Origin of the sequence: Rhodobacter sp. TJ_12 (genome assembly GCF_020023995.1) — a bacterium.
GTDB lineage: Bacteria > Pseudomonadota > Alphaproteobacteria > Rhodobacterales > Rhodobacteraceae > Rhodobacter.
In genome coordinates this window covers 113456-170601 of record NZ_NRRD01000003.1, presented here as the reverse complement: position 1 = coordinate 170601, position 57146 = coordinate 113456, and the positions used below count along the sequence as shown (strand labels likewise).

General features: G+C 63.0%; 52 protein-coding genes, 1 tRNA gene and 1 pseudogene (2 of these 54 running past the window's edge). 21 read left to right on the top strand and 33 right to left on the bottom strand.

The features are described 5' to 3' along the window. Positions 1-668: the 5' portion of a LacI family DNA-binding transcriptional regulator gene (locus tag CKO11_RS04515; protein ID WP_223633424.1), read on the bottom strand. The gene continues 379 nt to the left of window position 1, outside the view; only the first 668 of its 1047 coding nucleotides appear in the window; the start codon lies at positions 666-668; its stop codon lies off the left edge, out of view. A gap of 242 nt (positions 669-910) precedes the next feature. Here CKO11_RS04515 and CKO11_RS04510 point away from each other — a divergent pair, with 242 nt between their 5' ends. The 7 genes from CKO11_RS04510 to CKO11_RS04480 all read left to right on the top strand — a co-directional run bounded on the left by CKO11_RS04510 (position 911) and on the right by CKO11_RS04480 (position 8641). Further along, positions 911-1891, top strand: a complete 981-nt coding sequence (locus tag CKO11_RS04510; protein WP_223633423.1) for a substrate-binding domain-containing protein — start codon at positions 911-913, stop codon at positions 1889-1891. A 77-nt stretch (positions 1892-1968) separates the two neighbouring features. Beyond that, positions 1969-3465 carry a sugar ABC transporter ATP-binding protein gene (locus CKO11_RS04505; RefSeq protein WP_223633422.1) on the top strand — a complete coding sequence of 499 codons (1497 nt, stop codon included), beginning with the start codon at positions 1969-1971 and terminating at the stop codon, positions 3463-3465. Then, positions 3458-4453 (top strand): ABC transporter permease, encoded by a 996-nt coding sequence (locus CKO11_RS04500; RefSeq protein WP_223633421.1) that lies wholly within the window; start codon positions 3458-3460, stop codon positions 4451-4453. The genes CKO11_RS04505 and CKO11_RS04500 overlap by 8 nt, the downstream gene beginning before the upstream one ends. After that, positions 4450-5442: an ABC transporter permease gene (locus tag CKO11_RS04495; protein ID WP_223633420.1), complete on the top strand. Its 993-nt coding sequence runs from the start codon at positions 4450-4452 to the stop codon at positions 5440-5442. The genes CKO11_RS04500 and CKO11_RS04495 overlap by 4 nt, the downstream gene beginning before the upstream one ends. A 4-nt stretch (positions 5443-5446) precedes the next feature. Further along, a complete protein-coding gene (locus tag CKO11_RS04490) occupies positions 5447-6295 on the top strand; it encodes a sugar phosphate isomerase/epimerase family protein (RefSeq protein ID WP_223633418.1) in 849 nt (282 codons plus the stop codon). Further along, positions 6295-6930 (top strand): nucleoside/nucleotide kinase family protein, encoded by a 636-nt coding sequence (locus CKO11_RS04485; protein ID WP_223633416.1) that lies wholly within the window; start codon positions 6295-6297, stop codon positions 6928-6930. Before CKO11_RS04490 ends, CKO11_RS04485 begins: the two co-directional genes overlap by 1 nt. Before the next feature lie 97 nt (positions 6931-7027). Beyond that, complete coding sequence (locus tag CKO11_RS04480) at positions 7028-8641, top strand: FGGY-family carbohydrate kinase (protein ID WP_223633415.1); 1614 nt, start codon at positions 7028-7030, stop codon at positions 8639-8641. A 54-nt stretch (positions 8642-8695) separates the two neighbouring features. Here CKO11_RS04480 and CKO11_RS04475 read toward each other — a convergent pair whose 3' ends face one another. Continuing rightward, complete coding sequence (locus CKO11_RS04475; RefSeq protein ID WP_223633414.1) at positions 8696-9070, bottom strand: rhodanese-like domain-containing protein; 375 nt, start codon at positions 9068-9070, stop codon at positions 8696-8698. Positions 9071-9326: 256 nt separating this feature from the next. On the opposite strand from CKO11_RS04475, the gene uvrA reads away from it, so the two are divergent. Next, positions 9327-12200, top strand: coding sequence for an excinuclease ABC subunit UvrA (uvrA, locus tag CKO11_RS04470; protein ID WP_223633413.1), 2874 nt, complete (start codon positions 9327-9329; stop codon positions 12198-12200). A 130-nt stretch (positions 12201-12330) separates the two neighbouring features. Here uvrA and CKO11_RS04465 read toward each other — a convergent pair whose 3' ends face one another. From CKO11_RS04465 to CKO11_RS04430, 8 genes are all read right to left on the bottom strand, one after another. After that, complete coding sequence (locus tag CKO11_RS04465; RefSeq protein WP_223633412.1) at positions 12331-12705, bottom strand: hypothetical protein; 375 nt, start codon at positions 12703-12705, stop codon at positions 12331-12333. 131 nt (positions 12706-12836) lie between these two features. Then, positions 12837-13028: a DUF2892 domain-containing protein gene (locus CKO11_RS04460; protein WP_097081276.1), complete on the bottom strand. Its 192-nt coding sequence runs from the start codon at positions 13026-13028 to the stop codon at positions 12837-12839. Between the two features lie 118 nt (positions 13029-13146). Beyond that, positions 13147-13809: a Crp/Fnr family transcriptional regulator gene (locus CKO11_RS04455; RefSeq protein WP_223633411.1), complete on the bottom strand. Its 663-nt coding sequence runs from the start codon at positions 13807-13809 to the stop codon at positions 13147-13149. 67 nt (positions 13810-13876) lie between these two features. Next, complete coding sequence (locus tag CKO11_RS04450) at positions 13877-14215, bottom strand: hypothetical protein (RefSeq protein WP_223633410.1); 339 nt, start codon at positions 14213-14215, stop codon at positions 13877-13879. A gap of 75 nt (positions 14216-14290) precedes the next feature. Further along, a complete protein-coding gene (gene mmsB / locus CKO11_RS04445; protein WP_223633407.1) occupies positions 14291-15163 on the bottom strand; it encodes a 3-hydroxyisobutyrate dehydrogenase in 873 nt (290 codons plus the stop codon). A 30-nt stretch (positions 15164-15193) separates the two neighbouring features. Beyond that, positions 15194-16237 (bottom strand): enoyl-CoA hydratase/isomerase family protein, encoded by a 1044-nt coding sequence (locus CKO11_RS04440; protein WP_223633404.1) that lies wholly within the window; start codon positions 16235-16237, stop codon positions 15194-15196. After that, the gene (locus tag CKO11_RS04435; protein WP_223633402.1) at positions 16237-17382 is read right to left on the bottom strand and encodes an acyl-CoA dehydrogenase family protein; all 1146 of its coding nucleotides are present in this window, start codon (positions 17380-17382) and stop codon (positions 16237-16239) included. The genes CKO11_RS04440 and CKO11_RS04435 overlap by 1 nt, the downstream gene beginning before the upstream one ends. A gap of 150 nt (positions 17383-17532) precedes the next feature. Beyond that, on the bottom strand, positions 17533-19032 hold the full coding sequence (locus CKO11_RS04430; RefSeq protein ID WP_223633401.1) for a CoA-acylating methylmalonate-semialdehyde dehydrogenase: 1500 nt from the start codon (positions 19030-19032) through the stop codon (positions 17533-17535). 148 nt (positions 19033-19180) lie between these two features. Between CKO11_RS04430 and CKO11_RS04425 the strand changes: the two genes are divergently transcribed. After that, positions 19181-20134 (top strand): LysR family transcriptional regulator, encoded by a 954-nt coding sequence (locus CKO11_RS04425; protein WP_223633400.1) that lies wholly within the window; start codon positions 19181-19183, stop codon positions 20132-20134. 124 nt (positions 20135-20258) lie between these two features. After that, complete coding sequence (gene coaD, locus CKO11_RS04420) at positions 20259-20753, top strand: pantetheine-phosphate adenylyltransferase (RefSeq protein ID WP_223633399.1); 495 nt, start codon at positions 20259-20261, stop codon at positions 20751-20753. Positions 20754-20898: 145 nt separating this feature from the next. Here coaD and CKO11_RS04415 read toward each other — a convergent pair whose 3' ends face one another. The 6 genes and pseudogenes from CKO11_RS04415 to CKO11_RS04390 form a co-directional block, all read right to left on the bottom strand. Further along, on the bottom strand, positions 20899-22578 hold the full coding sequence (locus tag CKO11_RS04415; RefSeq protein WP_223633397.1) for a putative transporter: 1680 nt from the start codon (positions 22576-22578) through the stop codon (positions 20899-20901). A 158-nt stretch (positions 22579-22736) separates the two neighbouring features. Then, positions 22737-23773 (bottom strand): annotated as a pseudogene (locus tag CKO11_RS04410) (LysM peptidoglycan-binding domain-containing protein). A gap of 68 nt (positions 23774-23841) precedes the next feature. After that, entirely contained in the window at positions 23842-24492 is a 651-nt protein-coding gene (locus tag CKO11_RS04405) for a protein-L-isoaspartate(D-aspartate) O-methyltransferase (RefSeq protein WP_223633395.1), read from the bottom strand. Further along, on the bottom strand, positions 24489-25277 hold the full coding sequence (surE, locus tag CKO11_RS04400; RefSeq protein WP_223633392.1) for a 5'/3'-nucleotidase SurE: 789 nt from the start codon (positions 25275-25277) through the stop codon (positions 24489-24491). The genes CKO11_RS04405 and surE overlap by 4 nt, the downstream gene beginning before the upstream one ends. Before the next feature lie 143 nt (positions 25278-25420). After that, positions 25421-27976 (bottom strand): penicillin-binding protein 1A, encoded by a 2556-nt coding sequence (locus CKO11_RS04395; protein WP_223633389.1) that lies wholly within the window; start codon positions 27974-27976, stop codon positions 25421-25423. Between the two features lie 126 nt (positions 27977-28102). Then, entirely contained in the window at positions 28103-28858 is a 756-nt protein-coding gene (locus CKO11_RS04390; RefSeq protein WP_223633385.1) for a cytochrome c biogenesis CcdA family protein, read from the bottom strand. Between the two features lie 102 nt (positions 28859-28960). On the opposite strand from CKO11_RS04390, the gene CKO11_RS04385 reads away from it, so the two are divergent. Continuing rightward, positions 28961-29221: a sulfurtransferase TusA family protein gene (locus CKO11_RS04385; RefSeq protein WP_223633381.1), complete on the top strand. Its 261-nt coding sequence runs from the start codon at positions 28961-28963 to the stop codon at positions 29219-29221. Positions 29222-29245: 24 nt separating this feature from the next. Here CKO11_RS04385 and CKO11_RS04380 read toward each other — a convergent pair whose 3' ends face one another. The 5 genes from CKO11_RS04380 to gltX all read right to left on the bottom strand — a co-directional run bounded on the left by CKO11_RS04380 (position 29246) and on the right by gltX (position 33743). After that, complete coding sequence (locus tag CKO11_RS04380; protein ID WP_223633378.1) at positions 29246-29908, bottom strand: SDR family NAD(P)-dependent oxidoreductase; 663 nt, start codon at positions 29906-29908, stop codon at positions 29246-29248. 95 nt (positions 29909-30003) lie between these two features. Beyond that, complete coding sequence (locus CKO11_RS04375; RefSeq protein ID WP_223633375.1) at positions 30004-30318, bottom strand: hypothetical protein; 315 nt, start codon at positions 30316-30318, stop codon at positions 30004-30006. 80 nt (positions 30319-30398) lie between these two features. Next, the gene (locus CKO11_RS04370; RefSeq protein ID WP_223633372.1) at positions 30399-30839 is read right to left on the bottom strand and encodes an SRPBCC family protein; all 441 of its coding nucleotides are present in this window, start codon (positions 30837-30839) and stop codon (positions 30399-30401) included. A 135-nt stretch (positions 30840-30974) separates the two neighbouring features. After that, a complete protein-coding gene (gltA, locus tag CKO11_RS04365; protein WP_223633370.1) occupies positions 30975-32270 on the bottom strand; it encodes a citrate synthase in 1296 nt (431 codons plus the stop codon). 72 nt (positions 32271-32342) lie between these two features. Continuing rightward, positions 32343-33743: a glutamate--tRNA ligase gene (gltX, locus tag CKO11_RS04360; RefSeq protein WP_223633368.1), complete on the bottom strand. Its 1401-nt coding sequence runs from the start codon at positions 33741-33743 to the stop codon at positions 32343-32345. Positions 33744-33881: 138 nt separating this feature from the next. On the opposite strand from gltX, the gene CKO11_RS04355 reads away from it, so the two are divergent. Next, positions 33882-35996 (top strand): ComEC/Rec2 family competence protein, encoded by a 2115-nt coding sequence (locus tag CKO11_RS04355; RefSeq protein ID WP_223633571.1) that lies wholly within the window; start codon positions 33882-33884, stop codon positions 35994-35996. Between the two features lie 62 nt (positions 35997-36058). Here CKO11_RS04355 and lexA read toward each other — a convergent pair whose 3' ends face one another. The 6 genes from lexA to CKO11_RS04325 form a co-directional block, all read right to left on the bottom strand. Then, complete coding sequence (gene lexA / locus CKO11_RS04350; RefSeq protein ID WP_223633366.1) at positions 36059-36778, bottom strand: transcriptional repressor LexA; 720 nt, start codon at positions 36776-36778, stop codon at positions 36059-36061. A 105-nt stretch (positions 36779-36883) separates the two neighbouring features. After that, a complete protein-coding gene (gene glp, locus CKO11_RS04345; RefSeq protein ID WP_223633364.1) occupies positions 36884-38062 on the bottom strand; it encodes a gephyrin-like molybdotransferase Glp in 1179 nt (392 codons plus the stop codon). After that, a complete protein-coding gene (moaC, locus tag CKO11_RS04340) occupies positions 38059-38532 on the bottom strand; it encodes a cyclic pyranopterin monophosphate synthase MoaC (protein WP_223633362.1) in 474 nt (157 codons plus the stop codon). The genes glp and moaC overlap by 4 nt, the downstream gene beginning before the upstream one ends. After that, positions 38526-39320 (bottom strand): indole-3-glycerol phosphate synthase TrpC, encoded by a 795-nt coding sequence (trpC, locus tag CKO11_RS04335; protein WP_223633361.1) that lies wholly within the window; start codon positions 39318-39320, stop codon positions 38526-38528. Before trpC ends, moaC begins: the two co-directional genes overlap by 7 nt. Further along, on the bottom strand, positions 39317-40327 hold the full coding sequence (gene trpD, locus CKO11_RS04330) for an anthranilate phosphoribosyltransferase (protein WP_223633360.1): 1011 nt from the start codon (positions 40325-40327) through the stop codon (positions 39317-39319). Before trpD ends, trpC begins: the two co-directional genes overlap by 4 nt. Continuing rightward, on the bottom strand, positions 40324-40911 hold the full coding sequence (locus CKO11_RS04325; protein ID WP_223633359.1) for an anthranilate synthase component II: 588 nt from the start codon (positions 40909-40911) through the stop codon (positions 40324-40326). Before CKO11_RS04325 ends, trpD begins: the two co-directional genes overlap by 4 nt. 144 nt (positions 40912-41055) lie before the next feature. Here CKO11_RS04325 and CKO11_RS04320 point away from each other — a divergent pair, with 144 nt between their 5' ends. Next, entirely contained in the window at positions 41056-42528 is a 1473-nt protein-coding gene (locus tag CKO11_RS04320) for a divergent polysaccharide deacetylase family protein (RefSeq protein WP_223633358.1), read from the top strand. Between the two features lie 68 nt (positions 42529-42596). On the opposite strand, the gene trpE is transcribed toward CKO11_RS04320, so the two are convergent. The 6 genes from trpE to fabI all read right to left on the bottom strand — a co-directional run bounded on the left by trpE (position 42597) and on the right by fabI (position 49263). Then, on the bottom strand, positions 42597-44105 hold the full coding sequence (gene trpE / locus CKO11_RS04315; protein WP_223633357.1) for an anthranilate synthase component I: 1509 nt from the start codon (positions 44103-44105) through the stop codon (positions 42597-42599). A gap of 11 nt (positions 44106-44116) precedes the next feature. Next, entirely contained in the window at positions 44117-45970 is a 1854-nt protein-coding gene (locus CKO11_RS04310; protein ID WP_223633352.1) for a peptidylprolyl isomerase, read from the bottom strand. A gap of 64 nt (positions 45971-46034) precedes the next feature. Continuing rightward, positions 46035-47216 carry an aminotransferase gene (locus tag CKO11_RS04305; RefSeq protein ID WP_223633349.1) on the bottom strand — a complete coding sequence of 394 codons (1182 nt, stop codon included), beginning with the start codon at positions 47214-47216 and terminating at the stop codon, positions 46035-46037. Between the two features lie 72 nt (positions 47217-47288). After that, complete coding sequence (gene gpt, locus CKO11_RS04300; protein ID WP_223633346.1) at positions 47289-47795, bottom strand: xanthine phosphoribosyltransferase; 507 nt, start codon at positions 47793-47795, stop codon at positions 47289-47291. A gap of 10 nt (positions 47796-47805) precedes the next feature. Next, positions 47806-48423 carry a LysE family translocator gene (locus CKO11_RS04295; protein WP_223633343.1) on the bottom strand — a complete coding sequence of 206 codons (618 nt, stop codon included), beginning with the start codon at positions 48421-48423 and terminating at the stop codon, positions 47806-47808. 18 nt (positions 48424-48441) lie between these two features. After that, on the bottom strand, positions 48442-49263 hold the full coding sequence (gene fabI, locus CKO11_RS04290) for an enoyl-ACP reductase FabI (RefSeq protein ID WP_223633341.1): 822 nt from the start codon (positions 49261-49263) through the stop codon (positions 48442-48444). Positions 49264-49403: 140 nt separating this feature from the next. Here fabI and pdxH point away from each other — a divergent pair, with 140 nt between their 5' ends. The 8 genes from pdxH to CKO11_RS04250 form a co-directional block, all read left to right on the top strand. Continuing rightward, positions 49404-50027, top strand: a complete 624-nt coding sequence (gene pdxH / locus CKO11_RS04285) for a pyridoxamine 5'-phosphate oxidase (protein WP_223633339.1) — start codon at positions 49404-49406, stop codon at positions 50025-50027. A gap of 180 nt (positions 50028-50207) precedes the next feature. After that, positions 50208-50738 (top strand): cold-shock protein, encoded by a 531-nt coding sequence (locus CKO11_RS04280; protein WP_223633337.1) that lies wholly within the window; start codon positions 50208-50210, stop codon positions 50736-50738. Then, on the top strand, positions 50735-51217 hold the full coding sequence (locus CKO11_RS04275; protein WP_223633334.1) for a DUF192 domain-containing protein: 483 nt from the start codon (positions 50735-50737) through the stop codon (positions 51215-51217). The genes CKO11_RS04280 and CKO11_RS04275 overlap by 4 nt, the downstream gene beginning before the upstream one ends. Before the next feature lie 48 nt (positions 51218-51265). Next, positions 51266-51342: transfer RNA gene (locus CKO11_RS04270), tRNA-Pro, on the top strand. A gap of 671 nt (positions 51343-52013) precedes the next feature. Next, positions 52014-55706: a vitamin B12-dependent ribonucleotide reductase gene (locus CKO11_RS04265; RefSeq protein WP_223633331.1), complete on the top strand. Its 3693-nt coding sequence runs from the start codon at positions 52014-52016 to the stop codon at positions 55704-55706. A gap of 68 nt (positions 55707-55774) precedes the next feature. Next, a complete protein-coding gene (locus tag CKO11_RS04260) occupies positions 55775-56023 on the top strand; it encodes a hypothetical protein (protein WP_223633328.1) in 249 nt (82 codons plus the stop codon). 189 nt (positions 56024-56212) lie between these two features. Then, positions 56213-56758, top strand: a complete 546-nt coding sequence (locus tag CKO11_RS04255; RefSeq protein ID WP_223633326.1) for a hypothetical protein — start codon at positions 56213-56215, stop codon at positions 56756-56758. Continuing rightward, on the top strand, positions 56755-57146 hold the 5' portion of the coding sequence (locus tag CKO11_RS04250; RefSeq protein ID WP_223633323.1) for a hypothetical protein. Its footprint extends 262 nt past the window's final position; the window shows 392 of its 654 coding nt (coding positions 1-392); the start codon lies at positions 56755-56757; the stop codon falls past the right edge of the window. The genes CKO11_RS04255 and CKO11_RS04250 overlap by 4 nt, the downstream gene beginning before the upstream one ends.

Sequence of the window (57146 nt, the reverse complement as noted above, 5' to 3'; positions counted from 1 at the left end):
AAATGCGCGATCATCGCGGCCCGAAATCCCGCGATCCGGCGCGACGAGGCATGCAGCCGTGCATCCCCGCCCAAAAGATAAATCTTTTCGCGCCCGGTTCCCTCCAGCGCGGGGGAGTGCGGGGCCAGCGTGTCGATGATTGCCTCGGTCAATTGTCGCGCGCCGGTTTCATTGTCGGTGATCACCGAGGGTGCATCGGGGCAGGGCTGGTCGATGAACACATGCGGAAGCTGCGCCGCGCGGCAAATCTTTGAAATATGTTGCGGATCGGCGGCCCCGGCGACGAAAAGCGCATCGATCGAATAGGCCATCAGATCGCGCACGGTCGATAATTCTTCTTCGGGGTTGCGCGCGGTGGCGATAATCACCGGGCATTGCCCGCGCGCGCGCGCTTCCAGCGTGAAACTTTGCGACAGATCCGAAAAGAAGCGGTTGTTGTGTTCGGGTAAAATCAGCCCCACAAGGCCCGAACGTGCGGTGCGCAGCCCACGGGCCTGCAGGTTGACCGAATAGCCCATCTCGCGCGCAAGCGCGATAATGCGCAGCGCGGTGGCCTCTTTGATCCGGCGTGCCTTCCATGTGCCGTTCAGCGCAGCGCTGACCGTCGAGGCCGAGGCACCCGAACGCGTTGCGATATCGTAGATCGTGTGTTTCTGTGTCGGCTTCATCGACCCGTCCTGCGGCTTCTTGACAGGATGATGCCGAATCGACTTATATTGCAACATCGATTGTGCGGGTGCCGCAAATCATCGCAGATTTGCCGCCGAGCCAAAGGAATTTTGCCCTGCGTCAGTGTTGGAGGCTGGCCCCGGGCATTTTTTCTAGCGGCCTGCGCAATCGATTGCACAAGCGCCGTACCCCGCGGTTCGGGGCAGATAGAGTCGGGGCCACGGTCCCGAGGGAGGAACAGATGAAGAAGCTTCTCGCCTGCGCCAGCGCAGTGGCGTTCACTGCGGTATTTGCAAGCGCGGCCAGCGCCACCGAAATCGGTGTGGTGGTGAAGATCGGCGGTATTCCGTGGTTCAACGCGATGGAAGACGGCATCAAGCGTCAGGCCGATGCGCTGGGCGTCGATGCCGAGATGATCGGCCCGACTTCGGCCGACCCGGCGCTGCAAGTGCAGGCCATCGAAGATCTGATCGCCAAGGGCGTCGATGTGATCGGCGTGGTTCCCAATGATGAAAAAGCGCTGGAGCCGGTGCTGAAAAAAGCCCGCGATGCCGGGATCAAGGTCATCGCGCATGAAGGCCCGGGCCTTGAAAATGTTGATTGGGATTTTGAACTGGCCTCGGCCCAAGGCTTTGGCGAGGCCCATGCCAAGCTGCTGTCTGAAAAGATCGAGGGTCCGGGCAAATACGCGGTTTACGTGGGCTCGCTCACCGTGCCGCTGCACAATGCATGGGCGGATGCCGCCGTGGCTTGGCTGACCGAAAACCGCCCCGATCTGGAGCCGGTGGGGGATCGTTATGGCGTGGCGGAAAACGTCGATGAAAGCCGCAAGACCGCGCTTGATCTGATGGCGGCGAACCCCGATCTGAAGGGCTTTTTGGGCTTTGGCTCGCAAGGGCCGATCGGGGCAGGGCGCGCGATCGATGAGCGCAAGATGTCGGGCAAGGTCTTTGTCGTCGGCCCGTTCTCGCCCGGTCAAGGCGCGCGGATGGTGCATCAAGGCGTGCTGACCGGCGGCTATATGTGGAACCCGGCGCAGGCGGGTGAGGTCTTCGTGACGCTGGGCAAGATGCTGGCGGAAGGCGAAGAAATCACCGACGGGATGGAGATTCCGGGCCTTGGGGTGGTGCATCCCGATTTCGAAGGGCGTGACATCATCACCGATAACCTGCTGGAACTGAACGATGAATCCGTCGACGGCCTAGCCGATATGGGGCTTTAAGCGCGGGGCTTGACCCAAAGCAGGAAAAGCCGTGGGCGTGCAATGCTGCGCCCGCGGTCTCATGGCGGGACAAAACAATGACAAGCGGCAGTGACAGCGACGCGCTTCGGCTGAAGGGCATCACCAAGATTTTCGGGGGCGTGAAGGCGCTTGACGCGGTCGATTTCGACGTGCGCGCGGGCGAGGTGCATTGCCTTGCGGGCGAAAACGGGTGCGGAAAATCCACCCTTATCAAGGTTGTGACCGGCGTCTATAGGCCGGAAAGTGCCGAAGAAATCAGCCTGTTTGGCCAGACGCTTTCTGCCATCACCCCGGTGCAGGCCCGCGCCAAGGGCGTGTCGGTGATTTGGCAGGATTTGGCGCTGTTTCCCAACATGTCGGTGGCGGAAAACATCGCTTTTGACACATTGGTGGGCGCGCGCCCACGCGGTGTGCCCTTTGCCAAGATGCACGCCGCCGCCGCCGAGGCTTTGGCGCGGCTGGGGGTGACGCTGGATTTGCACGCGCCGCTGGAAACCCTGCCCATCGCGCAGCGGCAGGTGGTGGCGATTGCGCGCGCGCTGATGAATGACGCGCGGCTGATTTTCATGGATGAGCCGACGGCCTCGCTTACGCAATCGGAAACGGATCGGCTTTTGGACATCGTGCGCAAGCTTTCCGCCGATGGCGTGGCGGTGGTGTTCGTCAGCCATCGTCTGGCCGAGGTTTTGGATATTTCCTCGCGCGTGACGGTCTTGCGCGATGGCAAGCTGGTCGGCGTCTACCCGACCGAGGGGATGACACAGGCGAAGCTTGGCGAATTGATGACCGGGCATTTGCTGGAAAGCACGGTTTCCGCGCGCGCGGCCACCGGCCCGGTGGTGTTTGAGGCCAAGGGGCTGTCCGTGCCCGGCCAATTTGAAAACATCGATCTGACGATCCGCGCGGGCGAGGTGGTCGGGCTGACTGGGCTGATCGGGGCCGGGCGCACCGAATTGGCCCATGCGATGATTGGTATGACCCGTGCCCAAGGCACCATGACGCTGCTGGGCAAACCTTACCGCCCCGCTTCGCTGCGCGATGCGATTGCACGCGGCTTGGCCTATGTCTCCGAAGACCGGCTGTCGCTGGGGCTTTTGCAAAAGCAATCCATCGCCGACAATGCCGCCATCTCGGTGCTGCACAAGCTATTGGATCGGTTCGGGCTGATCGCCCCGGCCAAGAAAGACGCGTTGATCCGCGATTGGGTCAAGCGGCTGGGCATCAAGATCGGCGCGCCGGAAAACCCGATTGCCACGCTGTCGGGCGGCAACCAGCAAAAGGTTGTGTTGGCAAAATGGCTCGCCACCGAACCGAAGCTGCTTATTCTAGATAGCCCCACCGTGGGCGTGGATGTGGGCGCGCGGGCGGGCATCTTTCGCATCGTGCGTGAACTGGCCGATCAGGGGCTGGCGATCTTGCTGATCTCGGACGAGGCGTCAGAGGTGCTGTATAACTCTGACCGTATCTTGCATATGGCGGGCGGGCAAATCCGCCACAGCTACGACCCGCGCCAGACCACCATTCAAGCGCTGGAGGCGGCGATCTATGCGTAACCTGATGAAAAACCGCCAGATCGAGACGCGCATCTTTATCGCGCTGGCGGCGATCTGCATCTTCCTGTCGCTGGCGACCGATACGTTTTTGACGCTGGGCAACCTGACCTCGTTGCTCAACAACTCTTCGGTCAATCTGATCTGGGCGGTGGGGCTGTTGGTCGTGCTGATCGCCGGGGGGATCGACATTTCCTTCGCGGTGGCCACCTCGGTCGTGCAATATGTGGCGGCGAAATTCCTCATTGGGATTGGCGGCGGCAATTGGCTTTTGGGCTTTATCGCATGCGGCATGGTGGGGATTTCGCTGGGGCTGATCAATGCCGCGCTGATCCATGGCTTTCGGATCATCTCGATCGTGGTCACCATCGCCACCTTCAACGCCTTTTTTGGGCTGCTGATGTTCTTCACACGGGGGCGCAGCATCTACAACCTGCCCGATTGGTGGATCGACCGGATCGCGCTTTTTGAACATCAATCCGCCGATGGCGCATGGTCGCAATTGATGATGCCGGTGGCGGTGATGGTGGTCTGTGTCATTGCCACTTGGGTGTTGATCCAGCGCACCAATTTGGGGCGGCAGATCTATGCCTTTGGCGACAACCCCGAAGGCGCGCGCCGCGCGGGTGTCAACCTCGCGCTGATGCAGGCGCTGGCCTATGGCTGGATGGGGCTGATGGCCGGGATTGCCGCGCTGATGCAGGTCAATATCGTGCAAGAGGTGGTGCCAAACGCGCTTTATGGCCGCGAACTTGACGTTTTGGCCGCTGTGGTCTTGGGCGGCGCGCGGCTGGGCGGCGGCAAGGGCACGGTTCTGGGCGCGGTGCTGGGCGTGATGTTCGTCGCCGTGACGCAAAACGGGCTGAACCTTCTGGGGATTTCGCCCTTTGCCTTCAAGATGATCATCGGCGCCGCAATCTTGGTCGCGATCTCCACCTCCAACATGAACCTTGGCGGCTTGGTCGCCACCCGCAAGGAGGGCGCGAAATGAGCGCGTTCATCACCCGTTTGCGCCAAAACCTCGGGACCGAGACCTTTGGGCTTCTGATCTTGCTCGCGGTCATGGTTACGGTGTTCAGCTTGGCTTCGCCCCGGTTCCTGACGGCGGCCAATTTCGGCTCGATGGGCTATCAGGCGCCCCTGCTTGGGCTTTTGACGCTGGCGATGCTGGGGCCGATGATCTCGGGCGGGATCAATTTGGCGATCATTTTTCTGGCCAATATCTCGGGGCTCACCTTCGCTTGGGTCATGTTGCAATTCGGCGGCGCCGAGGCCGGTCTGCCCGCGATCTTCATGGGCGCGGTGGCGGCAATGGCCGTGGGCGCGGCAGCGGGCGCGCTGGAAGGGGCGGTGATCGCCTTTGTCGGCGCGCATCCGATCCTTGTGTCACTGGCGATGATGATCTTCCTGCGCGGCTTGGGCGAGTTTTTGACCAAGGGCGGCGATATTTCGGGCTTTCCCGATGTCGTGGGCGCGCTCGGGCATGGGGCGATCTTTGGCTTCCCGCTACCGCTGCTGCTTTTCTTGATCGTGGCGCTGGTCTGGCATGTGCTTTTCTCGCGCTCGCGCCACGGGTTTGCGACCTATATGGTCGGCTCCAACATCCGCGCGGCGGAATATTCGGGGCTGCCCACCAAGCGCACGCTGATCACCATTTATGCCCTGTCGGGTCTTGTGTGCGCGATTGCCGGGATCTTGATGCTGGCGCGTTTCAACTCGGTCCGCGTCGGCCATGGCGAGGCGATGCTTCTGGTCACCGTTTTGGCGATCTTTCTAGGCGGCATCGATCCCTTTGGTGGCAAGGGCCGCGTCGCTCCGGTGATCCTTGCGATTTTGATCCTGCAAATCCTGTCGTCGGGTCTGAACCTGATCGGCGCCAACCAACATCTTGCGACCGCGGTTTGGGGGCTGTTCCTCATCGCCGTGATGATCCTGCGTTCGGGCAGGCTGGCCGCCCTCATACCCTTCAGAAAGGACTGACACCATGGAAGGATTCGGTGTTCATACCAGCATGTGGACGATGAACTGGGACCACGACGGCGCGGAACGCGCGGTGGCCGGGGCGCTGGAATATGGCGTCGATTTCATCGAAATCCCGATGCTGCAACCCGCCACGATTGATACCGCCCATACCGCGGGCCTGTTGGAAAAATCGGGTCTGCGCGCGGTCTGCTCGCTTGGCCTGCCCGAAGAATGCTGGGCCTCGAACCATCCCGAAAAGGCGATCGATTATCTGAAACTCGCACTCGATAAAACCAAGGCCTGCGGGGCAGAGGCGCTGTCGGGCGTGACCTATGGCGGTATCGGCCAGCGCACCGGCTTGCCCGGCACCGCGCAAGAATATGACAATGTCGCCCGCGTGCTGGAAGCCGGCGCGGCTTATGCCAAGAAGATCGGCCTTTTGTTCGGGATCGAGCCGGTCAACCGCTATGAAAACCACCTGATCAACACCGGCTGGCAAGCGCGCGACATGATCCACAAAGTGGGCGCGGATAACATCTTCATCCACCTTGATACCTATCACATGAACATCGAGGAAAAGGGCGCAGGCAACGGCATTTTGGATGCGCGCGAGTTTCTGAAATACATCCACCTGTCGGAAAGTGACCGGGGGACGCCGGGCGAAGGCACCTGCGATTGGGATGAGATCTACGCGACCCTTGCCGCGATTGGCTTCAAAGGCGGGTTGGCGATGGAAAGCTTCATCAACATGCCGCCCGAAGTGGGCTATGGCCTGTCGGTTTGGCGCCCGGTGGCGGAAAGCCATGATGAGGTGATGTCGAAAGGCCTGCCGTTCCTGAAGAACAAAGCCAAGCAATATCGGCTGATCTGATGGGCGCGCGGGTCGATATGCTGGGCCTTGTGGCGGTGGCGCGCGAGATGCTTGCGCGCCCCGACCGGCAGGTGCTGGCCATTTCTGGCGCACCGGGCTCTGGCAAATCCACGCTGGTGGAGGCGCTTGCGCAGGTGATTGAGGCCGAAAGTCCCGGCGCTTGCGCGATCTTGCCGATGGATGGTTTCCACTACGATGATGCGGTGCTTCATGCCCGTGGCCGTCGTCCGTGGAAAGGCGCGCCCGATACGTTCGATGTGGGCGGGCTGCGGTCCACCTTAGCGCGGCTGCGCGACCCGGCAGAAGGCGCGGTGGCGGTGCCGGTCTTTGACCGCGATCTGGAAATCTCGCGCGGCTCGGCGCGGATCATTGAGCCCACGGCAAAGCTGATCTTGGCGGAGGGGAATTATCTTCTTTTGCAAGATGATCCTTGGCCTAGTTTGCATCCGCTCTTTGACCGGACCGTGATGATCGAGGTGGCTGAGGACGAACTGCGCCGCCGCTTGCGGGGTCGCTGGGTGGGCTATGGGCTCAGCGAGGCCGAGATCGATCACAAGCTGGACGGCAATGACATTCCAAACGGCCATACGGTGCGCTATCGCTCCGGTCCGGCCGATCTGGTTTTCGTCCCCTAGGGGCGAAGACAGCCGCGTGTCGCGCGGCTTGACGGCAGCGCCACGGGTCTTCACCCTCCCCATGACCCGTGGCGCTTGTCGCACAAGGGAGGACAGTATGAGCTATTTCATCGGCATCGATGTCGGCACCGGCAGCGCGCGCGCTGGCCTGTTTGACGCGGCAGGCGCGTTGCTGGGCAGCGCGGCCGCAGATATCACCACCTTTCGGCCCGCACCCGATTTCGCCCAGCAAAGCGCGGCAGAGATTTGGGGCGCGGTTTGCGCCGCCACGCGCGCCGCCTTGGCGCAGGCCGGGGTCGCCGGGGCCGATGTGGCCGGGATCGGCTTTGATGCCACCTGTTCGCTGGTTGTGACCGGGGCCGGGGGCGCACCGGTCAGCATTGATCCCGGCGGCGCGCCCGAACAAGATGTGATCTTGTGGATGGATCACCGCGCCCTGGACGATGCCGAGGCAATCAATACTATCGGCGGTGCGCCTTTGGCCCATGTCGGCGGGCGCATCTCGCCCGAGATGCAGTTGCCCAAGTTGCGCTGGCTCAAACGCGAATTGCCTTCCGCTTGGGCGCAGGCGCGTCAGTTCTGGGATCTGCCCGACTGGCTGGTGCATCGCGCCACGGGCACGGCGGTGCGTTCGCTGTGCTCGACCGTGTGCAAATGGACCTATCTGGGCCATAAGGGGGAGGCGGGCGAGGGCTGGGACGATGACTTTCTGGCCGCCATCGGGCTTGCCGAATTGGCTCAGGCTGAACATAGCGCGATTGGCGCACAACTGGCCCCGCCCGGACGTCTGGCCGGGCGCCTGACCGAGACGGCGGCAGCGGAGCTGGGCCTTGTGCCGGGGCTTGCCGTATCCACCTCGATGATCGATGCCCATGCGGGTGCTTTGGGCACTTTGGGGGTGTGCGGTGCGGGCTGGCAGGGGCGGCTTGCGCTGATCGCGGGCACTTCAAGCTGTCATATCGCGCTTGATCCCGATCCGCGCTTTGTGCCCGGTATTTGGGGCCCGTATTTCGGGGCGGTGTTGCCCGGAGTTTGGGCGCTTGAAGGCGGGCAATCCGCGGCGGGCGCCTTGATGGATGCGGTGATCGCGCGCCATGCGGCCGCCATCCCCTTGGCCGAGCGCGCGCAGGCCGAGGGCAAACGCGTCGCGGCGCTGATCGAAGCGCATCTGGCCAGCATGGCCGAAGAAACCGCCACCCTGACCGCTACCCGCCATGTGCAGCCCGATTTTCACGGCAACCGCTCGCCTTTGGCCGAAGCGTGGCGAAAGGGCGCGCTGGTCGGGTTGGGTCTCACCAGTGATCTGGATGATCTTGCGCTGGATTATTTGGCCACGGTGCAGGCGCTGGCCTATGGCACGCGCCAGATCATCGCGGCGATGCGCGCCGAGGGGGTGCAAATCGATACGCTGGTGATGAGCGGCGGGCTGGCGCAAAACCCACTTTTCGTGCGCGAAAACGCCGATGCGACGGGCTGTGCAGTGGTGGTGCCTGACACGGCAGAACCGGTGCTGTTGGGCTGTGCGATGCTGGCCGCTGTGGCAGCGGGCCACCAGCCCGACCTGCCCGCCGCGATGGCAGCAATGGCCGGCGGAGGGCAGGTGGTCGCGCCGCGCGGTGCGGCGATTGCCGATTTCCACGCGCGCAAATACCGCGTCTTCACCCGCATGCAGGCCGATTCTGCCGCCTATCGCGATCTGATGGCGCCCTAGCCGTTTGGGCAGCCCCCCCCCGATCTTCGGGGCACGCCCCTGTGGCGTTGCGCCTTAGCGCACCACTTGGCCGCCGCCATGGTGCCAGTCGTTCAGCCCGCCAAGGTTGAAGACCTTGGTATAGCCCAGCGACACCAGCATTCGCCCAGCGCCTTGGCTGCGCGCACCAGAGGCGCAGTAAAGCACCACGGGTTTATCAAGCGACAGCTCTTTCAGGCATTCGGGGCTCGACGGGTCGCATTTCATCGCCACCGCCGCCATTGGCACATGTAGCGCGCCTTTGGCTTTGCCGCTGGCGCGCAGCTCCATCCCGTCGCGCACATCAAGCAAAATCGCTTCGCCTTTGGTGACCATTTGCACCGCGTCTTTCGGCGCGATCCGTTCGACGCGACCTTGCCCTTGGCCAGAAGGGCGCAGGAAGTTGAACATCTCGTATTCCTTCTTTTGCGGCGCCAAAGCGCAGGGGCGCCTGTCGGTTCCATGTGGCAGAACGCTGCGTGGTTTCAAGCGCTTTTACCTTAGATATGCGAAGACATGAATGATTTCTATGCTGCGTGGCAGCAACAGGCGGCAGGCCGCGCAAATCTTTGGCGCCGGGCGCAAAAGTTCCCCTTCTGTTCGCATTTTCGCATTGGAGACTCGCCCCTGACCCCCTATCTATTGGGGGCTTTGAACGGAGACGGGTATGGCCGAGCAAAAATTCATCGAGGTGCGGGGCGCGCGCGAGCATAACCTCAAGGGGGTCGATCTCGACATCCCGCGCGATGCGCTGACCGTCATCACCGGGCTTTCGGGCTCGGGTAAGTCGTCGCTCGCCTTCGATACGATCTATGCCGAGGGACAGCGGCGCTACGTCGAAAGCCTGTCGGCCTATGCGCGGCAATTCCTTGATATGATGGGCAAACCCGATGTCGATCATATTTCGGGCCTATCCCCGGCTATCTCGATTGAGCAAAAGACCACGTCGAAAAACCCGCGCTCGACCGTCGGCACGGTGACCGAGATCTATGACTATCTGCGACTGCTATTCGCCCGCGCGGGCACGCCCTATAGCCCCGCCACGGGTCTGCCGATTCAGGCAATGCAGGTGCAAGATATGGTCGATCGCGTGATGGCGATGGAAGAGGGCGCGCGGGGTTATTTGCTGGCTCCCGTGATCCGCGACCGCAAGGGCGAATACCGCAAGGAATTCGCCGAATGGCGCAAGGCGGGCTTTCAGCGGGTGAAGGTGAACGGCGCCTTTTACGACCTTGAGGAACCGCCGACCTTAGACAAAAAATTCCGTCACAATATCGATGTGGTGGTGGATCGGATTGTGGTCCGTGAAGGGTTGGAGACACGTCTGGCGGACAGTTTCCGCACCGCGCTGGATTTGGCGGATGGGATCGCGCTTTGGGAAGAGGCGCTGTCGAATGATGCGATTGAGGCGGGGCAAGAGCCCGCGCGGGTGACCTTTTCGGAAAAATTCGCCTGCCCGGTGTCTGGTTTCACCATTCCGGAAATCGAGCCGCGTCTGTTTTCTTTCAACGCGCCTTTTGGCGCCTGCCCGGCCTGTGATGGGCTGGGGGTGGAGCTTTTCTTTGACGAACGTCTGGTGGTGCCGGATACCACGCTGACGCTGATGGCGGGCGCGCTGGCCCCTTGGGCAAAGTCGAAAAGCCCCTATTTCACGCAAACGATTGAGGCTTTGGCGAAGCATTACGGGTTCGACAAGCGCAAGCCGTGGAAGGACCTGGCCCCCGAGGTGCAAAAGCTGTTCCTTTACGGCTCGGGCGAGGATCAGATCAAATTCCGCTTTGACGAAGGCGGGCGGGTCTATGAGGTCAGTCGCAGCTTCGAAGGCATCATCCCAAATATGGAGCGCCGTTACCGCGAGACGGATTCGGCTTGGTCGCGCGAAGAGATGGAGCGTTACCAGAACAACCGCCCCTGTGGTGCCTGCGGCGGGCACCGGCTAAAGCCCGAGGCTTTGGCGGTGAAAATCGCCGGGCTGCATATTGGGCAATTGGTGGAAATGTCGATCCGCGAGGCGCATGACTGGATTGGCACCGTGCCCGAAAGCTTGGGCACGCAGCACAATGAAATCGCCCGCCCGATCTTGAAAGAAATCCGCGAGCGGTTGGGGTTCTTGGTCAACGTGGGGCTGGATTACCTGACGCTTTCGCGCGCAGCGGGCACGCTGTCGGGCGGCGAAAGCCAGCGGATCCGGCTCGCCAGCCAGATCGGCTCTGGCCTGACGGGGGTGCTTTATGTGCTGGACGAACCCTCGATCGGGCTGCACCAGCGCGACAATGACCGGCTTTTGGGCACGCTGAAAAACCTGCGCGATCAGGGCAATACGGTCTTGGTGGTGGAGCATGACGAAGATGCGATCCGCCATGCGGATTACGTTTTTGACATTGGCCCCGGCGCGGGCGTGCATGGCGGCCAAGTCGTCGCGCGCGGCACACCGGGCGAGATTGCGGCGGACCCGGCGAGCCTCACGGGGCAATATCTGTCCGGCACCCGCGCCATTGAAGTGCCCGCCAAACGCCGCAAGGGAAATGGGAAAAAGCTTAAGGTCTCAAAAGCTTGTGGTAACAACCTCAAAGATGTGACGGTGGACTTCCCGCTTGGGAAATTTGTCTGCGTCACCGGCGTTTCGGGGGGCGGCAAATCCACGCTGACGATTGAAACGCTTTATAAAAACGCGGCGATGCGATTGAATGGCGCGCGCGAAACCCCCGCGCCTTGCGAAAGCATTCGCGGCTTTGAACACCTTGATAAGGTGATCGACATTGACCAACGCCCGATTGGGCGCACGCCGCGGTCCAACCCTGCCACCTATACAGGGGCCTTCACGCCGATCCGCGATTGGTTTGCGGGCCTGCCCGAGGCACAGGCGCGCGGTTACAAGCCGGGGCGGTTTTCCTTCAACGTCAAAGGCGGGCGTTGTGAGGCCTGCCAAGGCGATGGCGTGATCAAGATCGAGATGCACTTCCTGCCCGACGTCTATGTGGAATGCGAAACCTGCAAGGGCCACCGCTACAACCGCGAGACGCTGGAAATTCAGTTCAAGGGCAAGTCGATTGCCGATGTGCTGGATATGACGGTGGAAGACGCGCAGGAGTTCTTTAAAGCCGTGCCCGCGATCCGCGAAAAGATGGATGCGCTGGTTGAGGTGGGGCTTGGCTATATCAAGGTCGGTCAGCAGGCGACTACGCTTTCGGGCGGCGAAGCGCAGCGAGTGAAATTGTCCAAAGAACTCAGCCGCCGCGCCACGGGGCGTACGCTTTATATCTTGGACGAACCCACCACGGGGCTGCATTTCGAAGATGTGCGTAAGCTTTTGGAAGTGCTGCATTCCTTGGTCGAACAGGGCAACACGGTCGTGGTGATCGAACACAATCTCGATGTGATCAAAACCGCCGATTGGATCATCGACATTGGCCCCGAGGGCGGCGATGGCGGCGGGCGCATTGTGGCCGAAGGCACGCCCGAACAGGTGGCCACCGTGCCCGAAAGCCATACCGGGCGCTACCTTGCGCCAATGCTGGGCTTGCCGGTCGCGGCGGAATAGGGGCTGACATAGGGCAGGGGGCGCTGCCCCCTCTTTTCCTGCGGAAAATTCACCCCCGGGATATTGACGCAAAGTCGAAGGGGAAAAGAGCTTCGCGTCAACGCGTGCCAGAAAGGGCGGGGCTGCGCCTTTAACGGCGGCGCATCCGGCCCAGCACTTCGATCACCTTGCCGGTCTTGGCCGAGACTTTGTAGATGATCCGCTGATCTTCATAATAGCGCCATGGCCCATCCACCGGGGGCAGGTCGTAGCGGCGCAAATCCATCAGCATCGAGTGGTCATAGATCGGGAAGTCATCGCCCACCGCGTAATCGGGGGCGCGGGCATTTTCCAGCTTCCAGCGGTGACCGTATTTGCAAAACCGATCCCCCGTCGCCTCCAAAATCCGGCATTCGGAGGGGGGCTCGGCCTGCGGTGCTTGAGGGCCAATGGGCGCCAAGCTTTCGGCGCGCGCGGGGAGCGCTGCGCAAAGGGCAATCAGCAAAAGGGCAGGGCGGAAGTACATCGGCACAGTCTAAAGCCGCCCTCGCCAAATGAAAACCCGCCGAAGGCGCGGGCCCTTCGGCGGGTTTGCCCCGTCGCAGAAAATCGGTGGCTCTGGCCAGCCACCGATGCGCGGGGGTAGCTTTTGCCAGATTAGCTTTTGCAGGTGTTGATGCCCACGATCGTGTAAAGCGGGCAGGAGCCCGCCAGACCGGTGATCAGCGGCACAACACCGATCAGCCAGAACCACGAGGCATCGGGCATCAGGAAATAGGCGGCCAGCATGGCGGCACCAAGGACGATGCGGGCAATTTTATCCATCCCGCCGACGTTGTTCTTGAACATGTGAACTCCCTCCAAAAAATCCCGCAAGGCGCGGGCTCTGAGGGAAAGCTAGCATTGGGGCGGGGGCGCGTCGGTGACGTGATCACCAATCCCGATCACAGCGCCGCGAGCGGGCCGCTTAAGCGCCCTCGGTCACCGCATCAAGACGTTTCAGCGCGCTTGCATCGCAAATTTCCACCAGCCCGCGCTCGGTGCGCACCCAGCCGCGTCGGGCAAAGGCGTCAAGCCGGCGCGACACCACCTCGCGCGCCGAGCCGATCTGCGCGGCAATCTCGGCATGGGTGGCCGAAACGCGGCCATTTTCCGCCCGCGCCAAAAGCCAACTGGCCAGACGGCTTTCGACCGATTGAAACGAGACCCGCTCCATCAGCCGGATCACCTCTTCCATCCGCACCGCCATCGAAGAAAAGACCAACGCCCGGAACGAGGGACTGTCTTCCATCAGGCGCAAGAAGGCCATGCGCGGCACCAAAACGATGCGCGAGGGCGTGGTGGCAATGGCTTCGCCGGTATAATCCGCCTCGCCCAGAAGCCCGAGCGTGGTTTGCACGCAGGTTTGGCCGGGCTCCACCGCGTAAAGCATCAATTCCCGGCCATTCGCGCCGGTCAGGAACACTTCGACCCGGCCTTGCAGCACCAATACAAAGCCTTGCACCGCATCGCCGGGGCGAAACAGCACCGCGCCCTTGGGCACATCCATCGGGCTCAGGTCGCTGAGCAAGGCACGCTCAGGGGCACCGAGTCGCGCAAGGGCGGGGGAGGTATCGATCCAGCTTGTCATGTTTTGGATTTAGGCTTGGCGGCGCGATAAGCACAAGACCCCATTGGTCAATTGCCGTCGCGTCGGATCAATTGCCGAGCAGCGCCGACAGCAGCCCCAGCACGGCCACGGTTTTCAGCGTCTCGGAGTCGATCAAGGTCACGCGGTTGTCGATCACGCGGTATTCTTGACCATGGGGCGGCGGCGGCAGGCGGCGCAATTGCGCAGCACTTGGCGCATGGCCGGGGGCTTTCTGCGCGGCGTGCGGGGCCTGCTTTTTGGCATGGCCGGGGGGCGTGTTATGGCCCGGTGCGGCGCAGCTTGCGCCGGGGCCGGTGCAATCGGGGCGCGGCTCGGCCAAAGCGGCGGGGGCAAAGGCGCCGAGTGCAAGGGCAAGGGCCGCGAGGGTCAGGGGACGGTGTGTCATCATGGATCTCCTTGGTCTGAAGATCCAACGCGCGAGCGGGGCCATTCGGTCGCCCGCTCGCGCGGATGTGAGCCTTTAGGCGCGGCGGCGCTGTTCGAACCGGGGCAGCATGGCAGAGAAATCCTTGCCCGAACCGCCTTCCTCTTCGACAAAGCGGGCATAAAGCGTGGCGGCCTGCTGCCCCATCGGCGTATCGGCATCCACGGCCTCGGCCGCTTGCTGGCTCAGCCGCAGATCCTTGAGCATCAATTCCGCGGCAAAACCGGGCTTGTAGCCATTGTCGGCGGGGCTTTGCGGCCCCACGCCGGGCGCCGGGCAATAGGCGTTCATCGTCCAGCTATAGCCCGACGAGGTAGAGACCACATCGAACATCTTGCCGCGATCGAGGCCCAGCTTGTCGGCCAGCGCAAAAGCTTCGCAGGTGGCGATCATCGTCACACCCAAGATCATATTGTTGCAAATCTTCGCCGATTGGCCCGCCCCGGCGGCACCGCAATGCACCGCCTTTTGCCCCATGATCTCAAACAGCGGCTCTACCATGGCAAAGGCGGCATCCGGTCCGCCCACCATGAAGGTGAGCGTGCCCGCCGTCGCCCCGCCGACACCGCCCGACACCGGCGCATCCAGCGCGGCCAGCCCAGCGGCGGCGGCCTGATCCGCGACCGCGCGCGCACTTTCGACATCGACGGTCGAGCAATCGCACAGCACCGCCCCCGGCGCCATCGCCGGGATCACTTCGGCGGCCACCGCGCGCAAAATGGCGCCATTGGGCAGCATCGTTACCACCACCTCGGCCAGCATCGCCGCTTCGCCAGCGGTTGCGGCCTTAGCCACCCCCGCCGGGCAGGGGGCGGCAAGGTCGAAGCCCATCACCTCATGGCCCGCTTTTGCAAGGTTCGCCGCCATCGGCGCGCCCATGTTTCCCAGTCCGATAAAACCGATTTTCATGTGTCCTCCCAATCTGTTGCGACGCTCTCCTCAGGCGTCGAAGTCGATTTCCCATTCACGTGGCAAGGGCGCCAGCAGCCGCGCCACCAAATCTTCTGGCAGCGTATCGAGCCGATAGGCCCAGCGGGGGGCGCGATCCTTGTCGATGATTTGCGCCCGCACGCCCTCCAAAAAATCGCTGTGTTCCACCGCGCGCAAGGTGAACCGAAACTCGTTCGACAGTGCCTCGCGGATATTGGGCAGGGCGCGGGTCATGCGGATCAGCCGCAGTGTGCATTCTTCGCTGAGCGCGGAATTGCGGCGCAAGGTGGTCAGCGTTTCGGCGGCGAATTTCGTCTCCATCCCCTCCAGCGTGGTGATGATGGCGGCCATATCCTTGCCGCCAAAGATCGCCTCGATATCGGGGCGCCGCTCGGCCAGAAAGCCTTTGACCTCGGGCTGAAATCCGCGCGGAATGACCGAGGCTTCGCCAGTGCGGGTCAATTCCGCAATCACATCGGGCCAGCGCGCTTCGGGCAGGTAAATATCGGCAAAGCCCGCGTAAAGCGCATCGGCCGCGCCGATCCGCCCGCCGGTGGTGCCCAGATATTCGCCCACCCGGCCCGGCGCGCGCGCCAAAATCAACGTGCCGCCGACATCCGGAATGAGCCCGATCCCGGTTTCGGGCATGGCGATTTGCGTGGTTTCGCCCACCACGCGGTGGCTGGCGTGGCCGCCCACACCAACGCCCCCGCCCATCACAAAGCCCTGCATGAAGGCGATGATGGGCTTGGGATATTCCGCGATTTTCGCGTTCATCCGGTATTCGGCGCGCCAAAATTGCGCGCCCAGTTCAAAATTGCCCGCGCGGCCCGCGTGATAGACCGCCGCGATATCGCCGCCCGCGCAAAAGGCCCGCTCGCCCGCCGCATCGATGATGACCAGCGCCACCTCTGGATCGTCGCGCCATTGATCCAGCGCCGTTTCGATCACGCCCGCCATGCTTTCATCCAGCGCATTGAGCGCTTTGGGCCGGTTGAAGGTCAGCCGTCCCGCGCGGCCTTGCTTGCGGGCAATCATCCAGTCGTCTTGCATCAGCCTCGCTCCGCTATCATCGCGCGGCTGATGATCAGCCGCATGATTTCATTTGTGCCTTCAAGGATCTGATGCACACGCAAATCACGCACGATCTTTTCGATCCCGTAATCGGCAAGATAGCCGTAGCCACCATGCAGTTGCAGGCATTGATTGGCCACGTCAAAGGCGGCATCGGTGACGTAAAGCTTGGCCATGGCGCAGAATTTGGTCGCATCCGGGGCCTTGTGGTCCAATTTCCACGCCGCTTGACGCAAGAAGGTGCGGGCCGATTGCAGCTTCACCTCCATCTCGGCGAGCCGGAATTGAAGCGCTTGGAATTGGTCAAGCGATTGGCCAAAGGCCTTCCGCTCGCCCATATAGCCAAGCGTGGCCTCAAGCGCCGCCTGCGCCCCGCCAAGCGCCGAGGCCGCGATATTAAGCCGTCCGCCATCCAGCCCCGCCATGGCATAGCTAAAGCCCTTGCCAATTTCGCCCATCAGGTTTTCGGCGGGCACGATGCAATCGTCAAATTGAACCTGTGCGGTGGGTTGGGCGCGCCAGCCCATTTTGTCTTCATGCGCGCCAAAGCTTAGCCCCGGCGTGCCCGCCGCGACCACCACGGTGGAAATCCCCTTGGGGCCGGGCTCGCCCGTGCGCACCATCGTCAGATAGGCGTCCGAATAATCCCCGCCCGAAATGAAAGCCTTGGTGCCATTGAGTTTGTAGCCTCCGTCCACCGCTTCGGCGCGGGTGCGCAGCGCGGCGGCATCTGAGCCAGAACCCGGTTCGGTCAGGCAATAGGAATAGATCGTTTCCATGCTGCACAGATTCGGCAACAGCCGCGCTCTCAGATCGGGCGCGCCGAATTTGTCGATCATCCCGCCGCACATATTGTGGATCGACAGGAACGAGCCCACCGCCGGGCAGGCCATTGCCAAGGCTTCAAAGACAAGCGTCGCATCCAGCCGCGTCAGGCCCGAGCCGCCATAGTCTTCCGAGACATAAACCCCGCCAAGCCCCAGCGCCGCCACCTTGGGCCACAAATCGCGCGGGATCGTGCCCGCCGCTTCCCACGCGCGCGCATGGGGCGCGATTTCCTCCTGCCCAAAGGCATAAGCCATATCGAATATGGCCTGTTGCTCCTCGCTCAGCGCGAAATCCATGCCTTCCTCCCAAAGCCTGAATTGAACACCTGTTTATTTTGAAATTCTTGCACCAGTGTTGCAAGCGCGGGGCGGGGCTGGCCCCTTTGGGGCCGCGCCCAGTGCCCCGGTGGCAGACCGCGCGCGGTGCGCGGCCCGCCTGATTTGGGCTTAGTCCAGCGCTTTGAAATTCAGCGCGACGCCATCCTTGATGCCCGAGAACCAGCGCGCGGTCACGGTTTTGGTCTTGGTATAGAACCGCAAGGCATCGGGGCCATATTGGTTGAGATCGCCAAAGGCCGATTTCTTCCACCCGCCAAAGGTGTAGTAGGACAGCGGCACCGGGATCGGGAAGTTGATGCCAACCATGCCCACATTCACCCGCGCCGCAAAATCGCGCGCCGTGTCGCCATCGGCGGTGAAGATCGCGGTGCCGTTGCCGTAATCATTATCGATGATCAGCTTCAGCGCGTCTTCATAATTGTCTTGGCGCACCACGCTGAGCACCGGGCCGAAAATCTCTTGCTTGTAGATTTCCATCTCGGGCGTGACCTTGTCGAACAGGCTCGGCCCCACGTAAAAGCCGTTTTCATAGCCTTGGATCTTGAGGCCCCGCCCATCGACGACAAGTTCGGCCCCCGCCGCGACGCCCGAGTCGATCAGCCCTTCGATCCGTTCTTTCGCCTGCGCTGTAATCACCGGGCCAAAGTCCACATCATTGCCGCCCGTGTAGGGGCCGACTTTCAGCTTTTCGATCTTCGGCACCAGCCGTTCGATCAGCGCTTCCGCCGTGCCTTGGCCAACCGGCACCGCGACGGAAATGGCCATGCAGCGTTCGCCCGCCGCGCCATAGCCGGCACCGACCAGCGCATCCGCCGCCTTGTCCATATCGGCATCGGGCATGATGATCATATGGTTCTTGGCGCCGCCAAAGCATTGCGCGCGCTTGCCGTTCGAACAGGCCCGGCCATAGATATATTGCGCAATCGGGGTCGAGCCGACAAAGCCCACGGCTTGGATCGTGTCATTGTCCAAAATCGCATCCACGGCTTCTTTGTCACCGTTCACGACTTGCAGCACGCCATCGGGCAGGCCTGCTTCTTGTGCCAGTTCCGCCAGCCGCATCGCGGTCGAGGGGCAGCGCTCCGACGGTTTGAGGATCATCGCATTGCCCGCCACCAGCGCCGGGCCCATTTTCCAAAGCGGGATCATCGCCGGGAAGTTGAAAGGCGTGATGCCCGCCACCACACCCAGCGGCTGGCGCATCGAATAAAGATCAATGCCGGGGCCTGCATCGCCCGTGTATTCGCCCTTCATCAGCGCGGGCGCGCCCATGCAGACCTCGATCACCTCAAGGCCGCGTTGCACATCGCCGCGCCCGTCCAAAAGCACCTTGCCATGTTCGAGCGAGACAAGCTCGGCCAGCTCATCCATATGTGCGTTGATCAGATCGGCGAATTTCATCATTACCCGCGCGCGGCGCTGCGGGTTGGTGGCGGCCCAGCCGGGCTGCGCCTTTTCCGCCGCGGCGACGGCGGCATCCAATTCGGCTTGTGTGGCCAGCGCGACCTTGGCGATCACCTCGCCCGTCGCGGGGTTCAACACGTCGGAACTGCGCCCCGACGTGCCCGGAACCATTTTGCCGTCAATCCAATGTCCGATCTCTTTCATCTTTTCCTCCCTTTAGGGCCTGCACCGGTTATCGCGCTTTGAGCGTTTGGGTGTTGGGAACTGCGTTCGCCGTTACATTAGCCTTGCGAAAATGCGCCATAAAGAGGAAGTCTGGCAAAAGCGTTTTGCAGTTTTGCAAAGGTGGGGCATGGATTGGGATGATCTTCGGGTGTTCTTGGCGGTGGTGCGGGCCGAAAGCCTGTCTGGCGCGGGGCGGGCGCTCAAATGCGATGCGGCCACGGTCGGGCGGCGCATCGCGCGGCTGGAAGAGGCGGTGGGAGCAGCGCTTTTCGTGAAATCGCCGCAAGGCTATGCGCTGACCGAGGCGGGCGGGCGGCTTTTGCCCCATGCCGAAGCGGCGGAAGCCGCGTTTGCCGGCGCAGCCGAGGAACTTTCGGGCACCGGGCGGCAATTGACCGGGCAATTGCGCATCGGCGCGCCGGATGGTTGTGCCAATTACCTCTTGCCCCAAGTTTGCGCCGAGATTTGCGACGCCCATCCGGGGCTCGAAATCCAGATCGTCGCTTTGCCGCGCGTCTTTAACCTTTCCAAGCGCGAGGCGGACATGGCCATTGCCGTTTCGCCCCCCACGGCGGGGCGTCTGACAGTGCAAAAGCTGGTCGATTACCACCTGCATCTGGCCGCGCATGAAGATTATCTGGCGCTGCACCCGCCCATTCAAACGCGCGCCGATCTGCGCGCGCATCGGATCGTGGGCTATATCCCCGACATGATCTTTGACAAGGAACTGGACTATCTGGCCGAAACGCGCGCCGAGGCGGTCGGGCTTGCCTCCAATTCGGTGTCGGTGCAAATGCAGATGCTGCGCGCGGGGGCGGGGCTGGGCATCGTGCATGATTTCGCGCTGCCCTTCACGCCCGGCGTGGTGCGGGTGCTGGCCGAGGAAATTGGGCTGAGCCGCGCCTTTTGGTTGATCCGCCATGCCGATGACCGCCGGTCCGAACGGCTAGAGCGTCTGGCCGAGGCGTTGGGGCGGGGCATGCGGCGCGAGGTGGCGCGGCTTGAGGCAATGGCTGCCGCGGGGCAGGGGCTCGGCTCGCCCACGCGGGCCTTGGCACCGGCGCCGGGGCATGATGTATAGCGGACTTGGGGCACGGTGACATGCCCGTGACGCTGCGGCGCGGGCTGTGGCGCTTGCAAAATCGGGCTGAATGCTGTTGCGTGCGCTCACCCGTTCGTGAATGCGGCGCGAGGAGGAGGCACCCATGCGCATCGGTCTGTATCCCGGCACCTTCGATCCGGTGACGCTCGGCCATACCGATATCATCCAACGCGCGCTGGCGCTGGTGGATCGGTTGGTGATCGGCGTGGCGATCAACCGCGACAAGGGGCCCTTGTTCACCCTCGAAGAACGTGTGGCAATGCTGCAAGCCGAATGCGCGCGCATCACCGCCAAATGCGGCGGCGAGATCGTGGTGCATCCGTTTGAAAACCTGCTGATCGATTGCGCCCATGATGTGGGGGCGAGCGTGATCATTCGGGGCCTGCGCGCAGTGGCGGATTTCGAATATGAATTCCAGATGGTGGGCATGAACCGCGCACTTGATGACAGCGTCGAGACGGTGTTCATGATGGCCGATGCACGGCGTCAGGCGATTGCCTCGAAACTGGTCAAGGAAATCGCGCGTCTGGGCGGCGATGTCTCCCGATTCGTGCCCCCTGCGGTCGAGGAACGTCTGATCGCGCGGCTGCGCGGCTAGGCTGGCCCCCTTTTCACGCGACTTTCAAAAGAAAGGCGCGCCAGCCCGGCACGCCTGGTCTTTTGACTTTGAAAAATATCCCGGGGGGTTTGGGGGGCAGCGCCCCCCCACCGGGTCGCCCCGGCCGCGCCGGGGCGAAACCGCGCTAGACCATCAAGGTCAGCACGATGATCTGCGGCGCCAAGATCCGCATACACATCACCAGCGGATAGACCGAGGCATAGCCGATGGCGGCGGCAGAAGTGCTGGACATATTGGTGGCAAAGGCCAGCGCCGGCGGGTCGGTCATCGACCCCGCCAACACGCCCGATAGGCTGAGGTAATTCACCTTCCAGATGATCCGCGCGGCAAAGCCCACGATCATCAGCGGGATCGCGGTGATGAACATGCCATAGAACATCCAGCTAAACCCGTCGCCATTCATCAGCGTATCGACGAATTGCCCGCCCGCCTTCAGCCCGACGGCGGCCAAAAAGAGCACAATCCCCAATTCGCGCAACGCATGGTTCGCCACCGGCGGCATGAAAAACACAAAAGGCCCCAAAAACCCGATGCGCGACAGCACGATGGCGGTGACCAGCGGCCCGCCTGCAAGGCCCAGTTTCAAGGGCGCCGGAAGGCCGGGGAAGGCAATCGGGATCGAGCCGATCCCAATGCCGATCAAGATGCCGAAGAACACACCCGCGAATTGCACCAGTTCAAGGCTTTTGGCCTGATTGCCAAAGAGCGGCTTGACCAAGTCCACATCGCTGGGATGCCCGACCACGGTCAGGATATCGCCAAATTGCAGCGTCAGCCCCGCCTCGATCGGCAGTTGGGTGCCCGCCCGTGTGCAGCGCGAAATCGATACGCCGCGTTCTTCCAGCCCGAAATCGCTGATGCGTTTGCCAAGCGCTTTCTTGGCGGTCACCGCGATGCGCTGCCAGGTCAGTTGCGAGCCTTTGGTCGTCGTCAGGCTGACATCGACCTCTTCGCCCAAGATCAGCACCATCGCATGCAGCTTTTCGGCGGGGCCGACCAGATGCAGCACATCGCCCAGATGCAGCACCATCTTGCGCGAGGGATGCATCAGCATATCGCCGCGCTTGAGGCGCGAAACGACAACGCCTTGGTCATAAAGATCGGGCACCTCGCCCAGCGGCAACCCTTCGAGGTTGGCGTTATGCACCACCACATTGATTGCGGGCAGTTCGACCGCGCCCTTGGCGCGGGAGGCTTCGAATTGTTCCTCTTCGGTTTCCAGCTTGATGCGCAAAACCGTGCGCACCGCGATCATCGTGATCAAAATGCCGATGATCCCGAACGGATAGGCCACCGCATAGCCCAAGGAGGCCTCTGATATCACCTCAGAGGACACACCGGCATCTTTAAGCACCTGTGTCGCCGCCCCCAGACCGGGGGTGTTGGTCACCGCGCCCGACATCAACCCCACCAGCGCGGGCACCGGGATATCGGCGATGAAATGCAGCGCGACCGTGGTCGCAACGCCCAAAAGCACGATCGAGGCTGCGATCAGGTTGAACTGCAACCCCGCCTTTTGCAGCGTGGCGAAAAAGCCGGGGCCGACCTGAATCCCGATGGTGAAAACAAAGATAATCAGGCCGAATTCACGGACGAATTCCAGCATTTCGGGCGACAGATGCAGCCCGGCGGCCGATGTAAAATGGCCGACAAACAGCCCGGCAAACAGCACACCGCCAATACCAAGGCCGATGCCGCGCCAATTCACCCCCCCCAGAAGCAACCCCAGCGCCCCGGCCAGCATCAAGGCGGCCGATGCCAGTGCAACCTCCGATAGGGAATGGAGAAAATTCAAAAGAGCCATGGTCACCCTCCTCCTTTTGGGTGCCCTCCCCTGCGACAGGTTGCGCCACCTCGCATCTTGGGTCAACCCCTTGTGATGTGCCAAAAAAAGGGGGCGAATGCCCCCTTTTCCTGCAGATTGTGAACTGTGCTGGGCGGCGGCGTCGCAGCCCTTGCGGCTTATTCCAGATAGGGCATCGGATCGACCGAATCGTATCCTTTGCGCACCTCGAAATGCACAAAGCCCGGATCGCCTTTGCGCACTTTGGCAATGGCTTGGCCGCGTTTGACACTGTCGCCTTTTTTCACCGCGATACCATCGATATTGGCATAGACGGTCAACAAGCCCCCCGAATGGCGCAGCACCAAAATCGGCACTTGCTCGGTGTCTTTGGTGATTGCCGCAACGGTGCCCGCATCGGCGGCTTTGACCGGGGTGCCGGCGCTGGCCGAAATATCGACCCCGTCATTCTTCCCCTTCACATAGGGGCGCAAGATCGCCCCCGAAACGGGCATCGCAAAGCGCGCATTGGACGAGGCTGCGGTGCGGTTCGCGCCAAGGTCTGGGGCGGCTTGCCAGTGGCCACCGGGATCAGCAGATACTGGCCTTCGCGCACGCTCATATCCGAGGGCAGGCCGTTCCATTGCGCCAGCGCCTTGGCCGACACATTGTAGTAGCGCGCGATGGAATAAGCGGTTTCGCCGCGCGCGACCTTGTGGCGGATCGGCTCGGACCCGGCGGGCTGGGTGCCGCTGGTCGGCGTGGCGGTGCTGGCGGGCGATTGCGTGCCCTCGGCGCGGTCGATCGCCCCCGAAGCAAGCGAGGTGATATCGATCCGCTCGCCGCCCGGCAGGGTCGCACCGCTGGGTTCGGCCACGCGGCGCGGCAGCGACACGACCTCGCCCTTGTTCAAAACGGTTGTAGGCTGAAGCGCATTGTAGCGCGCCAATTCGGTGGCATTGACGCCCAACCGCGCAGCGATATCAGAAACAGTATCGCCCTGACGCGCGACCGCGACCTGATAATTGGGATAGGAAATCACTCCGCGTGCATCGGGGGTGGGGCGGCTGGCCGTGGCTTGCCGCGCCGCATCTGTGGTGGAAAAGCCCAATTGGCCAAAGCCCCGCAAATCGGCATCCATGCAGCCCGCCAGCGTCAACAGCGCCGCGCCCGAAAGCGCCATCCGGGTCATGCTCTTGGCTCGAATTGCTGCCATTGCTCGGTCCTCGTCTTTTGCCCCGTTGCCCGGGGGCTTGGTTTCAGGCGTCCCGCGCCCTGCCGCCTTCAATCGCCCGCCATGCCTTCGATCAAGGGCACGAAACGCACCGGGCGCAATTCTTCATAGTCTAATCCGGTCTCTGTCCGGGTGACGCGGATCAAGCTTTGCACGGTATCCGACTGCCCCACCGGCAAAACCATGATACCGCCGATCTTCAGCTGCGACAACAGCGGCCCCGGCGGGTCTTCGGCTGCCGCCGTCACGAGAATGCGATCAAACGGGGCCTGATCGGGCAGCCCGCGTGAGCCGTCCGAGGCGAGCGAGACGATATTGGCCAGATCAAGCGCTTCGAACACCGCCTGTGCTTCGCGCGCCAAGCGCCGGTGGCGATCCACGGTATAAACCCGGCGTGCCAGCACCGACAGCACCGCCGCCTGATAGCCCGAGCCGGTGCCGATTTCGAGCACCGTATCGCGCGGCCCCGCCGCCAGCGCCTGCGTCATCAGCCCGACGACCGAAGGTTGCGAGATCGTCTGCCCGCAGGCGATCGGCAGCGGCATGTCTTCATAGGCGCGTTCGGCAAAGATCCCGCGCACAAAGGCGCCCCGGTCGATCCGCTCCATCGCGGCCAGCACCCGCGCATCGGTCACGCCCTTCGAGCGCAGCGCGAACAGAAACTGCATCTTGCGTTGGGCCAGATCGTCGCTTTCGCTCATGCAAGCCGCTCCGCCAAATCGCTCAGCAGATCATGCGCGGTGAGATCGGCGCGCATCGGCGTGACGGCGATATGACCTTCAAGATTGGCCAAAGCATCGGTGCCCGGCGCGGTGGCACCGTGTTGCGGTCCGCCCTTGATCCACAAGAACCGCCGCCCGTTGGGCGAGGTGGCCGGGGCCACCGAAAAGAAGCTGTCGGCGCGGTAGCCTTGCGCGGCGACTTGCGTGCCTTTGACCTGTGCCGCTGGAATGGGGGGGAAATTGACGTTGTAAAAGACCCGATAGGGGCCATCGTCCCAGATGCCCTTGTCCCAGATTTTGCGGACCAAAGCCGGGCCATGCACCCGCGCGGCCTCGAACGGGTCAAGCCCGGGGCCAAGGCAGGCCGGACCCAAAAACTGGCTTAGCGCAATCGCGGGCACGCCTTGCAGCGCGGCCTCCATCGCACCGCCCAAAGTGCCCGAATAAAGCGCGTTTTCAGCGGCATTATTGCCCCGGTTCACGCCCGATAGCACCAGATCGGGCCGGGCATCGGGCATCACGTCATAAAGGCCCGCCAGCACGCAATCGGCGGGGCTGCCTTCGGCGGCGAACCGGCGCGGGGCCAGTTCGGCTATCGACATCGGGCGATTGTAGCTGATCGCATGGCCCACGCCCGATTGCTCAAAGGCGGGGGCCACGATGAACACCTCGCCGTCGGGGCCCGCAAGCCCTTGGGCGATCTCTTCCAAAACGGCCAAGCCGGGGGCGTTGATCCCGTCGTCATTGGTGATGAGAATGCGCATCAAAACCCCTTCGCCGCCCTTTGGCCCTGCTTAGCAAGGCGCCGCGCGCGCCACAAGCAAGCCCGCACAATTGCCGCAAGGGTGTGCCCTTCGGGACTCGTTTTCTAGGGGGGCAGGGGCGTCGGCCCCCTGCCAAGGTAGCCTTAATACAGCCCGCCCGCCGAAAGCGTGCCGAAATCGGCCTTTTTCGGGATCACCCGGGTCTTGCCGGTGGAGGTGGTGACGGTGGTGTTGCCATCGGTCTCGCCTTGGGAAAAGAGCGGCAGATCCGCCCCCATTGCAAAGCCACCATCAACGATCATCCCTAGCCCGCGCAGGTCTTGATCTTCGCGCAGATATTCGGCCTGCACAAAATCGCCGGTGACATAGGGGGGCAGCTTTTCGCCGGTGAAGCGGTTGAAGTTCTGCCAAAAGCCCCCCGGCGGCACCTTGAAGCGCCCGCCGCCGTAATCCTTGATCGCCTCTTGCATGAATTCGTTGAAAACCGGCACGCAAAGCGTGCCGCCATAGGCGCCGCGCCCCAAGCCGCGCGGTTGGTCATAACCCATGTAGCAAGAGGCCACGATATTGGAGGTGAACCCCGTGAACCACACGTCTTTCGCGTCATTGGTGGTGCCGGTTTTGCCGGCCACCGGCACCGGCAGCCGCACGCCCGTGCCCGTGCCGCGCTTCACCCCGCCTTCCATCAACGACACCATCTGATAGGCGGTGATCGCATCGATCACCTGTTCTGAATTGGTGCGGATGCGCGGGCCAAGCCCCTCGGGCAGGTTGGGGTTTGCACAATCGAGGCAATCGCTTTGGTCGTGGCGGTAGATCGTGCGGCCCCAGCGGTCTTGCACCCGGTCCACCAAGGTGGGTTCCAGCCGCTTGCCGCCATTGGCAAACATCGCATAGGCCGAGATCAGCCGATACATGGTGGTTTCTTGCGACCCAAGCGCATTGGCCAGATAGGGCCCCATCCGGTCATAAACGCCAAAGCGTTCGGCATAGCTGGCCACCGTATCCATGCCGATTTCCTGCGCGATCCGGACCGTCATCAGGTTGCGCGATTGTTCCAGCCCGGTGCGCAACGGCGTCGGGCCGTAATAGCGGTTCGAGGCGTTTTGCGGCCGCCACAGACCTTGGGGCGTGTTCACCTCGATCGGGGCGTCGACGACGATGGTTTCCGGGCTGAACCCGGAATCGAGCGCGGCCGCATAGACGATCGGTTTGATGTTGGAGCCGGGCTGGCGCATCGCCTGTGTGGTGCGGTTGAACACGGTCGATTGATAGGAAAAGCCGCCCTGCATCGCCAGAACACGCCCGGTATGCACATCCATCGCCATAAAGGCGCCTTGCACCTGCGGCACTTGCCGCAAGCTCCAGCGAATGAACGACCCATCGCTGTCTTTGGTGATCGCGCGCACCAGCACGACATCGCCCAGCTCAAGCAGGTCAGAGGCGCGCCGCGCACGCGGGCCCAGCTTGCCATCGTCTTTAAGCTTGCGCGCCCAAGTTACATCTTCGGGCGGGATCCAATGGCCGTCTTCATCTTCTTCGATCCCCTCGATACCGATCCGCGCCGAGCTATCGCCCAGCTCCAGCACGACCGCCGCATGCCAGCCGTCGATATCACGCGGGGCCGTGTCGGTGGGCACATCGGCCAAAGCCGCGCGCCACGCCCGTTCGTCGCCCAGTTGATCGGCGGGGATTTTCGCCTTGGTGCCGCGCCACACACCGCGCCCGCGGTCATATTTTTCCAGCGCATTTTGCAACGCCTTGGCCGCTTGCTTTTGCAGCTTGGGGTCGACCGTGGCGCGGATCGTCAGGCCGCCGCCAAAGAATTCATCTTGCCCGAAGCTTTTGGAAAGCTGGCGGCGGATCTCATCGGTGAAATAGTCGCGCGGCGGCAGGGCTTGGCGAAACGGCGGATAGTCGCCGCGCTGCACGGTTTTGAGTTCTTTGGCCTGTTCCGCCTTCAGCGTGGCCTGATCGATATGGCCGTCTTCGTAAAGGCGGCGCAGCACGTAATTGCGCCGCAAACGCGCCTCTTCATAATTGCGCACCGGATGCAGCGAGGCGGGTTTTTTCGGCAGCGCGGCCAGATAGGCGGCCTCGCCCACGCTCAACTCGCCCAAGGTCTTGTTGAAATAGGTCTGCGCCGCAGCGGCCACCCCATAGGAGTTCTGGCCCAGAAAAATCTCGTTGAGATAAAGCTCTAGGATGCGGTCTTTCGACAGGGCCCGTTCGACCCGCGCGGCCAAGATCAGTTCCTTGATCTTGCGTTCCGCCGAGCGCGAGCCATCCAAAAGGAAGTTCTTCATTACCTGCTGGGTGATGGTGGAGGCGCCGCGCACATTGCGCCCGCCCGATTTGATCGCCGCATAGGCCGCCGCGACGATGCCGCGCGCGTCATAGCCTTTGTGGATGTAGAAATTCTGATCCTCGGCCGAGACGAAGGCCTGTTTGACAACATCGGGAATATCCGAGATCGGCACGAAAATGCGCCGTTCCTGCGCGAATTCGTCGATCAATCGGCCTTCGCCGGAATAGATCCGCGAGATCGTCTTGGGGGTGTATTGGGCAAGCTGTTCATGGCTGGGCAGGTTGCGGCCATACATCCAGAAGATGGCACCGATGGTCAGCGCGGCAAAGAAAAGCGCGGTGACGATCCAGGAGAAGACCCCCCCAAGCGAAGACAGGACGAAGCGGATCAAAAGGCACCCCCGTGGGGCATATGGCCCCGATAGTGCGCCCCTATAACGCGGGGCGGGCAGTGGGTCAAAGCAACTTGCTGTCAGCCGGCGGGAAAACGCAGCCGCGGGGCAAGCGCGGGGTCGGGCTTAGCCAAAGGCGGCCAGCGCCGGGAAAGCATCCAAGATCCAGAACGAGAAATCAGACAGTTGCCCGGTCAGCATGAACAGCCCGACGGTCCATAGCAACAGGCCCGAGATTTTCTCGATCCGGCCCATATTGCGGCGCATGAAGGCCATCGCGCCCCCCAAGGCGGGAAAGAAGGCCGCAACCACCAAGAAGGGCAGGCCGAGACCCGCGGCATAAACCGCCAGCAGCCCCATCCCGCGCCCCGGGCCGCCCTCGGCCATCGCAAGCGAGGCAATCGCGCCCAGAACCGGACCAAGGCAGGGCGTCCAGCCAAAGGCAAAGGCGAGCCCCAGAACATAGGCCCCAAGCGCCGAGCCGCCCCGGTCGCCGGTTTCCATGCGGAATTCGCGATCCAAAAAGCCGATCCGGTAGATACCAAGGAAATGCGCGCCAAAGATCATCACCACGACGCCCGCCACCTTGCCCAGTTCATCGCGCCAACTGCCGACCGCCTGACCAAGCGCCGAGGCGCCCAGCCCGATCAGCAAAAAGACGGTCGAAAGGCCCAGCACGAAAAACAGCGCTGCCAGCAAGACCCGGCCCCGCGCGGCGGGCGCGCCAGCCCCCATCTCCGACACCGTCACGCCTCCCATATAGGCCAGATAGGGGGGCACGATGGGCAGCACGCAAGGGCTCAGAAACGAGATCACCCCCGCCACGAAAGCGGCGAAGGCGGCGGGCAGAAATGCGGCGTCTATGAGGTCGATCCCGAACATGCGCCCTTGCTAGCACCCTGCGCGCCGCACGTCATCTGTGCAAACGGGCGCGCCGCTCACATTGCCGTGGACAGCGCCGCGCTTGGGCGTTAGGGCGGGGCTATGTCCGATGATCCTGCCCTAAGCCTTGATCTGCGCGGCCTGTTGTGCCCGCTGCCGGTGCTGCGCCTGCGCAAGGCGCTTTTGGGCCTGCCCGAAGGGGCGGTGGTGCAAATGCAAGCCACCGATCGCGCAAGCTGGATCGACGTGCCGCATTTTTGCGCGCAGGCGGGGCATAAGCTTTTGTCCGCCGAAGAGGCCGAGGGCGTTTTGCACTACCGCGTGCAGCGCGGCCCCGACAGGCCCGCGCCAGCCAAAGCGTAAGCGGCGCGGGGCAGGAGGCGTGGCTTAGTCCAGAATTTCGGCCAGAAGGCGGCGCGCCTCGTCATGGCAATCATGCAGCGGGTCGCGATCTTCGACCGGGTAGAACCGCGCGCGCACGGCGGTTTCCATCGGCTGCGGTTGCACGATTTGCACTTTCGGGCCGATCTTGGCGGTTTCGGCCTGCCAGCCGCGCACCAACGACATTTGCGCCGCTTTGGTGGCCCCATAAGAGCCCCAGAACGGCTGGCCGAAATGGTCATCGTCAAAGAAGACCGCTTTGCCATCGACCGCGCGCAAAAGCGGCTCGACCAGCGGAATAAGCGTGGTCACCGCGACATAGTTGGTATTGACCGAGTTTTCCACGTCTTCGGCATCGATATGCCCGGTGGGGCACAGCGGCGCGGCGTGAATGGCAGCATGGATCCACAGATCGGCGCCGCCCCAGCGCGAGGCAATACCTTGCGCCAGTGTCAGCATTTCTTCGGGCTTGGTGATATCCAGCGGCGCCAGCGTGGACGAGCCCCCCGCCGCCTGAATGCGGTCATCAAGCGCTTCAAGCCCGCCGGTGGTGCGCGCCACCGCCACCACATGCCAACCCTGCTTGCCCAGTTCTTCGGCCATGGCAAAGCCCAAGCCCCGCGACGCGCCAGTGACAAGGGCGAGTTTCTTTTTCGGCTGGTCGGTCATGTTCTTCCTCCGGGGTTTGCCCGGTATCTAGGCGCGGGGACAGGGCCGCGCAAGCGTCGGTTTGGCGCAGGTGGGCAGATGGCGCGCTTTCGCGATCACACGCGGGCGGGCAGGCGTTGGCGTGCCACGCGGGCCGAAACCTCTTGTAGGCCATGCACCAAAGAAATGCCCATGAAGCCGTGATAGACGATCGAGGCGCCCAGAAGGTGCAGAATATAGATCCAGCCCGAGGAAATTGCCCCGCCGATGATCACGAAGATCGAGGCCACGACCGAGATCACAAGCGACAGGAGCATGGCCCGGCCATTCGGCCCGTAGCGGCGTTCGTTGATCGCGCGGCGTTCCAACTCTGCGGCTCCAAACAACAGCCCCAGCGAAAACAGCGTGTAGATCGTCAGCAGCCAGACCATAAGCAAACTCCTTGATGCGCGCGAAAATTAGCACCGGGGCCACGGTTGCGCAACGGCGGCGCGCTTCACAATTTGGGGCTTTAGTCGGTGGTTTCCGCGTCTGGGGGCGCGGTGCCTTCGCATTCGGCCTTGAGCCCGGCAAGCGTCTGCGGCAGGCCAGCCCGGATCGACGGCCCGGCCAGCATCGAAAACAAAAACGCCAGCGGGCCGGAAAAGCTGATCCAATGGGTGGTGGTGCAGCCGGTTTCAGTTTCCTCCAAGCGGTGGTGAAAACGCAGTTTGCACAGGGGCAGGGGGCTTTCGACGGTGAAGGATCGCCCGTGATCCACGGCGGTCACGACGATCGGGGATTTCGGCCCTTTGCGCGGTTTGAGCCAGCCGCGCGCCCCCGCAAGCAGGCCTTCGGGCAGATGCACCTCACTCACCTCCGGGTCCCAGCGCGCCCATGTCTCGACCGCTTCGTAGCGGGCGAAGACGGCCTGTGGCGTGGCGGAAATGGCAATGCTTTGGGGCTGGCTCATGCGGGTCCTCCGGTGCGCTCTGGGTTCAGAAAATAGGGGCCAGAGAGCGGCGTCAAGGGTGGCGCATCGGCAAAAGGCCGAGGCATGCGCCCCGGCCTTTCGGTTCTGTTGCGTCTTTTGGGGCCCCGCGGTGCCTTAGCGGTCTTTGACCTCGCGATAGTCGCGCGCGGGCAGACCGGTGTACAGCTGACGCGGGCGGCCAATCTTGCCCGTCGGATCGCCAAGCATTTCTTTCCATTGCGAAATCCAGCCCACGGTGCGCGACAGCGCAAAGATCGGGGTGAACATCGCGGTCGGGAAGCCCATCGCTTCCAAGATGATGCCCGAATAGAAATCGACGTTCGGGTAAAGCTTCTTGGAGACGAAATAATCGTCTTCCAGCGCGATTTTTTCCAGTTCTTTGGCGACTTGCAGGATCGGGTTGTCGTGGATGCCGAGCAGATCCAGCACCTCGTCGGCCGATTCCTTCATCACCTTGGCGCGCGGATCGAAGTTTTTGTAAACGCGGTGGCCAAAGCCCATCAGGCGGAACGGATCGTTCTTGTCTTTCGCGCGCGCAATGTATTCCGGAATGCGATCAACCGAGCCGATTTCGCGCAACATTTCCAAGCAGGCTTGGTTCGCGCCGCCGTGTGCCGGGCCCCAAAGGCAGGCGATCCCCGCGGCGATACAGGCAAACGGGTTCGCGCCCGACGAACCGGCCAGACGCACCGTCGAGGTGGAGGCGTTTTGCTCGTGATCGGCGTGCAGCATCATGATCCGGTCCATGGCTTTCGCCAGTTCCGGTTTCACAACATAGGGTTCCGCCGGCACCGAGAAGCACATGTGCAGGAAGTTCGACGCGTAATCGAGATCGTTGCGCGGGTAGACCATCGGCTGGCCGATCGAATATTTATAGGCCATCGCTGCGATCGTCGGCAGTTTGGCGATCATCCGCATCGCGGCGACTTCGCGCTGCCACGGGTCGTTGATGTCCAAAGAGTCGTGGTAGAACGACGACATCGCGCCGACCACGCCCACCATCGTGGCCATCGGGTGGCTGTCACGACGGAAGCCGCGGAAGAACATCAAGATCTGCTCGTGCAGCATCGTGTGCCGGGTGATCCGATATTCGAAATCGTTCATCTGCTTTTCGTTCGGCAATTCGCCGTTCAGCAGCAGATAGCAAACTTCCAGATAGTGCGATTTCTCAGCCAGTTGCTCGATCGGGTAGCCACGGTAAAGCAGCTCGCCCTTGTCGCCGTCGATATAGGTGATTTCCGACTCGCAAGCCGCAGTGGAGGTGAAGCCGGGGTCAAAGGTGAACACATCCGCTTGTCCATAAAGCTTGCGGATATCGAGCACATCAGGCCCCACGGTGGGCGAAAGCACGGGCAATTCATAGGTCTTGCCGTCGAGCGTAAGCGTGGCAACGCGTTGGGTTTCTGCCATTTGTCCCTCTCCTGTAGCCGGCAAGCGTGCCGGAGCGTCTGATCCGGTTTCCCGGGAAAGGTAGGCTGCGGATCAGCCCACCTGGTCTTCCAGCCGGGCCAGAACTTCGTCGCGGCCAAGCAATTCCATCATATCAAACACCGAAGGTGTTGCGGTGCGCCCGGCCAGCGCCGCGCGCAGGGGCGCGGCAATTTTGCCAAGGCCCAGATCATGCGCTGCGGCAATCTGTCCTGCGACACTTTCGAGGTCTTCTCGCGTCCAGCTAGCAGTTTGCAACTGTTCCGTCAATTCTTTCAGTATACCACGGGATACCGGGTCAAGCGCCTTGGCCGCCTTCTCATCCACATCTACGGGGCGGCTGATCAGCGCAAAGCGTGCCTTTTCAAGCAGTTGGCCAAATGTCTTCGCGCCTGTTTTCACCAAGGGCAGGGCCGCTTTCAGCGCCACTTTCTGTGCATCGTTCAACGGCTCCTGTGCCGCTGCCGCAAGGTAACCTTCAAGCTGCGCCAGCAAATCGGCGTCGTCGATCTGCGCCATATGCTGGCCGCAGATGTTTTCGAGCTTTTTGAAATCGAGCCGCGCCGGGGCGCGCCCGATTCCATCAAGGTTGAACCACGCGCGGGCCTGCGCATCGGTGAAGAATTCATCATCCCCATGGCTCCAGCCAAGACGCGTCAGATAGTTGCGCATCCCCGCCGCCGGGTAGCCCATCGCCTGATATTCCTCGAGCCCAACCGCGCCGTGGCGTTTCGAGAGTTTCTTGCCATCGGGCCCATGGATCAGCGGAATATGCGCGAAGGTCGGCACATCCCAGCCCATCGCGGTATAGATCTGCACTTGGCGCGCGGCATTGGTCAGGTGATCGTCCCCCCGGATCACATGGGTCACGCCCATGTCATGGTCATCGACGACAACGGCCAGCATATAGGTTGGTGTGCCATCGGAACGTAAACACACCATGTCATCGAGCTGGTCATTGCGGAAGGTCACTTTGCCTTGCACCTTGTCCTCGATCACCGTGGCCCCCTCGCGCGGGGCCTTCAGGCGCACCACATAGGGCGCATCGGGATGAGTGGAAGGGTCGGCATCGCGCCAAGGTGAACGGAAAAGGGTGGATTTGCCCTCGGCCCGCGCCGCCTCGCGGAAGGCTTCGATCTCTTCTTGGGTCGCAAAGCACTTATAGGCCATGCCCTTGGCCAGCATTTCGCGCGCCACATCGGCATGGCGATCGGCCCGTTCAAACTGGCTGATCGGTTCGCCATCGTAATCAAGACCCAGCCATGCAAGCCCTTTCAAGATTGCCGCCGTCGCCTCGGGGGTCGAGCGCGCCCGGTCGGTATCTTCGATCCGTAACAAGAAAGTGCCGCCATTGCCGCGCGCATAAAGCCAGTTGAAAAGTGCTGTGCGCGCGCCGCCGATATGCAGGTAACCGGTGGGCGAAGGGGCGAAGCGGGTGACGATTTTTTGAGACATAGCGGCCTTTCTCGCAGCCCCGATGGGGCTGAATTAACCTTTTGGAAACCATGATGCCCGTAGGCTTTCTTGAGGGGTTCTCTAATCCACGAAAGGGGGCCGGGACAAGTGGCGCGGGGGAGCGCAGCATTGCCCGAGGTGCCGCCCACACGGCCCATGCGCCGCGTGGGGGCGTTTTTGCACACTGTTTCAAGGGCTTCTTTGGCGGGGCTGGGCGATCCCCTAGGGGCGCTTGAGCGCGCGCAGATCCACTGGCTGCTTTGGGCGCCCTTGGCGTTGGGGGCGGGGATCGGGCTCTATTTCACCTTGCCTGCCGAGCCCGGCGCCCTCTTTCATCTTTTGGCTTTGGCGCTTGCGGCGCTTGGCTTTTGGGCCTGGATGCGCGGCCCCGGTGCGCTGCATCTGCCCGCCGCGCTTCTTGTTTTGGGGGTTGTGGGGGCGTTGGCGGCGGAATATCGCGCCCAATCCGTGGCCGCCCCGGTGCTTGAGCATCGGATTTATGGCCCGGTGGAGGGGCGGATCATCCGTATCGACCGCTCGGCGCGCGATGTGCTGCGCCTGACGCTGGATCAGGTGCGTCTGCCCGGCCAGCCGCCCGCTACATGGCCCGCGCGGGCGCGCATCGCGCTGCATGGCGCGCGCCCCGATTTTGCGCCTGAACCGGGGCTGCGCGTCATGACCACCGCGCATCTGAGCCCCCCCAATGGCCCCTCAGAGCCCGGCGCATGGGATTTTCGCCGCAATGCATGGTTCGCGCGGCTGGGCGCGCTTAGCTATACCCGCGCCCCGGTTTTGGTCATCGCGCCGCCCGATCCCGCCGATTGGGGCCTTGCCGCGCATCGCTGGCGCATGGCGCTTTCGGCTGCGATGCAGGCGCGCATTCCGGGGCAGGCGGGGGCGGTTTCGGCTGCGCTTATGACGGGGGACCGATCCGCCATCACCGAGGCGACGAATGACATCATGCGCGCCTCTAACCTTTATCACATGGTGTCGATCTCGGGGCTGCATATGGGAATGCTGGCGGGATTTGTCTTCGCCACGATCCGCCACGGGCTGGCGCTTTGGGGGTGGGTGGCGCTGCGCCTGCCCACGAAAAAAATCGCCGCCGCCGTCGCGCTGGTGGCGGCCACGCTTTATTTGTGGATTTCGGGCGCCGATATCGCCACGCAACGGTCGTGGATCATGATCGCGGTGATGTTAAGCGCGGTGTTGCTGGATCGGCGGGCGCTGTCGTTGCACACGGTGGCGCTGGCGGCGCTGGGGTTGCTGCTGTTTTGGCCCGAGGCGCTTTTGGGCCCCGGTTTCCAGATGAGCTTTGCCGCCACCACCGCGCTTGTTTTGATCGCCAAACCCTGGCCACGCTGGCAAAGGTCGATCCCATGGCTTTTGCGTCCAGTGGCGATGCTGGTGCTGACCTCGTTGGTGGCGGGGCTGGTCACCGCGCCGATTGCGGCGGCCCATTTCGGACGCATGTCGCATTACGGGATATTGGCGAACCTGCTGGCGGTTCCCGTGATGGGGATCGTGGTGATGCCGATGGGGGTGCTGGCGGCCTGTCTTGCGCCGCTGGGGCTTGCGGCCCCCGCGCTTTGGCTCATGGGCAAGGGCACGGCTTGGGTGCTGGCGGTGGCCGATTGGGTCGCGGGGCTTTCGGGCGCGCAAAGCGCTTTGGCCGCGCCGCCCGGTTTTGTGCTGCCGGTGCTGGCGCTGGCGGCGGGCACGGCGGTCTTGGCGCGCGGGGCGCTGCGCAGCCTTGCCTTGGTGGCGATTGTGGTCGCGGCGCTGGGGTGGGGCGTGGCGACGCGCCCGACGCTTTTGATTGCGCAAGAGGGCGCCTTGGTCGGGTTGATGGGCCCGGAAGGCCGGGCTTTGTCGAAAGCCGCACCGCGCTATACCGCCGCGCGCTGGTTGGAGGCCGATGGCGATACCGCAGCCCCCGATCAAGCGGCGCAGAGGGAAGGGTTTTCTGGCCCGAAGGGCAACCGGCAGGCCGCGTGGCAGGGCCATGCCCTTGTGCATCTGACGGGCAGCGGCGCGCTTGCGGCCCTGCCCAAGGTCTGCCGGGGCGCGGCTTTGGTCGTGCTTGATACCTTTGCGCCGCCGGGCTTCACCGGCGACTGCACGGTTCTGGATCGTCGGGCAATGGCCGCGACCGGGGCACTCGCCTTTGATGCCAAAGGGCGGCAGCGCAGCGCGGCACAGCGTGCCGGGCATCGGCTTTGGACCGGGGCGGGGACCGGGGCTGCCCCTTAGTAACCCAACGCAAAACCGCCGCCCCAAAGGCGCGGCGGTTTCGTCGCAAAATGCGGTTTCGCTTAATAGCTGCGGATCAACCCGACCAGTCGGCCTTGCACCTTCACCTGATCGTCGCGCAGAATCCGCGTTTCATAAGCCGGGTTCGCGGCTTCCAGCGCAATCATCCCGCCGCGCCGATGGTAGGTCTTCAGTGTCGCCTCGTGATCTTCGACCAAGGCCACGACGATATCGCCATTTTCGGCGGTGCCTTGGCTGCGGATCACCACGATATCACCATCGTTGATGCCCGCCTCGATCATCGAATCCCCTTTGACTTCAAGGGCATAATGTTCGCCCTTGCCAGATAGCATCGACCCCGGCACCGCTACATGATGCGACACCTGCGCAATCGCCTCGATCGGCACCCCGGCGGCAATCCGCCCCATCACCGGCAATTCCATCGCGCTTACCGTCACCTCCAGCGCGCCGCGCGGCGGGTCGGTTTTGTCGCCCGCGATCACCTTGGGCGTAAAGCCGGGCGCCGGGGACGGGGCTGCGGCCGGGCTCTCTGCGGCGCGTTCCAGCGACTCGGGCAGCTTGAGGATTTCCAAGGCCCGTGCCCGATGCGCCAGCCGCCGGATGAAGCCGCGTTCCTCCAAGGCCGTGATCAGCCGGTGAATGCCGGATTTGGAGCGCAGATCCAGCGCATCCTTCATTTCATCAAAAGAAGGTGGCACCCCGTCGCGCGCCATGCGCTTTTGGATAAAGTCCAAAAGCTCCAGTTGCTTGCGTGTCAGCATTCCGTTTTCCTCGCCTGTAACGCTTATCGGCGTTCTTGACTTGTTCTAACCCCGTTCTCGTTTCGTGTCAATCAAGCTTGGGGGCGGCGGCGCGCAGGGCAACGCCTAAAGCGGCAGGTAAGCGACCGTTTCCCCCGCGCGGCGCGCGCTGTCATGGGGCGGGCGGATCAGCAGCGCCTCGGACTCTGCCAAAATGCTCAAGAGCGCGGAATCTTGGCTGGAAAATGGGGTGATCACGGGCAGGTTTTCGCCGGATGTCAGGCGCGCACGCTGGTAATGCTGGCGTGGGCCTTCGGGCGGCAGATCGCAGCCCAAAATCGCTTTGGCAAGCGTGAGCGGGGCCGCAAGCCCTTGGAATTTCAAAAGCATCGGGCGCAGGAACAGATCGGCGCAAACCGCCGCCGCGACCGGGTTGCCGGGCAGGCCCAATAGCGCCGCGCCGCCCAGCCGCCCCGCCATCAGCGGTTTGCCGGGCTTCATCGCCACTTTCCAAAACGACCGTTCCAACCCCATCGTCGCGGCCACTTTCCCGACAATGTCATGGTCCCCAACCGAGGCCCCGCCCGAGGTCAGTACCAGATCGGCGCCTTCGGCTTGCGCCAAGACGGCGCGCAGGCTCGGCTCAGTGTCGCGTGCAATCGGCAGTATCCGCGCCTCGGCGCCGTGGCGCGCCACCTCTGCGGCCAAAAGATAATTGTTCGAGCAGATGATCTGATCGGGGCCGGGGGCATCGCCGGGGTCCACCAATTCATCACCTGTGGCGATAATCGCCACCACGGGGCGGCGATGCACCACCACCTTGGCCACATTCATGGCCGCCAAAAGCCCGATGTCGCGGGCATTTAGCCGTCGGCGCGGGAAATGGGGGCTGCCTTGCGCAAAGTCCTGACCGCGCGGGCGGATGTGGGTGGTTTTGGGCAGTTTGGTCAGGGTGATGGTGTCACCCTCGCGCGTCACATCCTCTTGCGGGATCACCCGGCCCGGGCGCGCGGGGCAGGGGGCGCCCGTGAAAATGCGTAGCGTATGTCCGGGGGGGATCTCTGCGCCAAAACCATGGCCCGCCGCCGCTTCGCCCGCCACGGTCAGCGTGGCGCCGGGGGTGGCATCGCTTTCAGCCAGCCAATAGCCGTCCATCGCGGCGGCATCAAAGGGCGGTTGGGTCAGTTGCGCGATCGCAGGTTCGGCCAAGACGCGACCCGCCGCGTCGGCCAAGGGCACGGTTTCGCTGGGCAAAGGCGCGGCCAGCGCCAAGACATGCGCGAGCGCCTCATCGACCGAAATCACGGGGTGGCCTCATACCGGCCCGATTTGCCGCCGTCTTTCATCACCAAGCGGATGCCTTCGATTTGCATCCCCTTTTCCGCCGCCTTGAGCATATCATAAAGCGTCAGCGCCGCGCCCGACACGGCGGTCAGCGCCTCCATCTCCACCCCGGTCTGGCCCGAGGTTTTGACGGTGGCGCGAATGCGCACGCCGGGCAAGGTGGCATCGGGGGTCAAATCCAGCGCGACCTTGGTGATCGGCAGCGGATGACACAGCGGAATGATCTCGGCGGTCTTTTTCGCCGCCATGATGCCTGCCACCCGCGCAATGCCCAAAACATCGCCCTTTTCCGCTGTGCCTTCGGTGACAAGGGCAAGCGTTTCTGGGGCCATCACCACGCAGCCCTCGGCCACCGCTTCGCGCGCAGTGACGGGTTTGCCGGAAACATCGACCATATGCGCTTTGCCCGCTTGGTCGAAATGGCTTAGCATGCCAGCAGCGCTTTCGTGGCAGCGGCAACATCGGCCTGCCGCATCAGGCTTTCACCAATCAGGAACCGGCGCGCACCCACCTTGGCCATATCGGCCAGATCTTGCGGCGTGAAAAGCCCGCTTTCGCAGACCAATTCGCGCCCTTCTGCCAAGATCGTGGGCGCCAATGCGCGGGTCACATCCAGCGTCACCTCAAAGGTTTTGAGGTTGCGGTTGTTCACCCCCAAAAGCGGCGATTTCAGCACGTTCAATGCGCGCTCAAGCTCGGCGCCGTCATGCACCTCGATCAGCACATCCATGCCCCAACCAAAGGCGGCGTCTTCCAGTTCTGCGGCCAAGCTGTCCTCGACCGAGGCCATGATGATCAAGATGCAATCACCGCCCCATGCGCGCGCCTCGGCCACCTGATAGGGGTCATAAAGAAAGTCTTTGCGCAAAGCGGGCAGGTTGCAAGCATCGCGCGCGGCGGTCAAAAATTCGGGTGCGCCTTGAAAGCTGGGCGTATCGGTCAAAACCGACAAACACGCCGCGCCGCCCGCTTCATAGGCTTTGGCGAGTGCAGGCGGGTCAAAATCGGGCCGGATCAGCCCTTTGGAGGGCGAGGCTTTCTTGATTTCCGCAATCAAGCCATAGCCTTGCGCAGCTTTTGTGCGCAAAGCCTCGGCAAAACCGCGGGTGGCGGCTTGGGCCTTGGCGGCGGCTTCGACCTCGGCCATCGGCAGCCGCGCTTTCGCTTCGGCCACTTCTTCCAGCTTATAGGCTTTGATCCGGTCGAGGATGTTGGTCATGCGCCGAGCACCGCTTTCAGCGCATCCAATTTGCCCGCCGCTGCGCCGCTGTCGATGCTTTCAGCGGCCAATCCGGCGCCCTCTTTCAGAGTGCCCGCCTTGCCCGCCACAACGAGCGCTGCCGCAGAGTTCAGCAGCACCGCATCGCGATAGGCATTGCGTTCGCCCGCCAAAAGCGCGCGGAACGCGGCGGCGTTCTCGGACGGTTCGCCGCCGATGATCGCCTCGAACGGATGCGCGGGCAGGCCCGCGTCTTCGGGGTGGACCTCAAATTCGCTGATCTCGCCATTGACCAGCGCCGCGACCCAGCTCACCCCGCAGATCGACAGCTCATCGGTGCCGTCCGAGCCATGCACCAGCCATGCGGACTCGGAGCCCAGCGTTTTCAGCACCTCGGCCATGGGCCGGATCCAATCGCGCGAAAACGCGCCGGTCAATTGCCGCTTTACGCCCGCGGGGTTGGTCAGCGGCCCCAGCAGGTTGAAGACGGTCCGCGTGCCCAGCTCGACCCGCGCGGGGCCGATGTGCTTCATCGCCGGGTGGTGCATCGGCGCCATCAAGAAGGTGATGCCCACATCCTTCAGCGCTTGCTCGGCCAGAGCCGGGCCCTTCATCACATCAAGCCCCAGCGCGGTCAGCGCATCCGCCGCCCCCGATTTCGACGACAGGTTGCGGTTGCCGTGTTTGGCGACCGGCACGCCCGCGCCGGCCACAACAAAGGCCGTCGCGGTGGAAATGTTCAGCGTCCCTTTGCCATCGCCGCCGGTGCCGACAATATCCGTCGCGCCTTCCGGTGCGCTGACCCGGGTCATCTTTGCGCGCATCACCGAGGTGGCGGCGGCGATTTCATCCACCGTTTCGCCGCGCGTGCGCAACGCCATCAACAGCCCGCCCATTTGCGCGGGCGTAGCCGCCCCTTCAAAGAAAATCTCAAAGGCGGTTTCGGCTTCGGCACGGGTCAGGGCGCGGTCGGCGGCAAGGCCGATCAGGGGTTTCAACTCGCTCATGCGCTCACCTTCACCTTTGCTTCTTCAAGAAAATTGCGCAGCAATTGATGGCCGTGTTCCGAGGCGATCGATTCCGGGTGGAATTGCACGCCCTCGATTAGCTTTTCCTTGTGCCGCAGCCCCATGATCATGCCGCCGTCCAGCCAGGCGGTGACCTCTAGGCAATCGGGCAGGCTGTCGCGTTCGACAATCAGGCTGTGGTAGCGGGTGGCCTCAAAGGGGCTGGGCAGGTCGCGGAACACGCCTTTGCCCGCATGTTCGATCTGGCCCATCTTGCCATGCACAATCTCGCCCGCGCGCACCACCTTGCCGCCAAAGGCCTCGCCAATCGTTTGATGGCCCAAACACACACCCATCAGCGGCACGCCCGCCTCTGCCGCTGCCAAGGTCAGCGGGAGGCAAATGCCCGCCTGCGCCGGATCGCAAGGGCCGGGGGACAGGATGATCGCTTCGGCCCCAAGGCCCATGGCGGCTTGCACATCCATCGCATCGTTGCGCACGACCTTCACATCGGCCCCAAGCGCGCCGAAATAATGCACAAGGTTGTAGGTGAAGCTGTCGTAGTTGTCGATGAGCAGCAGCATGGGCATTCCTTCCTGGTCCGGCGCAATCTGGGGGTGAACAGGGCCGGATGTCGGGGTATAGATGTTCAGAGCGCGCGGCCCGGGTCAAGCCCGCAAGGCATATGCGGGGCGCGGCCCGCGCGCGCACAGGCAAGGAGAGGCAGCATGGCGCGTGGCATAATCGCGGGAATGGCGTCGGGGGTGATCGTTTCGGGGCTGGGGCTGGCCACGGCATCGTTGATGCTGCCGCCGCCCACCCAGGTGGGGCTGGTGCTTCCGACCGTGCCCGAGACCGACCCCGACCCCGCCACAGACCCTGCGCCGCCGCAAGCGCAACGCCCGGGGCAAGGGGCGACCGCCGCCTCTGGCCCGGCCGAGGGGGTGCCGCTGCCCGCAGGGTCTGAATTTGCCCGCCCCGGGGCCGAGGCCGTGCCCACTTTGCCGGGGGAAACGCCCGCGCCCGCCGGGGTCGAGGCGGTGCCGCGCGCGCCGATGACCGAGGCGCAGACCGAGGCAGAGATTGCCGCGCTGGACGATCCGGTGACGGCCCCGCCGCCGCGCCCCGAAACCGGCACAGACAGCCCGACCGCATTGGTGCCGCAGCAAACGCCCGACGTGGCGCTAGAGCGGTTGCCCAGCGGGGCGCCCACCATGCCGGTGCCGCCCCCGGGCGAAGCCGTGGCCCCCGATTTGCCGCCCGCCGAGGCGGTGCCCGGCCCGGGGCAGGAAATCACGCTGATGCCCGATGGCGCGCTGGTGCCGGTCAGTCCGGGGCTGCCGCGTGTGATCAGCCCCGGACTAGAGGCGGGCGCAAACAGCGGGTTCGCCGATGCAGCAGGGACTAAGGTCAACCGGTTGCCGCAGATCGGCGGCGCGCCGCAAGCCGCGCCCGCCACCGATGAGGCATTGCCTGATCCGGCCCCAGCGCTGCCGCCGGAGGCAGAAGCGGACCGCCCCGCGATCGAGAAATATGCTGCCGCCTTCAATGCCGCGCCCGATAAGCCTTGGTTCACCGTGGTGCTGGTTGATCCCGGTCCGGCGGCGGGCGGGTTGGATCGTGCCACGATCAAGGCGTTGGGGCCTTGGCTGACGCTGGCGCTGGACCCGGCGGCGCCCGATGTGACCGAAGCCGCTGCCGAGTATCGCGCGGCGGGGTTTGAGGTGGGGATTTTGGCCGATGACCTGCCGCCCGGCGCTGCGCCGAAGGATGTGGAGGTCGCGCTGGCGGCTTGGCGCGCGGCGGTGCCCGAGGCTTTGGCGCTGGTCGAACCGCCCAAGCCCGTGTTGCAAGGCGCAAGCCGTCTGGCCGAGCAGGCGCGCGAGGCGCTGGCGGCAGAAGGTATGGTCTATGTCACCCAAGCGGTGGGCATGGAGGCCATGAGCCGGGGCGTGACCGACGACGCGGGGCTGCAAGCGACGATCTGGCGCGTGTTGGATGCGCGGCGCGACAAGGCCCCTGTGATCGCACGCACGTTGTCGCGCGCCGCCTTTGAGGCGAACCGCGATGGCTCTGTCGTGGTGATGCTGTCGGCGTGGCCTGAGTCGATTGCCGGGCTTCAGGAATGGGTTTTTGAGGAAGCGGCGGCGCTGAACCTTGCGCCGCTGTCAGCCACCGTGCAGGCGATGCGCCAGCCCTAAAATGCACTAGCCCTAAAATGCCCCGTGCCGTTGGGGGCGGCCCGGACAGAGCGTCCGGGCCGATAGGCTTAGCTGTTGCCGCGCCGCACGAACAGGCCCGCATCTTCCGCAGCGCGGCGTAGGGCCTTGGATTTGTTGACCGTTTCTTGGAATTCGGCCTCGGGGTCGCTGTCATAGACCACACCACCGCCCGCTTGGATGTAAAGCGTTTCATCCTTCACCACGGCGGTGCGCAGCGCGATACACATGTCCATCTCGCCATTGGCGGCGAAATAGCCCACGCCGCCGCCATAGATGCCGCGCTTTTCGGGCTCTAGCTCGTCAATGATTTCCATCGCGCGGACCTTTGGCGCGCCTGACACGGTGCCCGCCGGCAGACCTGCCAGCAGCGCCGACAGCGCATCTTCGCCATCGGCCAATTCGCCGACCACGTTCGACACGATATGCATGACGTGGGAATAGCGCTCGATCACGAATTTCTCGGTCGGGCGCACGGTCCCGATCTGCGACACCCGCCCCACATCGTTGCGCCCCAGATCCAGCAGCATCAAATGCTCGGCCAGTTCTTTCTTGTCGGCCAGCAGGTCCCGTTCCAGCGCCTTGTCTTCCGCAGGCGTCGCGCCCCGTGGACGGGTGCCCGCGATCGGGCGGATCGTCACTTCATTTTCGCGCAGCCGCACCAGAATTTCCGGGCTGGCACCCACAATCTGGAACCCGCCAAAGTTCAAAAAGAACATGAAAGGCGAGGGGTTGGTGCGCCGCAGCGAGCGATAAAGCGCAAAGGGCGGCAGCGGAAAATCGGCGGCCCAGCGTTGCGCGGGCACGACTTGGAAAATATCGCCCGCGCGGATGTAGTCTTTGGCCTTTTCCACGGCGGCCTTATAGCCCTCGGGCGTGAAGTTCGACCGCATCGGCCCCACTTGCGCGGCCTCGCCCATTTCGCGCCCCTGTGCGGGCGACCGGTCCAGATCGCGCAGCGCATCCATCACCCGTTCCGCCGCTTGCGCATAGGCCGCGCGCGCCGATAGGCCAGAGCCTTGAAAGGCGGGCGCGCACAAGATCACATCGCCCTTCACCCCATCCAGCACCGCCACGACCGAGGGCCGCATCAGCACCGCATCGGGCACGCCCAGCGGATCGGGGTTCACATCGGGCAGATGCTCGACCAGACGGATCGTGTCATAGCCCAAATAGCCAAACAGCCCCGATGCTGCTGCGGGCAGATCCTCGGGGATCTCAATCCGGCTTTCGGCAATCAGCGCGCGCAGGCTTTCAAACGGATGGCCCGGCAGCTCTTCGAATGTGTCATCGAACCGCGCTTGCCGGTTGATCCGCGCCTGCTCGCCCCGGCACTCCCAGATCACATCGGGTTTCATCCCAATCATCGAATACCGCCCGCGCACCTCGCCGCCGGTGACGGATTCGAGCATGAACGAGTTTTTCTGCGCATCCGCCAGCTTCAGCATCAGCGAGACGGGCGTATCCAGATCGGCGGCGAGCCGGGCATAAACCAGTTGGTTCTTGCCCTCGGCCCAGGCTGCCTCGAACATCTCGTAACTGGGAGAAAGGGCAACCATCGGGGCCTCCGTTACTGGAATTGTGCCTGCACCGCATTAAGCGCAGTGCTGTCAAGCGTGATGCCGGCCTCGGTCTGGGCGGCGGCGGCGTAATAATCGATCAGATCGGTGCCGATCATCTGCCCCAACCGGGTCGAGAAGGTCTCGGCCAGTTGTTCCATTTCGGGGCTATCGAGATCAGCGGGATACACGGCGCGCGGCGTCACCACAAAGACGGTGTCGGCATCTGCCACGATGGCGGCCTTGCCTTCTTCTGTGTCAAAGGCGGTGGCGGCCAGATCTTGCGGTGCGCCCTCGACAAAGGCGCCTCGGATCAGTGCATCTTCCGTGCGCACGTCAAGCCCTTGATCGGCCAGCGGCGTGCCCGCTTCGAGCGCGGTAATCACCGCCTCGGCCTGTTCGGTCTTAAGCCGCATCAGCTCCGCTGCCGCCCAAGCCTCGGCCACTTGATCGCGCACCGTCTCAAACGGGATTGGCGTCGCCGGGGTGATGCCATCAAGGCGCAGCGCAAAGACGCCGCCATCGGCCAGCATCGCCAGTTCGGGGAAATCGCGCTCGGTCACGGCATTGGCCACGTCGCGGAAGGTTTCATAGCCCGCGATCCCCTCGGTCGTTTCGGGCGTCAGCGCAATATGGCCCAGTTGCATCGCGGTTTCGCGGTCCATCTCTTCAAGCGTCGCGCCCGAGGCCAGCCGGTCTTCAAGGTCAGAGGTCAGATCGGAAATCATCCGCCGCCCGCGCTCTGCGGCCAGTTCGGCGGCAATATCGCCGCGCGCATCTTCAAAGCGGGTTTCCTCGCCCGGATAGATCGCATCGATGCTAAAAAGCGCGGGGCCCAGATCGGTGTCAAACGGGCCAACCGTGCCCAGATCGGTCGCGGCAAAGACCGCCGCGCCCGCCGCGCCGCCGATATCGGCCTCGCTTTGTTCGCTCAGCGCGATGTCGCTTGCCGACAGGCCGCGTTCTTCGGCCAGATCGGCCAGTGTCGCTTCGCCCGCCGCAATCCGCGCCATGCCTGCCTCGGCCTCTTCCAGCGTCGGGAAGACCAGCTTGGAAATGTCGCGCCGCTCGGGCTGCAAATAGTCGCCCATGCGGCTTTCATAGGTGGCGCGCAAAGTGGCCTCGTCGATTTCGACCGTGTCGGCCATCATTTCGGGTGTCAGCCATGCATAGGTGATTTCGCGCGCCTCGGGGGCGGTGAAATCCTCGATATGCGCCTCGTAATAGGCTTGCAGCGCGGCCTCATCGGGCGTGCCCACGGGGGCAGGCAGATTGTCTGCGGTGATTTCGGCAAAGGCGATGTCGCGGGTCTCGCCCAGATAGGCGGTATAGGTGTTGATCAGAACCTCGGGCGCGACCGCGCCGCCCGCCACCGCCCCTTGCAGGATCGAGCGCGCAATATCGGCGCGCAGGCGCGCTTCGAACGCGGCTTCGCTATAGCCTTGGCGGCGGATCATGTCGCGATAGGCGGTGCGGTCGAACTGACCATCGACGCCCTGGAAGGCCTGCGCAGCGGTGATCTGGCGGCCCACCTCTTCGTCGCCGACGGAGAGATGCAACTGCCGGGCTTGCTCGCTCAGCGCGGCGGCCCCGAAAAGCTGCCCCTGCACCGCGCGATCCAGCCCAAAGCTGCGCGCCTCATCCATCGTGAGCGGGCGGCCAAATTGCGCGGTGGCGGCATTCATTTCTTGCCGCAGGGCATTGGCATACTCTTGCACGGTGATTTCAGTGTCGCCCACGGTGCCGATTGTCTTGATCCCGCCCGAGAAGTTCGAAATGCCAAAGCCGCCCAAACCGAAGATCAGCATCGCAAGCAAGATCCACACCACAACGCTTTTGCCGTGGCTGCGCAGCTTCGTCGACATCCCATCCTCCCGGTTATTGGGCCTTCTGGCGGTGTTTAGGGCTTTGGGCGCGGGGCCGCAAGGCTCACAGCGGCACGGCGGCAAGCCGTCTCATCAATTCCGCGATGCCGTCGGTGTCGATATTGGCAAAGGCAATGCGCAATTGGCGCTGCCCGGCGGGGTCGGCTTCGGGCATGAACATCGTGCCGGGCAGCAGCAAAACCGCCGCCTCATGCACCAGATGGCGTGCAAATTCCGGCGCGGGCAGCGGGGAGGTATGTTCGACATAGGCGAAATAAGCCCCGACGCCCAACAGCCGCCAGCGGTCAATCCCGGCAAAGCCCGTTTCAATCGCTGCGCGCCGGGCAAGGATTTCCGCGCGTTCGCCCGCAACCCATTGCGCAAGGTTTCGCATACCCCAAAGCGCGCCGATCTGGCCCAACTGGCCGGGGCAAATGGCGACGGTATCAAGAAATTTCTCCACCTCGGCCAGCCGGTCGGTGGCGGCGACAATCGCCCCCACACGGTGCCCGGTCAGCCGGTAAGCCTTGGAAAAGGAATAAAGGTGGATCAGCGTTTCGGCCCAATCGGGATCGGTGAACAGATCATGCGGCGCGCCGGTGCGGGCATCGAAATCGCGATAGGTTTCATCGACAATCAGCGCGATTTTGTGGCGCCGGGCGAGGTCAAAAAAAGCGCGCACCAATTCGGCAGGATATTCCACCCCGCCGGGGTTGTTGGGCGTGACCAGCACAATCGCGCGGGTGCGCGGCGTGATCAATGCGGCGGCTTGATCCGGGTCGGGCAAAAGCGTGGTGCCGGTGGGCAGCGGAACCGCGCGCACCCCGGCCATATCGAGCCACATTTTATGGTTGAAATACCAAGGCGTTGGCAGGATGACTTCATCCCCCGCGCCGGCCAAAGTGGCCAAGCTTGCACAAAAGGCTTGGTTGCAGCCTTGGGTGATCGCCACCTGATCGGCGCCGATTGCGCCGCCATAGGCCATGGACCATTGCGCCGCCACTTCCGCGCGCAATGCGGGCAGGCCCAGAACCGGGCCATAAAGATGCGCGGCGGGGTCGTTCAGCGCGGCATCGGCAATGGCTTCGCGCAGCGCTTGCGGCGGCGGGTCCACCGGCGCGGCTTGGCTGACATTGATCAAGGGCCGCTCCGGCGGGAAGCTTACCCCGGTGATCCAGCGCCGCGCCTCCATCACCGGCGGGGCGAAGGTCTGGGCAAGCGCGGGATTCAGCGGCGAAAGGGTCATGGCATCCTCTGGCAAACGTCGCGCCACATCACCACCGGGCGGCGCGCTTTGCAAGAGCGCCTTGCGGCACGCTTAATCGGTGCCGCGATAGGGTTGGACGTATTGCAGCGCCATATCCCACGGGAAAAAGATCCAGGTGTCTTGGCTCACTTCGGTGATAAAGCTGTCCACCTGCTCGCGCCCCTTGGGTTTGGCATAGACGGTGGCAAAATGCGCTTTCGGGTAAAGCTTGCGCACCAGTTCCAGCGTTTTGCCGCTATCGACCAGATCATCGACCACCAAGATCCCTTCGCCTTGGTCGCCCATCAGATCGTCTTGCGGCGCCTTGATCACCTTGGGGTCGGATTGGGTCTGGTGGTTATAGCCCTTGACCGAGATCGTGTCGATCACGCGGATATTGAGTTCGCGCGCGACGATTGCGGCGGGCACCATGCCGCCGCGGGTGATGCCCACAATCGCGCGCCAGTGGCCGTCGCCTGGCCCCTTGCCGTCAAGCCGCCACGCCAGTGCCCGCGCATCGCGGTGCAACTGGTCCCAGCTAACGTGAAAGCCTTTTTCATGCGGCAGGAATTCGGCCATGGATGCCCCCTCAGGTGAGCGCGAGCTTGAGACCCAAAAGCCCCAAAAGCCCGCCGAAGATACGGTCGATATGCGTTTTCAGCCCGATATAGATCGCGCGCGACCGAGACAGTGAAAAGATCCGCGCCATCACCACGTTCCAGCCCGCATCGTTGAAAAACACGATCCCCAAGATCACCGCATAGGCCCAGACCGGCGCTTGCGGCGGGATGAAGGTCAAAAAGATCGTGCCAAAGAAAACCGCCGGTTTCGGGTTGGCAAGCTGCGTGGCAATGCCTTGCCATACAAGCCCAAGGTTCGAACGCGCCGAGACAACCTCATCCAACTCCGTGTTCATCGGCTCGGCGGCGTGGCGCCACAGCTTGAAGGCGAGGTAGAGCAGATAAGCCGCCCCCACGAATTTGAGCGTGGTCAGCAGCGCCGGGGCGATTTTGAACAAAAGCGCCAGCCCAAACATCGCCGCCGCCGCCCAGATACAGGCGCCCAGCCCGATCCCCACCGCCAGCCAAGTGCCGCGCGCAAAGCCTTCGCGCAGGCTTGTGCGCACGCCCAGCAAAACGGCGGGGCCGGGGCTCATCGCCGCCGCCAGATGCACGAAATAGATCGCAACGAAGGCGGCGAACGTCATTTTTCTGGGTCTCCGGGGTTAGTCTTTGCGGCCCGTTACCACATCGATATCGGGCGCATCCACCGCTTTCATGCCGACAACGTGATAGCCCGCATCGACATGCAGGTTTTCGCCGGTGGTGCCCGAGCCCAGATCCGAGCACAGGTAAAGCGCGGCTTTGCCGACTTCTTCTTGCGTCACATTGCGGCGCAGCGGCGAGTTCAGCTCGTTCCACTTCATGATGTAGCGGAAATCGCCAATGCCCGAGGCGGCCAGCGTCTTGATCGGCCCGGCCGAGATCGCGTTGCAGCGAATGCCCACCTTGCCCAGATCCTCGGCGATATATTTGACCGAGGCTTCCAGCGCCGCTTTGGCAACGCCCATCACGTTATAATGCGGCATCACCTGTTCGGCGCCGTAATAGGTCAGCGTCAGCAGGCTACCGCCATTGGGCATCAGCGCTGCGGCGCGTGCGCAAACGGCGGTGAAGGAATAGACAGAGACATCCATCGTGGTGGTGAAGTTGCCGCGCGAGGTGTCGACATAGCGGCCACGCAATTCGCTCTTATCCGAAAAGCCAATCGCGTGAACGACAAAATCGACCGTCCCCCAAGCGTCTTTCAGACCGTTAAAAAGCGCATCAAGGCTTTCTTCGCTGGTCACATCGCATTCGAACAAAAGCGGTGTGCCAAGGGAAGCCGCCAGCGGCTCGACCCGCTTTTTCAGCGCATCGCCCTGATAGGAGAAGGCCAGTTCCGCGCCCGCATCGGCCAGCGCTTTCGCAATGCCCCAGGCGATCGACTTGTCATTGGCCAGACCCATGATAAGGCCGCGTTTTCCCGCCATAAGGCCCGTTGTCATATCGGATTCTCCCGCTTCCCTCTGGTAAGTGCGCAAGCATTAGGCGAAGAATGAAACTGCATCAAGGTTGCTTGACGCTGGGGCAGGGGGGCCGCGTCGTCGCAGCCTTGGGTGCGGTATCGGGCAAGAAGGAGCAGGCGATGAGCGACAGAACCGGCATTTTCGCGGGGGACGACCCTTTTGCACTGGCGCAGGCCTGGTTGGCCGAGGCCGAAAAGTCCGAGATCAACGACCCCAATGCGATCGCGTTGGCCACGGTTGATGTATCAGGCATGCCAAATGCGCGGATGGTTTTGCTCAAGGAGATCGAGGGGGCCGATGCGCCCTCGGGCGGCGCGTTTCTGTTTTACACCAACTACGGTTCGGTCAAGGCGCAAGAGATAGAGCAGGCGGGCAAGGTCGCCTTTGTGATGCATTGGAAAAGCCTGCGCCGACAGATCCGGGTGCGGGGTCTGGTCAGCCGCGAAGCCGGGGAGAAAGCGGATTCCTATTATGCATCGCGCTCTCTCAAATCGCGACTCGGCGCTTGGGCTTCTAAGCAAAGTCAACCGCTTAGCTCACGTGCAGCGCTGATGGCAGAGGTGGCCAAAGTGACCGCCGCGCATGGCCCGATGCCAGCGCGCCCGCCGTTTTGGGGTGGTTTTCGGATTGTTCCGACCGAAATCGAGTTTTGGGCCGATGGGGCTTTCCGGTTGCATGATCGGTTCCGTTGGCATAGAGCCCATACAACCGAGGCGTGGGAGGTGGCGCGTCTTAATCCTTAAGCGTGTGTGACTTCGGTCAAAAAATCCCGAAATCGCGTTGCATTTCACGCTTCGTGAACGGGAAGCTGTCGAAAACGACAGTCATTTTCGGCTTGAAACCCCGGCAAGACCTGTGACAACTGTCCCCCAAAGTGCGCCGGGGTAAACCGGCGCACGCGCAGAACAAGTGGACAGCGACGGATGGTCGAGACAGAGAGCAGTGCCCGGGAAGTGTCCGGGCGTGTCAAATGGTTTGATGCAGGCAAAGGCTTCGGCTTCATTCTCGATGGCGAGGGTGGCCCCGATATTTTGCTTCACGCCAATGTGCTGCGGAATTTCGGTCAAGGCTCGGTGGCGGATAATGCCGAGATCAGGGTGATCGTGCAGGCCACCCCGCGCGGCGCGCAAGCGACCGAAGTGCTCGAAATCCTGCCGCCCGATCCCGAGACCCGTCTGGCCCCGATCGAGGATCTGGGCGATACCGACCCGGAGATGGTCGCCGCGCTGCCGCTGGAGCCCGCGCGCGTCAAATGGTTCGACAAGGCCAAGGGCTTTGGCTTTGCAAATGTGTTCGCGCGGCCCGAAGATGTGTTCATTCACGTCGAAGTGTTGCGCCGGTCCGGTTTCGCCGATCTGGCGCCGGGGGAAGCGATATGTTTGCGGGTGATCGAAGGACGGCGCGGCCGGATGGCGGCGCAAGTTATCAGCTGGGAAGTCGCGCTGCGCGATTGATCCGGCTTCTTGCCAGTCTTTCGCTATATATAGCGGGCGCTGCCGCGCAGGCGCAGCCATCTGGATGTGCCCGCCCCGATTTTGTTCGCGCGCAAGCGACCGGGGCGCTGGCGCCTTTGTGCATCCTGTCCGGGCCCGAAACGGTGGCGGCGCGCTTTTGGGCCGAGATTGCCGATGATCCCGACGAACGCGCGCAGGGGCTGATGGGGCGCACCGCGTTGCCGCCCGCGCAGGGGATGTTGTTCGTCTATCCCGAGCCGCAGCAGGTTGCGTTTTGGATGCATGACACGCTGATTCCGCTCGATATGATCTTTGTCGATGCGGCGGGACGGATCACCCAAATCCATGCCAATGCCCGCCCGCTGGATGAGACGCCGATCCCCGCGCGTGCACCCACACAATATGTGCTGGAAATCGGCGGCGGGCAGGCTGCGCGTCTGGGTTTGGCCCCGGGGATGACACTTGTGCCGCTTCCGTGACAGGTTTTCGCTTTTCACAGCCGCTTTGCCCGGCTAGAGAGAGCGCGTCGGGGCGTAGCGCAGCCTGGTAGCGCGTCTGTTTTGGGTACAGAAGGTCGTGAGTTCGAATCTCGCCGCCCCGACCATCTTCTGACATGTGACCGATGACACAGGCTTAGCCGGTGTTTTGCCGCGAATCCCTTATCCACGCCTTTCGGATAGGGGTGTCACCCAAAGGTTATAATCACAACATATAGTAGGGGTTAGCGCCGCCTTTGGATGCGGTGCGCTCCCCGTATCTTGTGCCAGGGGTGCGAATCTGCGCTGCGACTTTTTGGCACAAAATCGGGCGATTGACGGGGAATCCTTGCGCAAAGCGGCGGCCGGGCCTTTGGGGCGGCGCGCGGGCGCCTGTGGCGGTCAGTTCTCCACAACATATTGGGGGGCTGTGGATAAGCATGGAAAACGGTGCAACTTCGGGATGTAAATTCGCCCAGACCAAGGGAAATTCGCCTCACCTTGCGCTGCCGTCGGGGCGCAGGGCGATGTGGAAGAATCTGGGCGAAAATTCCCGGCCTCCCCGTCAAGTCCAAAACGCCCCAGCCAATGGTGAAAATTCCGTTGACGATAACACCTGCACACGGCAGTTTGTGTCTCGTCGGAAGTAACTCCACCAGATATAGTATCGGCGGAAGATCGAGACAGCCAACCAGAAAGGTCGGCCCTGACGGGCACGATCCATCCTTGCCGGAAGAAAGGCGAGGGGGGTTAGTCTTCGCATCTGCGCCGCAACCAGACAAAGGGACGGGACGGGCAGATGAAGATCGAACGCAAGTTCACCTCGGCGGAAACCGGTGCCTACGGGACCATCGCCTTCACCACCACAACCTCTGAAATTCGCAACCCCGATGGCAAGATCGTTTTCCATAACGATTCCGTCGAAGTGCCCGAGCAGTTCAGCCAGGTGGCCTCGGATGTGATGGCGCAAAAGTATTTCCGCAAGGCGGGTGTGCCAGCGGCGATCAAGCGTGTGCCCGAAGAGGGCGTGCCGGAGTTCCTGTGGCGGTCCGTGCCCGATACCGAGGTGCTGGAAGGCCTGCCCGAAGAGCAACGTTTTTCCGGCGAGACCTCGGCCAAGCAGGTCTATGACCGGATGGCGGGGGCCTGGACCTATTGGGGCTGGAAGGGGGGCTATTTCAGCTGCGAAGAAGATGCGCGGGCCTATTTCGATGAAATGCGCTACATGCTGGCGGCGCAGATGGCCGCGCCCAACAGCCCGCAATGGTTCAACACCGGCCTGCATTGGGCCTATGGCATCGATGGGCCGAGCCAAGGCCATTATTATGTGGATTTCGCCACCGGTGAGTTGGTGAAATCGGCTTCGGCCTATGAGCATCCGCAACCCCATGCCTGCTTCATCCAATCGGTCAAAGACGACCTTGTGGGCGATGGCGGCATCATGGATTTGTGGGTCCGTGAGGCGCGTTTGTTCAAATACGGTTCGGGCACCGGCACCAACTTCTCCAGCCTGCGGGCCGAGGGCGAACAGCTTTCGGGCGGTGGCAAATCCTCGGGCCTGATGGGCTTCCTCAAGATCGGCGACCGCGCAGCCGGCGCGATCAAATCGGGCGGCACCACGCGGCGCGCCGCGAAAATGGTGATCTGCGACATGGATCACCCCGATATCGAAGAATTCGTGAATTGGAAGGTGATCGAGGAGCAAAAAGTTGCCTCGCTCGTTGCCGGCTCCAAAATGCACGAGCGGGAACTGAACAAGATCTTCGACGCGATCCGCGACTGGGACGGCACCGAGGAAGGCCGCGTTGATCCGGCGGAAAATCCGGGGCTGAAAGCGGCGATCCGTTCCGCCAAAAAGGCGATGATCCCCGAAACCTATATCAACCGCGTGCTGCAATATGCCCGCCAAGGTTTCACCTCGATCGAATTCCCGACCTATGACACCGACTGGGACAGCGACGCCTATATCTCGGTCTCGGGTCAAAACTCGAACAATTCGGTCCGCGTCACCAATGCTTTCTTGAAAGCGGTGAAGGATGATGCCGATTGGGAATTGCTGCGCCGCACCGATGGCAAAGTCGCCAAAGTGGTGAAAGCGCGCGATCTTTGGGATCAGGTGGGGCACGCCGCTTGGGCCTGCGCCGATCCGGGCATCCAGTTCCATGACACGGTCAACGAATGGCATACCTGCCCCGAAGACGGGCCGATCCGCGGCTCGAACCCGTGCTCGGAATATATGTTCCTCGATGATACGGCGTGCAACCTGGCGTCGATGAACCTGCTGACCTTCTACAAAGACGGCCAGTTCGATGCCGATGCCTATGTCCATGCCGCGCGGCTGTGGACCGTGACGCTCGAAATCTCGGTCACCATGGCGCAGTTCCCGTCCAAGGAAATCGCGCAACGTTCGTATGATTTCCGCACGCTCGGTCTTGGCTATGCCAATATCGGCGGCCTTTTGATGAATATGGGGCTTGGCTATGACAGCGACGAGGGGCGCGCGCTGTGCGGGGCGCTGACCGCTGTGATGACGGGCATCGCCTATGCGACCTCGGCGGAAATGGCGGCGGAACTGGGGGCTTTCCCGGGCTATGCGAAAAACCGCGAACATATGCTGCGGGTGATCCGCAACCACCGCACCGCCGCCTATGGCAAGTCGCGGGGGTACGAGGGGCTTGAGGTGCTGCCGGTGCCGCTCGATCTGGGCAACTGCCCCGATGATGCGTTGGTCAGCCTTGCGAAAATGGCGTGGGACGAGGCGTTGAGCCTTGGCGAGGCGCATGGTTTCCGCAACGCGCAGGTGTCGGTCATTGCGCCCACCGGCACGATTGGCCTTGTGATGGACTGCGACACCACCGGGATCGAACCCGATTTCGCGCTGGTGAAATTCAAGAAACTGGCTGGCGGCGGTTACTTCAAGATCATCAACCGCTCGGTCCCCGGTGCGCTGGAGACCTTGGGCTATTCCTCGGCGCAGATCGCGGAAATCATCGCCTATGCGGTGGGGCATCAAAGCTTGGGCAACTGCCCCGGCATCAACCACACCGCGCTGATCGGGCATGGTTTTGGCCCGCGCGAGATTGAAAAGATCGAAGCGGCGCTGCCCTCGGCCTTCGACATCCGCTTTGTCTTCAACCAATGGACCTTGGGCGAAGAGTTCTGCACCAAAACGCTGGGCATCCCGGCGGAAAAGCTGAACGACCCGACCTTTGATCTGCTGCGCCACCTTGGTTTCACCCGCGCGCAAATCGAAGCGGCGAACGACCATGTTTGCGGCACGATGACCTTGGAAGGCGCGCCGTTCCTCAAGCCCGAGCATCTGAGCGTGTTTGACTGCGCCAATGCCTGCGGCAAGAAGGGCAAGCGCTATCTGAATGTCGAAAGCCACATCCGCATGATGGCGGCGGCGCAAAGCTTCATTTCGGGCGCGATCTCGAAAACGATCAACATGGCCAATGATGCCACGATCGAAGATGTGAAAGCAGCCTATGAGCTAAGCTGGTCGCTGGGCATCAAGGCGAACGCGCTTTACCGCGATGGCTCCAAACTGAGCCAGCCGCTTGCGGCCGCGCTGGTCGAAGACGATGAGGAGGCCGAGGAAATCTTGGCCTCGGGCAGCCAAGCCGAAAAGGCCGCCGTGCTGGCCGAAAAGATCGTCGAAAAGATCGTGGTCAAGGAAACCGTGCGCTCGCACCGCGAAAAGCTGCCCGATCGGCGCAAGGGCTACACGCAAAAAGCCGTGGTCGGCGGCCACAAGGTCTATTTGCGCACCGGCGAATATGGCGACGGGTCCTTGGGCGAGATTTTCATCGACATGCACAAGGAAGGCGCGGGCTTCCGGGCGATGATGAACAATTTCGCCATCGCCGTTTCCGTGGGCCTTCAATATGGCGTGCCGCTGGAAGAATTCGTCGATGCCTTCACCTTCACCAAATTCGAGCCCGCGGGCATGGTGCAGGGCAATGACAGCATCAAGAACGCCACCTCGATCTTGGACTATGTGTTCCGCGAATTGGCGGTCAGCTATCTTGATCGCACCGATCTGGCGCATATCAAACCGACCGGCACCGCGTTCGACGAACTGGGCGGCGGCAAGGACGAGGGCAAGCGCAATGTTGAGCCGGTGAGCGAAAGCGCCGCCTCGAAATCGCTCGAAGTGCTGCGCCAGATTTCCTCGACTGGCTATCTGCGCAAGCGCCTGCCGCAAGAATTCGTGGTGCTGCAAGGCGGGGCAAGCGAGGTCGATCCGGTCTCTGCGCTCAATACCTTGGTGCCCGAAACGATGACGGCGCTGGCGGTGGGCGCGGGCAATGCCACCGTATCGGGCACCACTGCGGTCGCCTCGGGCATGGTGACGATGGATGCGCGCGCCAAGGCCAAGATGCAGGGCTATGAGGGCGAAGCCTGCGGGGAATGCGGCAACTACACGCTGGTGCGCAACGGCACCTGCATGAAGTGCAACACCTGCGGCTCCACTAGCGGCTGTAGCTAAGAAACCTCCGGGCCGCCTTTGGGGCGGCCCCATGCCTCCTGATTTGAAGACCAAGGAAAGAGCTTATCGTGCACCTGATCGTCGGCACCAAAACCCTGCCTGAAATCGCCTTGCGCCGGATTCCCGGCGGCTATGAGGCCGAAGCGGCGGGCGAGGCGTTGATGCGCCTGATCGATGCCAGTTTCGCTGGCGCCTCGATCGAAGTGACGGGCACGCCGTCGGGCCACGTGCAGGGGCTTGATGTGACCGATATCCGCATGGCGGGGGCCACCACCACCGTCACATTGATGAAGAACGGCGCGCGCGCCGTGCACTGAGATCCGGGGCAGGTGCGCTTGCCCCAGACGTCGAGAAGGCCCAGGCGAAACCAATAACCTCGGGCACCAATGACGAGCCTGATCGACGAAACTGGCCCCTCCGGTGGAGGGGCCATTTTCTTTGCGCATCAAATGCTTGCCCTGCGCAGTTCACGCTGTTATCGCTGACAAGATGTCGCAGGGGGTCCGATGACGAAAAACAGATTTCAGACAAACGCGCGGGCGGGCGTCTTGGCGGCGGCTTTGGGTTTTCTGGGCACGCTGCCCGCCGCGGCGGACCCCGTCAGCGGGACCGCGTTGCAGGCGATGATGCGTGATTGCCTTGCGTGGATGGAAACGGGCGCGGCCCCGATGGCGGGGGTGGCGCCGTTTCAGACCTCGGCCTTCGACGATATCGAGATTGCCTATTTCACGCTCGACCCGGCCTTGCCGGATCGGGCCTTGCTGGCCGCCACGACCAATGCCGGGGCCCGCAAAAGCTGCGTGGTCAACGCCAGCGTCAGCCGCGCGCATGAAGCGGCGGATACGGCCGCGCAGGCGCAGGCGCAAGCCTTGGGCGAGCAGTGGCTGGAACAGGCGCGCAAAAGCGGCTGGACCCCCGATCCGATCTGGCCCGAACGGGTTGTGCGGCGCTGTGTGGGCGGGCAATGGTTGCGGGCCAAGGTGGATGAGGGCAAACCCCATCGCTTCCACGCGGCATTCTTGGCGCTTGAAACGCCTTGCGGCCTGTCATGAGCCGGGGGCGCAACGGGCGGCGTTTTCTTGTTGGGCTGAGTTTGGCCAGCCTGCTGGCGCTGCCGCTGGGCGCGCAAACGGTGCCGGGCTGGCAGATCACCGGGACTGCCGCGCAGATTGCAGGGCCGGGGGCCGATCTGGGACGCGCGATGGTGCGCGCGGCGCGGCTGTGCGCCAAGGTGGTCTTGCAAGATGACCGGGCGCCGCTTGCCGGTCTTGATCTGCTGTCACAAGCGCCTTGGGGCCGCACGACCGAACGGTTCGTCTATGCCGGGCCGCGCCCGGACTTGCGCTATGTAGTCTTGATGAATGCGGGCAAGCCGCGGCGCATTGCGGTGGGCGATTGCTTTGTGGAGTTAGACCCAGCCACCCCCACTGAGGCGCGCGA

Bases quoted from the DNA above. Each gene is read 5' to 3' on its own strand.
- CKO11_RS04425 (WP_223633400.1), top strand. From the start codon at position 19,181: ATGGATTGGGATGATCTTCGGGTGTTCTTGGCGGTGGTGCGGGCCGAA.
- CKO11_RS04375 (WP_223633375.1), bottom strand. From the start codon at position 30,318: ATGGTCTGGCTGCTGACGATCTACACGCTGTTTTCGCTGGGGCTGTTG.
- CKO11_RS04415 (WP_223633397.1), bottom strand. From the start codon at position 22,578: ATGGCTCTTTTGAATTTTCTCCATTCCCTATCGGAGGTTGCACTGGCA.
- CKO11_RS04385 (WP_223633381.1), top strand. From the start codon at position 28,961: ATGTCCGATGATCCTGCCCTAAGCCTTGATCTGCGCGGCCTGTTGTGC.
- pdxH (WP_223633339.1), top strand. From the start codon at position 49,404: ATGAGCGACAGAACCGGCATTTTCGCGGGGGACGACCCTTTTGCACTG.
- trpE (WP_223633357.1), bottom strand. From the start codon at position 44,105: ATGGTTGCCCTTTCTCCCAGTTACGAGATGTTCGAGGCAGCCTGGGCC.
- coaD (WP_223633399.1), top strand. From the start codon at position 20,259: ATGCGCATCGGTCTGTATCCCGGCACCTTCGATCCGGTGACGCTCGGC.
- CKO11_RS04280 (WP_223633337.1), top strand. From the start codon at position 50,208: ATGGTCGAGACAGAGAGCAGTGCCCGGGAAGTGTCCGGGCGTGTCAAA.
- CKO11_RS04475 (WP_223633414.1), bottom strand. From the start codon at position 9,070: ATGTTCAACTTCCTGCGCCCTTCTGGCCAAGGGCAAGGTCGCGTCGAA.
- trpD (WP_223633360.1), bottom strand. From the start codon at position 40,327: ATGAGCGAGTTGAAACCCCTGATCGGCCTTGCCGCCGACCGCGCCCTG.
- CKO11_RS04295 (WP_223633343.1), bottom strand. From the start codon at position 48,423: ATGACGTTCGCCGCCTTCGTTGCGATCTATTTCGTGCATCTGGCGGCG.
- uvrA (WP_223633413.1), top strand. From the start codon at position 9,327: ATGGCCGAGCAAAAATTCATCGAGGTGCGGGGCGCGCGCGAGCATAAC.
- CKO11_RS04510 (WP_223633423.1), top strand. From the start codon at position 911: ATGAAGAAGCTTCTCGCCTGCGCCAGCGCAGTGGCGTTCACTGCGGTA.
- moaC (WP_223633362.1), bottom strand. From the start codon at position 38,532: ATGCTAAGCCATTTCGACCAAGCGGGCAAAGCGCATATGGTCGATGTT.
- trpC (WP_223633361.1), bottom strand. From the start codon at position 39,320: ATGACCAACATCCTCGACCGGATCAAAGCCTATAAGCTGGAAGAAGTG.
- gpt (WP_223633346.1), bottom strand. From the start codon at position 47,795: ATGGCCGAATTCCTGCCGCATGAAAAAGGCTTTCACGTTAGCTGGGAC.
- CKO11_RS04380 (WP_223633378.1), bottom strand. From the start codon at position 29,908: ATGACCGACCAGCCGAAAAAGAAACTCGCCCTTGTCACTGGCGCGTCG.
- CKO11_RS04305 (WP_223633349.1), bottom strand. From the start codon at position 47,216: ATGACCCTTTCGCCGCTGAATCCCGCGCTTGCCCAGACCTTCGCCCCG.
- surE (WP_223633392.1), bottom strand. From the start codon at position 25,277: ATGCGCATTCTCATCACCAATGACGACGGGATCAACGCCCCCGGCTTG.
- CKO11_RS04455 (WP_223633411.1), bottom strand. From the start codon at position 13,809: ATGACAAGCTGGATCGATACCTCCCCCGCCCTTGCGCGACTCGGTGCC.
- CKO11_RS04390 (WP_223633385.1), bottom strand. From the start codon at position 28,858: ATGTTCGGGATCGACCTCATAGACGCCGCATTTCTGCCCGCCGCCTTC.
- fabI (WP_223633341.1), bottom strand. From the start codon at position 49,263: ATGACAACGGGCCTTATGGCGGGAAAACGCGGCCTTATCATGGGTCTG.
- gltA (WP_223633370.1), bottom strand. From the start codon at position 32,270: ATGGCAGAAACCCAACGCGTTGCCACGCTTACGCTCGACGGCAAGACC.
- CKO11_RS04450 (WP_223633410.1), bottom strand. From the start codon at position 14,215: ATGACACACCGTCCCCTGACCCTCGCGGCCCTTGCCCTTGCACTCGGC.
- CKO11_RS04465 (WP_223633412.1), bottom strand. From the start codon at position 12,705: ATGTACTTCCGCCCTGCCCTTTTGCTGATTGCCCTTTGCGCAGCGCTC.
- lexA (WP_223633366.1), bottom strand. From the start codon at position 36,778: ATGCTGACACGCAAGCAACTGGAGCTTTTGGACTTTATCCAAAAGCGC.
- CKO11_RS04320 (WP_223633358.1), top strand. From the start codon at position 41,056: ATGGCGCGTGGCATAATCGCGGGAATGGCGTCGGGGGTGATCGTTTCG.
- CKO11_RS04505 (WP_223633422.1), top strand. From the start codon at position 1,969: ATGACAAGCGGCAGTGACAGCGACGCGCTTCGGCTGAAGGGCATCACC.
- CKO11_RS04460 (WP_097081276.1), bottom strand. From the start codon at position 13,028: ATGTTCAAGAACAACGTCGGCGGGATGGATAAAATTGCCCGCATCGTC.
- mmsB (WP_223633407.1), bottom strand. From the start codon at position 15,163: ATGAAAATCGGTTTTATCGGACTGGGAAACATGGGCGCGCCGATGGCG.
- CKO11_RS04435 (WP_223633402.1), bottom strand. From the start codon at position 17,382: ATGGATTTCGCGCTGAGCGAGGAGCAACAGGCCATATTCGATATGGCT.
- CKO11_RS04500 (WP_223633421.1), top strand. From the start codon at position 3,458: ATGCGTAACCTGATGAAAAACCGCCAGATCGAGACGCGCATCTTTATC.
- CKO11_RS04490 (WP_223633418.1), top strand. From the start codon at position 5,447: ATGGAAGGATTCGGTGTTCATACCAGCATGTGGACGATGAACTGGGAC.
- CKO11_RS04495 (WP_223633420.1), top strand. From the start codon at position 4,450: ATGAGCGCGTTCATCACCCGTTTGCGCCAAAACCTCGGGACCGAGACC.
- CKO11_RS04370 (WP_223633372.1), bottom strand. From the start codon at position 30,839: ATGAGCCAGCCCCAAAGCATTGCCATTTCCGCCACGCCACAGGCCGTC.
- CKO11_RS04255 (WP_223633326.1), top strand. From the start codon at position 56,213: ATGACGAAAAACAGATTTCAGACAAACGCGCGGGCGGGCGTCTTGGCG.
- CKO11_RS04325 (WP_223633359.1), bottom strand. From the start codon at position 40,911: ATGCTGCTGCTCATCGACAACTACGACAGCTTCACCTACAACCTTGTG.
- CKO11_RS04265 (WP_223633331.1), top strand. From the start codon at position 52,014: ATGAAGATCGAACGCAAGTTCACCTCGGCGGAAACCGGTGCCTACGGG.
- CKO11_RS04405 (WP_223633395.1), bottom strand. From the start codon at position 24,492: ATGAGCGAAAGCGACGATCTGGCCCAACGCAAGATGCAGTTTCTGTTC.
- CKO11_RS04440 (WP_223633404.1), bottom strand. From the start codon at position 16,237: ATGCAAGACGACTGGATGATTGCCCGCAAGCAAGGCCGCGCGGGACGG.
- CKO11_RS04310 (WP_223633352.1), bottom strand. From the start codon at position 45,970: ATGTCGACGAAGCTGCGCAGCCACGGCAAAAGCGTTGTGGTGTGGATC.
- CKO11_RS04430 (WP_223633401.1), bottom strand. From the start codon at position 19,032: ATGAAAGAGATCGGACATTGGATTGACGGCAAAATGGTTCCGGGCACG.
- gltX (WP_223633368.1), bottom strand. From the start codon at position 33,743: ATGTCTCAAAAAATCGTCACCCGCTTCGCCCCTTCGCCCACCGGTTAC.
- CKO11_RS04485 (WP_223633416.1), top strand. From the start codon at position 6,295: ATGGGCGCGCGGGTCGATATGCTGGGCCTTGTGGCGGTGGCGCGCGAG.
- CKO11_RS04480 (WP_223633415.1), top strand. From the start codon at position 7,028: ATGAGCTATTTCATCGGCATCGATGTCGGCACCGGCAGCGCGCGCGCT.